The sequence below is a fragment of the Hamadaea sp. genome, from assembly GCF_013362815.1.
Taxonomy (GTDB): domain Bacteria; phylum Actinomycetota; class Actinomycetes; order Mycobacteriales; family Micromonosporaceae; genus Hamadaea.
In genome coordinates this window covers 1-45,790 of record NZ_JABFVK010000036.1, presented here as the reverse complement: position 1 = coordinate 45,790, position 45,790 = coordinate 1, and the positions used below count along the sequence as shown (strand labels likewise).

The following is a 45,790-nucleotide window of genomic DNA, read 5'->3' as shown; positions in this document are numbered from 1 at the left end:
GCGAAGGACGACGGACGAGATGACGCAGGCCCGGCTGCTGGGTGGCAGATACCAGGTCGGCGAGCTGCTCGGCTACGGCGGCATGGCGGAAGTGCACCGCGGGCGCGATCTCCGCCTCGGCCGGGACGTCGCGATCAAGATGCTCCGCACCGACCTCGCCCGGGACAACACCTTCCAGATGCGCTTCCGGCGGGAGGCGCAGAACGCGGCCGCCCTGAACCACCCCGCGATCGTCGCCGTCTACGACACCGGCGAGGAGCGCGCGCCGACCGGCGAAGCCCTGCCTTACATCGTCATGGAGTTCGTGCCGGGCCGGACGCTCAAGGAGGTGCTCGCCGCCGAAGGGCGGCTGATGCCCCGCCGGGCGCTCGAGATCACCGGCGACATCTGCGCCGCCATCGAGTTCAGCCACCGGCACGGCATCATCCACCGTGACATCAAGCCCGGCAACGTCATGCTGACGCCTCAGGGCCAGGTCAAGGTGATGGACTTCGGCATCGCCCGGGCGCTGGCCAGCGGTGCGACCACAATGACGCAGACCTCGGCGGTCATCGGCACAGCTCAGTACCTCTCGCCGGAGCAGGCGCGGGGCGAGGCGGTCGACGCCCGCTCCGACGTGTACGCCACTGGCTGCGTACTCTTCGAACTTCTGTGTGGGCATCCGCCGTTCGTCGGCGATTCGCCCGTCGCCGTGGCGTACCAGCACGTTCGAGAAGATCCGCCACCACCCTCGAACAGCAACCGGGACGTGACGCCGGACATCGACGCGGTCGTCCTGAAAGCTTTGGCGAAGAACCCCGCGAACCGTTACCAGTCCGCGGCCGAGATGCGCGCGGACGTGCTGCGCGCGGCGGCCGGGCGGCCGGTGCTCGCGACGCCGGTCCTGCGCGAGGACGAGACGCTGCCGCTCAACGCCTCGACGGCGCGGACGGCGGCCCGCAACGGCGCCCGAGTCGGTACGCCCAAGCGCAAGAAGACGTCGGGTGCGGTCATCGCGCTGCTGTCGTTCCTGGGCGTTCTCGCCGTCATCGCCGTGACCGTCGGCCTGGTGCTGCTCAACCAGCCCAAACGGATCGGGGTGCCGTCGGTCCTCGGCAAGACGTACGCGGAGGCCCAGTCCGAGCTGACCGCGCTCGGCTTCAAGACGAGCCCGGGTGAGCCGGTTACGAACGACACCTGTGACAAGGACAAGGTCGCCGACCAGACGCCGAAGGGCGGGCAGAAGGCCGACGCGAACTCGACGGTGACGCTGCGGGTCTGCACCGGACCGGGCCAGGTACAGGTGCCGAGCCTCGACGGCCTCACCAAGACGAGCGCCGAGTCGTTGCTGACTCAGTTCGGCCTCAAGGCGGAGTTCAAGCCGGTCGACAGCGACAAGCCGGTGGACTCGGTGCTGTCCTACACCCCGGGCAAGGGCACGACGGTCGAGAAGAACTCGACGGTCGTCGTGCAGATCTCCAAGGGCAACAAGGTCGTCGTGCCGAACGTCGTCGGCATGAAGGAGACCGAGGCGTGTGCCAAGCTCAAGGAAGCCGGCCTCACCTGCAGCATCGCGGACGGCAAGGCGGTCACCGATCCGGCGAAGGCCGACCTGGTCAGCAGCCAGAGCGTGAAGAAGGACTCGCTCGTCGAGCGGAACTCGACGGTGACGATCAAGGTGGACTACCTCGAGGACACCAACCCGACCGGCACCCCGTCGCCGACGACTAGCCCAAGCTGATCGGTCAGGCGGCGAAGGCGGCCAGGCGGCGTTCGTCGACCTCGGCCGCCAGCGTCTTCGCCGGCTCCAGGGCGTCCGGGAAGCCGTACGCGGCGAGCCAGTTCGCCAGCATGAGGTGACCGCCCTCGGTGAGCACCGACTCCGGGTGGAACTGGACCCCCTCGATCGGCAGCGTGCGGTGCCGCATGGCCATCACCACGCCATGGCTGCCGTCGGGGGCCACCGTCCAGCCGGTGACCTCGATCTCCTCCGGCAGCGTGGACTCCACCACCGCGAGGGAGTGATACCGCGTCGCGGTGAAGGGCTGCGGCAACCCTTCGAGTACGCCGACGTTGAGATGCGTAACCAGCGAGGTCTTACCGTGCAGGAGCTCGGGAGCCCGGTTGACGGTCGCCCCGAACGCCGCGCCGAACGCCTGGTGGCCGAGGCATACGCCGAAGATGGGGACGTCGCCGCCGAGTTCCCGGAGAACGTCGAGGCAGATCCCGGCGCTCTCGGGCGCGCCCGGGCCGGGGGAGAGCAGGATGCCGTCCGCGCCGAGCCGGCCGGCCTCGGCGACGGTGATCTCGTCGTTACGGCGTACGTCGCATTCGACGCCGAGCTGGCCGAGGTACTGGACCAGGTTGTAGACGAACGAGTCGTAGTTGTCGATCACCAGTACGCGCATGGTCACCCCGCCGTGGTCGTGGACGGAACCGAGGTCGCCGACGGACCGGGCGAGTGCGTAGGCGCCGGGTTGTTCGTCTCGGTGTCGTAGGGAATCACATCCTGGCCGGGGACGATCTCGCCGACCTGGACGTCGTCGAAGGGCAGCAGCGGCTCGGCCCAGGGGAAGGCGAAGAACCACAACAGGGCACAGATCCCAGCGACGGCGACGACGCTCGTCGAGATCCGGGCCCAGAGCGGTCCTGGCAGGTGGCGCCAGATCCACGCGTACATCTGCTCAGCCCTTCAGTTCCGCGGGCGGGCCGTCGGCCCGGGGCCGCTCCGATCCGTCGACCAGGGCGGCGTGAATGATCAACCGCTGGTAATTGTCCCACTTCGGGTTGCAGGTGGTCAGGGTCAGGAAGCGGTCCAGCGACACCGTCGGATTTCCGGGCGTGACATTGTCGTTGGTCGACTTGGCCGCCGCCTTGACCTCAGGCGGGTTGGGTGACACCACCTCGACCTGGGTCGGTTTGACGACGCGTGTCTTCACCACGGCGTACACGTACCAGGTCGTCCGGGTCTCGACCACGATCTTGTCGCCGACCTGCAGTTTGTCGAGGTCCCAGAAGACCGAGCGCATCCGGTGGCCGGCCATTGCGAAGTTGCCGCCCTGGCCCGGCATCGCGCTCTTCGGGTAGTGCCCGGGCGCGTACCGGATGTCGGCGGGGGTTACGCCCTGCACGACCACCCAATGCTTGTTCAGCCGGGGGATGTAGAGCCGGGCGATCGCGTTGCCCGGCGGCGGGGCCAGCGTGTTCGTCGCCGGCTGGCTCGGCGAGGCCGTCGGGGTGTCCCACGCCTGGGCCAGCTGCTGGTTCAGGTCGCTCTGGTGGGAGTCGACGATCGCTGCCTTGCCCCACACCTCGTACGCCGCGAACAACAGGAGCACGAGACCACACGTGATGAGCAGCTCGCCGGCCGTGCGCAGGGTCGTGCGGATCACCGATCCGACGGTCACCCGCGTGTAATCGGCGTACGCGGACGCGTAGACGTCCTTACGGCGTACCGCCCGGATCGGCGCGCCCGAGTCGTCCCGATCCCGTGGCGGTTTGCCGGACGGGTCCGCGTCCTCCGGGATCGCGTCGGGGATGCGGCCGATGAGCGAGGTCTCATCGATCCGGGGGATCACCGTTGTCGCGTCAGCGGCCGAAATGCGCGGGATGGTGGTGGTCGCGTCGTCCGCGACGGGCTGACCGCTCACTGGCGCGGCACTCACCGGTACGGGGTTCGTGGGCGCTGGGCTCGTCGGCGCCGCGCTGACGGGTGCCGGGCTCACCGGAGCCGGGCCGTCCGGTGCGGGGTTCGGCGCGGCCGGGACCACCGGCAGGACGGTCGTCGCGTCCGCAGCTTCGGGCCGAGGCTGCGCACTCGGGCCGGGGGAGGGCCGGGCGGCGGGGGTCGGCGACGGCGGGGTCTCCCCGGTGATCCGCGGGATGACCGTCGTCTCGTCGTTGGAATCGGGGGCGCGGTGCCGGCTCATCGGGCCACCTCGGCGTGGGTGAGATCGGTGGACCCCGTGTACGCGGGCGCGACGATCTCCGATTCGGAGACGACTTGGTAACCCAGCCCGTAATCGCGAACGGCGTCCTGGAAGGCGCGTACGCCCGGCTCGGCGTCGAGCGCAGCCCGCAGCCGGTTCGGGTCGCCGATGGCCTTGATGACGAAGGGCGGGGAGTACACCTGGCCCTCCAGCAGGATGGTGTTCCCTACGCAGCGGACGGCGCTCGTCGAGATGATGCGTACGCCCATGATCGTCATCGCCTCCGCGCCGCCCGCCCAGAGCGCGTTGACCACGGACTGGACGTCTTGCTGGTGCACGACGAGATCGTCGTTGGTGGCCCCGTCCGGGCGGCTGCCGTTCGCAGTGGCCGGCGCGTCGTTGAGGCGGACCGTGAGTCCGGGTCCCTTGAGTGCGGTCAGCCCGGCCGCCCGCCGGCGGGCCTCGGCCTGCGCCCGCGCTTGGGCGATCGGCGTGTCCGAGCCGGCCAGGTTGCCGGTGAGGTCGTCGACCTCCGACCGCAGCCGGGCGGCGGTCGCCTGTTCGCCCGCGATGCGAGCCTGTTGTTCAGTGATCACTTGTGCCATCTGAGGTCGCCGATCTTCCCGGAGATCGGTCCCCGAGGCGATGTTCGCGCTGGTGGTGAAGAGTATCCCGGCCGCGACCATGATCGCCGGTACGCCCACCGACCAGCCGAGGGACCGCCCGGATCGGCGGCGAGGCCGTAGGATACCCACCGCTCGTCCCACCGCCCGACGCCACGACGAGGAGCCGGATGTGTACTCCACCACTCCCCCTTCTCGTCATGGCGTGTCGATGTGACTACGCTAGCTGTTGAACATTATTCAGGCCGGTCCGCGCCGTCATCCTCCGGTGCGGTGACCCGGTCCCGGAATTCGGGTCAAACCAGCCCCAGGGAGAACTACGGTGCCGAAGTCGCAGGTCCGCAAGAAGAAGGTCTACACGCCGCCGACCGACGTGCGGCCCACCGCTGCGATGGCCGACAAGCGGCCGAGCCCGGTCTGGCTGCCGATCACCGCGGTGACGCTGATCGTTCTAGGCATCGCCTGGCTCGTCGTGTATTACCTCTCAGGTGGGACGTACCCGGTGCTGAGCTGGAATTACTGGAACATCGCGGTCGGTTTCGGCGCGATGGTCGTCGCGCTCGGCCTGCTCTCGAAGTGGCGTTGATCTAACCCTGGATCTACGAAAGGCCCCACAGCCGAGCTGTGGGGCCTTTGCGATCTATGCCGGATTAGTCAGTTTCGCCGGGGCAACGGCCTCGGGGGGCATCCCTGCGGCCCGCGGCCGATGAACAACGGGTACGCCGCCTGCTGGCACGACACCGGAGGGATCCCGAGCCACAACGTCGTCCAATCCCCGGTTGTGCCGAGGTTGGTCACAGTCCGTACTTTCACCTGCATCGGCGTGCTCCCGGCACCGGGCACCTGGACCTGGACGGCGGTGCTGGGCGAACTCGCCGGGATGGTCGTGGGCGCGCCGGCGATGTCGCGGCTGTAGCTCACCTCGTACGACGCGATCTGCTGACCGCTCGGGATGAATGCCGTGGTGAGCCCGCCGATCAGGGCGGTGGTGCCGTCGAGGTACGCGTACCCGGTCGGCGCGGACGGCCGCTGAGCGCAGCTGTAGATCCGGAAGTCGTCGGCGTACCAGTCGAACGAGTTGGTGCTGGAAGCGGTCCGCAGGACGAACCGGAACCGCACCTGCTGACCGGCGTACGCCGAGAGGTCGACCCGCTCGCCGACGAACCCCGGGCGCTGGGCCAGCCGTCCGGCCGCCGACCCGCCCAGGATCGGCGCGGCGGTCCAGGCTCCGTCGCCGACGCTCACCTGAAGGTCCACTCCGGCCAGCGAACTGGCGTCGAGGGTGGAGTGGGCGAAGTACAGGTAGCCGCCGCTCGGTGCGGTGACCGCGGTCGGCATCGTCGCCGTCGATCCGTCGCCGGTGTTGCTCGGTGTCCAGCCGTTCAGCGAGCCGTTCCCGTGGGCGGCGTACTGATAGGCGGCCGCCGTGGAGGGGACGTTCAGCCAGGTGCTGGAGTTGCTGAGCGTCCAGGTGCCGGCCTGCTCGAAGCCGTCGAAGTAGGCGGTGTCGTAGGGCTGGCCGGCCGACGGGCAGAGCGCTCCGAGGTTGTCGTTGGCGCTCGCGGCCATCGCGGTCGTGGCGACCGCAGCGTCGACGACCGCGCACTCGCTGCCGGTGAAGCCGAACTGGCCCACCAGCTGCAAGCAGGCGCTCCGCAGAGTCGCGCCGAGCGTCTGGTACCCCGCCGCCGACGGCAGCATGTGCATGACCCGCCACCAGAGCTGGGCGGACTTCGCGTTGCCGATGCCGTTCGGGCCGCCCGCGATCAGGTACGCCGCGTAGTTGGCCACGCCGGAGTTGGTGTGTACGCCACCGCTGTCGGCCGATCCGGTGTACCAGTAGGAACCGCCGACGGCCTGAGGCTGCCCGCGCAGCCCCGGGTTGTCCATGCTGCGCAGCGGCGGCTTGACATAGACGCCGGTCGGGAGATCCTCGCCGAGCTGCCACTTCAGGCTGGGGCTGGCCTCGTTCGCCGCCACGTACTGCTGGTCGACGAACTCGCCCATGATGTCCGAGAGCGCCTCGTTGATCGCCCCCGGCTGGTACGCGTACATCAGATGCGACGACCACTCGGTGATCGCGTGGGTGTACTCGTGCGCGACTACGTCGTCGACGGCGTACCCGGAGCCGAAGACGAACTGTGTGCCCTCCCAGAAGGCGTTTTCGAAGGGGCACTCGGCGATGTCGCAGACCCGGACGGTGGCCTGCAGCGGAGCGCCGCGGCCGTCGAACGAGTCGATCCCGAAGTTCTTCTTGTAGAAGTCATAGGTCGCACCGAGCATCTCGTACGCGCGGTTGACGTCGGCCACGGAACTGGCCGGGCCGTTCTCCCTGCGCGTCGTGGCCTGGAGGCCGAGCGCAGTCGACGGCGTGCAGCGGTAGGCCGCCTGATTACCGGTGTCCACGCCCCTTCCGCCGAGGTCGCAGACGGTCCGGCTCCGCGCGCTCTGCCGTTCCGACATCGTCAGCCGGGCCTTGCCGTCGAGCGCGTCCACGAGCACGGTCGCGACCTCGCCACCGCCGGTGGCGGTGATCTCGACCTGCCAGGTCGGGCGCAGGCTCGCCGCACCGGGCGCGCCGAGCAGCGTCGGGTCGTAGAGCGCGAGGTGCGGCGTACCCGCCTTCAGCAGCTCCGCCGTGAGGCCGGTGTCAGCCGCAGCTGCGGACAACGCCGTCGCCGCAGCGGTGGCCGCCGACACGGTCGCCTTGGTGCTGACCGGCGTACGCCCAGAGGTCTCGCCGATCGCCGACCGGACCTGCTTGCCGTGGCTGGTGACGACGAGCTGCCCGCCCAGGATCGGCAGACCGCCCGCCGTCTGCTGGTAGCGGTTGACCGTGTCGCCGCCGGGCAGCGCCTCGGACTGGGTCTTCGCCAGCGAATGAGCGGCGGTCAGGCCGAACGCGGCGGCGTATCGGGTGGCGAAGGCATCCGGACCGGCGGTCGTCAGCGACTTTCCGCTGGCGGCGGTGGCGGCGCTGACCGCGCCGTCGGCCGCCACGACGACGGTGCTCTTCCCGTTCGACGCGGTACGCAGTTCCCGGATGCCGGCTGCGGCCGACACCGATCCCTTAGGCGGGGTCTGGTTGCGCTGGCCGCCGTCGGTGGACGTGGCCGAGGCCGAGGTGCCGTCCGCTGCTGCGGGGTCTTCGGTGCTACTGGCGGCGGGGGCAGCAGGCGACAGGGTCGCTACGGGCGCGTCGTCGGGAACGGCGGCGGCCACGGCGACCCCGGCCAGCGCCACGCCCGCGGCGAGGAGCGCCACGCGGGTGCGTGTTCTCAAGGCTGGTCCTACGAGGGTGAGGGGTGAAGATTCCGCCCGAGTGTAAAGGTCGGAATCCATGCTCGGCTGCCCCGCCGCCGCCCACTGGACGGGCGGTCCTCGTAGTCTGACCGTACGCTGTGGCGAAGTCGACGTTACTGGCGGGTAACTAAGACGGTAGGCTGAGCCCTGCAGAATGCTGGGAGAGCCGAGCATAACGAGGAGTGGCGCATGGGCGGCGTGCAGATCGTCACCACGATCGGGGCTTTCGCGATCACCGCGGTCGCGGTCGTCCTGGTCGTCCGGGCGGTGCGCGGCATGCTGGCGGTGATCCGGCTGGGCCAGCCGGATCCGACGCGTTCTCAGAACAAGGGCGAGCGGACCAAGGTCATGCTCGCCGAGACCCTGGGCCACACGCGGATGCTGAAGTGGACTCCGGTCGGGATCGCGCACTGGTTCGTGATGATCGGCTTCATCGTCTTGTCGCTGCTGGTGCTGGAGGCCTACTGGGAGGTCGTCTCGCCGACCGGCGAGCTGCCGATCATCGGCGGCTGGGGGCTGTTCGGCCTGGCCACCGAGTGGATCGGCCTACTCGGCATTCCCGCGATCCTCTACCTGATGGCGGTACGCCTGACGAACCGGCCCAGCCGGCCGGGCCGCCGTTCCCGGTTCGCCGGTTCCACGATGTGGCAGGGCTACTTCGTCGAGTGGGTCGTCCTGCTGGTGCTGATCATGGGCATGCTCATCCGGGGCTTCAAGGCCGCCAACGATCACCTGCCCTACCCGGTCTGGGCGGCTCCGGTCAGCCACGCGCTCGGCGACATCTTGCCGGCCAGTGCGGCGGCGGTGTCGCTCGTGGCCATGGTCAAGATCGCCGTCTCGATGATCTGGGTCATCGTGATCAGCCTGAACCTCACGATGGGCGTGGCCTGGCACCGGTTCGCCGCGTTCTTCAACATCTTCTTCAAGCGCACTGGTACCGAGCGTCCGGCCCTAGGCGCGCTGAAGCCCATGACCGACAGCACGGGCGGGCCGCTGAACTTCGAGGAAGCTGACCCGGAGAAGGACCTGTTCGGCGTCGCTCAGGTCGAGCAGTTCACCTGGAAGGGCCTGCTCGACTTCACCACGTGTACGGAATGCGGCCGCTGCCAGTCGCAGTGCCCGGCGTGGAACACCGCCAAGCCGCTGTCGCCGAAGCTGCTCATCACCAGCCTGCGCGACCACGCGTACGCCAAGGCACCGTACCTGCTCGCCGACGAAAGCCACCGCGACCTCGACGTCCTCGCTCTGGCCCGAGCCGAAAGCGAGCGCCCGCTGATCGGCGGGGCCGACGTCAACGGGGTCATCGACCCGGACGTCCTCTGGTCGTGCACCACCTGCGGTGCCTGCGTCGAGCAGTGCCCGGTCGACATCGAGCATGTCGACCACATCGTCGACATGCGCCGCTACCAGGTGATGATCGAGTCCAGCTTCCCGGCCGAGGCCGGCGTCATGCTGCGCAACCTGGAGAACAAGGGCAACCCGTGGGGCGCGCCGCCGAACACTCGGGAGGACTGGACCAAGGGCCTGGACTTCCAGGTTCCCCGGGTCGCAGAGGGTGCCGAGTTCGAGTACCTGTTCTGGGTGGGCTGCGCCGGTGCGTTCGAGGACAAGGCCAAGAAGACCACCCGCGCGGTCGCGACGCTGCTGAACGAGGCGGGCGTCCAGTTCGCCATTCTCGGCAACAACGAGACCTGCACCGGTGACCCGGCGCGCCGGATAGGCAACGAGTTCGTCTTCCAGATGCTCGCCCAGCAGAACGTGGAGACGCTCAAAGAAGCCGGTGTCCTGAAGATCGTGGCGACCTGCCCGCACTGCTTCAACAGCATCGGCAACGAGTACCAGCAACTGGGCCTGGACGTCGAGGTCGTGCACCACACCGAGTTGCTGGCGCATCTGGTCAAGACGGGCAAGCTCACCCCGGTCCGCCCGGTCGACGGCGGCCTGACCTACCACGACCCGTGCTACCTCGGCCGGCACAACCGCGTGTTCACCCCGCCCCGCGAGGTGCTCGGCGCGGCCCTCGGCGAGCAGCCGGTACGCGAAATGCAGCGGACGATGGAGCGCTCCTTCTGCTGCGGCGCCGGCGGTGCCCGCATGTGGATGGAGGAGCGGATCGGCAAGCGGATCAACGTGGAGCGGACCGAGGAGGCCCTGGCCACCGGGGCGGCGACGATCGCCGTCGGCTGCCCGTTCTGCTCGACGATGATCACCGACGGGGTCAACACCGCCGGGGCGGGGGAGTCGGTCGAGGTCGTCGACGTCGCCACTGTTCTGCTGCGATCGGTCAAGCCCGAGCCGACCTCGGCACCGGCGGCCGCCGAGTAGCCGAGCGACCGGCTTGTAAGATCCACGTCATCGACGGTCTACTGCTCACGCTGCTGCTGCCACTGGTGCTCTTCGTGCTCCTGACGGCAGGCAACGCCTTCTTCGTGGCGGCGGAGTTCTCGCTGGTCACGGTGGACCGGGCGGAGATCGACGAGCTCGCCGAGTCCGGTGACAAACGGGCCCGGACGGTACGCCGGGCGCTGCGCGCGTTGAGCTTCCAGCTCTCCGGGGCGCAGCTCGGCATCACCATCACCGCGCTGCTCACCGGTTACATCGCCCAGCCGGCCTTCGACGTCCTGCTCTCCGGTCTGGGTCTGGGCAAGGCGGTCAACCACGCCATCGCGCTGATCCTCGCCACATTGCTGTCGATGCTCTTCGGCGAACTCGTGCCGAAGAATGCCGCCCTGGCTCGGCCGATGCCACTGGCGTTGCGTACCTCCGGACCGCTGCGGGTCTTCTCGCGTACCTTCACGTGGCTCATCGCGGCCTTGAACGGCAGCGCGAACTGGCTGGTCCGCCGGTTGGGCGTCGAGCCACAGGAGGAGCTCGCGAGCGCGCGGTCGCCGGAGGAGCTGGGCCTGCTCGCGGCGATCTCGGCACAGGCGGGCGCGTTGCCCTCGGACACTGCGCTGGTCCTCCAGCGGACGGTGCGCTTCGGCGAGAAGCGCGCGGCCGAGGCGATGACGCCGCGGGTCGACGTCGTGGGGCTGACCGCGACCGACACCGTGGCCGATCTGATCACGACCTCGATCGAGACCGGATTCACCCGCTTCCCGGTCTACGAGCAGACCCTCGACCAGGTCACCGGGGTGGTCGAGTTGACCGACGCGCTCGCGGTGCCGCCGCACCGGCGCGCGGTGACCAGCGTGAACGCCGTCGCGCGCGAGCCGGTGCTCGTCCCGGAGTCGCTGGACCTCGACGGAGTCTGGGAGGCGCTCAGCGCCGCCCGGGCCGAGCTGGCGATCGTGGTCGACGAGTACGGCGGCACCGACGGTGTGGTCACCCTGGAAGACCTGGTCGAGGAGATGGTCGGCGAGATCGCCGACGAGCATGACACCGACTGGGTCGACGTCGAGCTGACCGCGCCCGCCGACGCTCGCGAACATCTGGTCGACGGCGTGCTGCGCGAAGACGAGCTCCGCGAGCAGACCGGCTTCCGGCTGCCCGAGGGCCCTTACGAGACGCTCGCCGGCTTCCTCATGGCCCGGCTGGGCCACATCCCGAGCGTCGGCGAGACTGTACGCGAGAACGGCTGGGAGTTCACCGTCGTGGAGACCGACCGACACCGGGTCGAGCAGGTACGCGTCGTCCGCCCCGAATCCGACGAGGGTGACGACTCATGACCGGCCCTTGGCCGGTCACCGGCTCGCACAGTTTCAGGCATGCGAGCGCCGGCCGCAGGTCGGTGATCGCATGACCGGCATTTTGATCATGACCGTCTTGCTCCTCGGCAACGGGTTCTTCGTCGGTGCCGAGTTCGCGCTGATCGCCTCGCGGCGTACGGTGCTGGCTCCGATGGCAGAGAGCTCGCGCCGGGCCCGGTGGGCGCTCACAGCGATGGGGCAGATCCCGCTGATGATCGCGGGGGCGCAGCTCGGCATCCAGATCTGCTCGATCCTGCTGGGCGCGATCGCCGAACCGGCCATCGCCCACCTGCTGGAGACGCCGTTCGAGCTGGTCAACCTGCCGGAGCAGCTCGTGCACCCGGTCTCCTTCGTGATCGCGCTGACCATCGTCGTCTACTTGCACACCGTCCTCGGCGAGATGGTGCCGAAGAACATCACGCTGGCCGGGCCGGAGGCCTCGGTGGTCTGGCTGGGCCCGCCGATGCTGCTGTTCTGCACGGTGACCAAGCCGCTACTGGTCGTCATGAAGTGGCTGTCCCGGCGAGTCCTGAAGCTCTGGCGGATCGACGCGGTGGACTCGGTGAAGTCGGTCTTCACCGCGGAGGAGCTCGCCGGTCTCGTCACCCAAGCTCGCTCGGAAGGCCTGCTCGATCCGGAGCAGCACGCCCGGATCTCCGGCGCGCTGGCGATGCATCAGCGTACGGCGGGCGACGCATTGCGGCCCTGGGCCGAGGTGGACCTGGTCACCGACGACACGTCGCCCGCGTCCCTGGAGGTGCTGGCCACTCGGACCGGCCGGTCCCGGTTCCCGGTCGTGCAGCGGCTCAATCGCCGGGTGCTGGGCTTCGTCCACATCAAGGACGTGATCGGCATGAGCGGAGCGGCCCGGCGGGCGCCGATCCCGTCCGACGTGATCCGGCCGCTCGCCATCGTGCCGCCCGAGCGCAGCCTGGCCGAGCTGCTGCTCGCGATGCGGCGCGAACGCCGGCACATGGTCCTGGTCAGCGACGGTCAGCGCCCGATCGGCGTGGTGACCTTGGACGACGTGCTGGCGGCGGTCTCCGGCCGCTGAGCGCCACTGCCGGTTCCCAGCTGCCGTCGAGTCTGGTTGACCGCGAGTAAACGGGCGTGAGCAGGGTGAAGTTTCCTCACGGACGGCTTGCGTACGCCGAACGCCCGCCCCTAGGGTGGTGAGCTGTGCCCCACCCCCGCACTCTCTACCGTGGACTGATTACGGCCCTCGGCGTACTGATCATCGGACTCGTGCCCTCGACGGTCTATGCCGCCCCCAGCGTGGCCGAGATCGAGAAGCAGATCAACGAGGCCTGGGAGAAGCTCGAGCCCGCGATCGAGCAGTACAACAAGGTCCACAGCGACCTGACCAAGAACCAGAAGAAGGTGCGTGATCTGCAGAAGAAGATCGCGCCCCTCAGCCTTCAGGTGCAGGTCTCGCTGGGACAGGTCAACGACATGGCCGGGGCCTACTACATGACCGGGCCCGCTTCGCGGCTGACCGGTCTGCTGACCGCCAAGTCGCCCGACCAGTTCCTCGATCAGCTCACGACGCTGGAGCAGATCGCTCAGACGCAGCAGGCCGCGATCAAAGGTGTCGCCGCGCAGCGGGACGTCTACGACTCGCAGAAGACGCAGCTCGACACCTTGGTAGCCACGCTCGCCCAGCAGGACGCAGCGCTGGCTGCGCAGAAGACGTCGATTCAGGCCGAGATGGACCGCCTGCAGAAGCTGCGCATCCAGGCGTACGGGTCGTCGACGGTGGGCGGCAGTCTCCGGATCGGGGTGTGCCCGCCGGTGCTTCCGGGTGGAGCGCGCGCGGTCGCGGTCAAGAAGGCATGCTCGCTCATCGGCAAGCCCTACGTCTGGGCTGCCGACGGCCCGAACTCCTATGACTGCTCCGGCCTGACGAAGGCGGCGTGGGCGGCGGCCGGAAAGAGCCTGGAGCATTTCACCGGAGCGCAGTGGAACGAGTCGCATTACGTGTCGCGAAGTTCGCTCCAGCCTGGCGACCTAGTGTTCTTCTACTCCGATCATCATCACGTCGGGATCTACGTCGGCAACGGGCTCATGGTGCATGCCCCGCACAGCGGTGACTATGTGCGAATGGCGTACATATCGAATATGCCGATCAGCCCCAGCGGGACCCGTTCGGTCCTTTAACGGACAATTGTGCCGATTTTCGGCACAATTGTCGGGGTGAAGGGTCTCCGTCTCACGCTGGGCAGCGGAGTCGGCCTGCTGGCCGTCCTCCTCGCGACCGTCCCGGCTCCCGCCAGCCCGACCGCCGACGTACGCACCCCGGACCAGCGCCGGGCCGCCGGTGAACCGGTCACCCTCCGGTACGCCTTCGACGCCGGTCTGGCCGACCCGATCTGGGACGCCGACCGGACGCTGCGGTTGCATCCGGTCGGGGTGATGGGCGGCGCGCTGACCGCCAAGGCCCGGGCCGGGACGGTGGCCGTCGGGTATCCGTCGGTGTGCCAGGTTCAGGAGGCCGATTGCCCGCGCGTCGTCTTGGAGAGCGACCCTGCCGCGTGGCTGAATCCGGGGCAGGCCGATGTCTCGTGGGGCGCGCAGGTGCTCCTGGAATCACAGAACACCAGCGACGGCGAGAACGTCGTGCAGAAGGGCTTCTCGACCCAGGGTACGCAGTACAAACTGCAAGTGGATCACTTGGGCGGACTGCCGAGCTGCGTCGTCGCCGGGCTGGTTTTCGGGGTGAATCGCATCTATGTCGCGCAGTGGCGTCGCACGGTCGCCGACGGTGCCTGGCATCGCCTGGATTGCGTACGCCGAAGCACCGGACTGGCGTTGTTCGTGGACGGTGAATTGCGGGCGAGCACCGCTATTCCGGCACAGCTGTCCATTGTGAATGGTGATCCGCTCCGGTTGGGCGGTAAGGGGATCGGTCCCTGGAACGACCAGTTTCACGGCATTCTGGACGACGTCTACGTCACGGTCGGTTAGACCATTGACTACACATTGAAGTGCGTGCTAGTCCCGGGTTGCGGTTCGATAACGCGCGACTTTAGAGTCATCGAGGCGCAGGAAGTCGGTCGGCCATCCGGGGCGGCCCCTAGCGCCGCCGCCGAACCGCGACGACTGCCGCGGACCGGGGACCCAGGTAAGTGAAGGCCGCACGGCCTCAGGGGTGAATCCGCGTCAGCGGTAGCGCATCTTCCAGCGCGAACCCGGCAGCTAACCCGGTAGGCGGTGAGGGCGACCCGAACGCCCTCGGTGGAAGAGGAGACCCACCCAAGGTGGCCAGCCATCCCACCCGCAAGACACGTGCCCTGATCACTCTCGCGCTCTCCGTCGTCGCGACGATGGGAATGCTGCTCAGCAGTGAGGCCGTCCGAGCGGACCCGTCGGTCAGCGCGCTGGAGAAGCAGATCGACGACGCCTGGAACAAGCTCGAGCCCGTGCTGGAACAGCACAACGACACCAAAGAGAAGCTCACCGCCGAGCGCAAGCGGCTGGAAGGGCTGAAGAAGCAACTCGACCCGCTGGAGCTGGAACTGCACGTGGCCAGCGCCCGCGTCGGTGAGTTCGCGGCGTACCTCTACACCGGCGGTAGCACCACCGAGCTGAACGCCCTGCTCAGCGCCAAGTCGCCGACCGACGTCACCGACCAGCTCGTGATGCTCGACCAGTTCTCCCGCATTCAGCGCGACAAACTGGCCGACGTCATCGCCAAGCGCAACGACTTGACGGAGAAGCGCAAGCCGATCGACGACAAGATCGCCGCGCTCGCCGAGGCCGAGAAGACGCTCAACGACCAGGCCAAACAGCTCAACGGCCAGATCAAAACCTTGCAGACCCAGGTTCAGAAGTTGTACGCGACGACAGGCGGACTCGGTAGCCTGCGTCCGGCGCCGTGCCCTTCGACCTACCCGGGTGGCAAAGCCGCCACCGCCGCGAAGTACGCCTGCGCCCAGATCAGCAAGCCCTACGTGTGGGGTGCCGACGGTCCCGGCTCATTCGACTGCTCAGGTCTGACGATGGCGGCGTGGCGGGCGGCCGGCATCTCGCTGCCGCACAACGCCAAGTCGCAGTGGAACTCGGTGCAGCACGTGTCCCGAGCCAACCTCCGCATCGGAGACCTCGTCTTCTACTACTCCGACATCCACCATGTCGGCATGTTCGTCGGCAACGGCTGGATCGTGCACGCGTCCAGAGCCGGCGTACCGATCATGATGAGAAAGATCGACGCCGCACCGATCTACGGCTACGGCCGTCCGTACGGCTCCTGACTTTTCCGTAGGGGCCCGCTGTCCGGCGGGCCCCTACGGGACAGTCACCTAGCTCGCGCGACGGAGAGCCGGACCCGTCGCGACGGCGATGTCTCCGAGCCGCCGCCCGACGAGCATGATCTTCATGACTCGCCTCTCGTTCGCCCTCTTCGGACTGCTTCTCTCCGGGCTGCTGACCATCGTCGGTCACCTCGACGGCGACGGCCTGTCGCCGTGGGAGCACACCATCAGCGACTACGCCGCCGCCGATCGTGGCGGTGCGGTCGAAACCGCCATGGCGCTCGCCGCCCTTGCGACCCTGGGCCTGCTTCCGTCGCTCTATCGATCGCATCGGCTGGCCACGGTCTTGCTGAGCGTCTGGAGCGGCGCCCTGTTGGTCGCGACCGTCGTGCCCACCGATCCGGTCGGTGAAGCCCTCAGCGCAGCCGGCTACCTCCACCGGTACGCCTCCACCGTCGCGTTCGCCGCGCTGCTCGCCGCCGGGCTGCGCCTCGGCTTCCGTCGACTCACCGGCGTCGGAATGGCCGGCGGACTGGCCATGCTGGCCTCCACCTACCTGCTCCACCGGTACGCCATCGGCCTCACCGAGCGCGTCATGGCCGCCGCCGAACTCGGCATGCTGATCGTGCTGGCCGGGCGGCTCCTGCGCGCCGCCGTTCCGGCCCCCACTGCGGCACTCGCCCGACTGTGAGTTCCCACCAGATCAGGGTTATGGGTCGAATCTTGGCCCAAGATTCGACCCATAACCCTGATCTTCACCGAATGCGGGCTACATACGAAAGCCCAGGTTCGGGATCACGTCCCTGACCTGGGCTTTTCGTCTGGAGCGGGTGAAGGGAATCGAACCCTCACTGTCAGCTTGGGAAGCTGATGTTCTGCCATTGAACTACACCCGCAGGCGGCGCAACTCTATCAGGTCGTCCCCGGACACGCGCAATCCCGGCATCCGATGATCGGCTGATGCCGATGCCGCGATGATGATCCATCGCCAGCGACAGTCACGGCCGAGCGCACTATTCTCGACCGCGATCGATCCTCCGTAGCGTCCGAGAGACCCCCGATCCCGGGGCGCACTGTCGCGACACGACTACCGGCGTGTCGTGGGGAGGAGATGGCATGGCAGACGCAGGGCGTACGCCCAGGAAGCGTGCGGCTGGACTCGCGGTGGCCGCCGCGGCCGCCTTCGTGCTGAATGCTTCACCGGTCGCTGTGGGCGCGTTCGCCGCGTCTTCGGCGGCCTGTTACAACCCGGTCGCCACCGGGGCGGCCGACGCGAAGGCCAAGCCGGGCAGCGCGGCGAAGGCCGACCCGAACGAGCTGACCGCGGCGCAGACCGATGCCCGCGAGAAGGAGACCAACGCCCTGCTCAAGGGCAAGGGGAAGAAGCCGGGGGCGACCACGGCCGCCGCGACGATCACGATTCCCGTGATCGTGCATGTGATCAGCTCGGACGGTACTCGGGCGAACGGCAACATCCCCGACAACCTGATCACCGCTCAGCTGGACGTGCTCAACAAGTCGTACGCCGGCGTCTACGGCGGTTCGGCGACGGCCTTCCAGTTCCAGCTGGTGAAGGTCCACCGGGTGGTCAACTCGGCGTGGTACCCGATCGTCTACGGCTCGCAGGGCGAGAAGGACATGAAGGCGGCGCTGCGCGAGGGCGACGCCGGGACGCTCAACATCTACACCGGTCTGCTGAGCGACGATCTGCTCGGCTGGGCGACCTTCCCGACCCGGAAGCTGTCCACTTCAGACGGTGTGGTGATCCTGGCGGAGTCGGTCCCCGGTGGGACGGCGACCCCCTACAACGAGGGTGACACGGCGACGCACGAGATCGGCCACTGGCTGAACCTGTACCACACGTTCCAGGGTGGCTGCTCGAAGACCAACGACAAGGTCTCGGACACGCCGGCCGAGCAGTCGGCCGCGTTCGGTTGCCCGGTCGACCGGGACACGTGCTCGGCGTCGGGTGTCGACCCGATCCACAACTTCATGGACTACACCGACGACGCCTGCATGTACGAGTTCACCGCAGGCCAGGCCCAGCGGATGCTCGACGGCTGGACGGCGTACCGCGCCTGACGAGGAGCTCGCCGCGTCGGTGACTGCGAGGCCGACGCGGCGAGACAACGGGGGATTGGGTTCGGAGCCGGGGGGCGTCAGGCCGCGATCACATCCCGCAGCAAGGCGGGAACATGCCCGCGTCGCCAGCCACGGCGGCGCGGGCTTCGCCGTTCGGGTGGGGATTCGCGCCAGACCTGGGCGACCCCGGAGCGGGCCCGGCCGTCGCTGGTGGGGCCCATGGGGGAGTGCAGCATCGCGACCTCGACGTCGAGTTCGAACAGCCGCCAGTCGACGGAGTCGTCCGCGCCTGCGCGAGCGGCGATGCGGGCGATCACGTCCGGGTCCTCGACCGGACGGGCCGTCCCGGTCAGGTACGCCTCGACGTCGGTTTCCTCAGCCGGGAAGGCGTGCAGCGCGTATCGGCCGTCGCGTTCGAGGTCGCGGCGTTTCGGTGAGTCGATGAGGAAGCAGTAGGCACCCTCGGTGGTGATGAGCGGAGAAACGGGGTGCACCCGCGGGCCGCCGTCGGACCGGACCGTGGCGAGGTAGCCCAGTCCTGGGCCGTACTGGTGGAACAGCGCACGGATCTGCGCGGCGAGCCGGGGAGAGGCCGCGGCGAACTGCGTCCAGGAAGCCATACGACGATTCTATAGAACAGACGTACGAACACCTAGCCGAAACGCCGAGCCGACGCGCAAGTAGTACATAAGGGCTGGGTTAGAGTGCCAGGGTGCTGCTTTCCGACCGCGACCTCGTCTCCGAGCTGAAGAACGGCAACCTCGTGCTCGATCCCTTCGAGCCCGATCTCGTTCAGCCGTCGAGCATCGACGTGCGCCTCGACCGGCACTTCCGGGTCTTCAACAATCACCTCTACACGCACATCGATCCAGCCGTCCAGCAGGACGAGCTGACGGCGTGCGTCGAGGTGGACGACGACCAGCCCTTCGTGCTGCATCCCGGCGAGTTCGTCCTGGCCTCCACGCTCGAGGTGGTCACCCTGGGCGAGCAGCTCGCGGGCCGGCTCGAAGGCAAGTCGTCGCTCGGCCGGCTCGGCCTGCTCACCCACTCCACCGCCGGCTTCATCGACCCCGGCTTCTCCGGCCACGTCACGCTCGAACTCTCGAACGTGGCAAATCTGCCGATCAAGCTGTGGCCCGGCATGAAGATCGGCCAGCTCTGCCTCTTCCAGCTCTCGTCGCCGGCCGAACACCCCTACGGCTCGTCCGTCTACGGCTCGCGCTACCAGGGGCAGCGCGGCCCGACGCCGAGCCGTTCGTGGCAGAACTGGCGGACCTGGCCCACGCGCTGACTCACGCGCCGAACATCTCGCGGCAAGGATCCAGACCTTCAATCTCCACTGGTACGCGTGAATGCTGCGACCAGCGTTCGCGGGTGAGTCGCAGCCGACGGGAGATGGTGGGCGCGCCGCGTACGGCGTCGACCTGGATGCCGTCGGGCTGGTAGCCCAGCTTCTCCGAGACACGCAGCGACGAGTGGTTGTCGAGGAACGCAGCCGAGCAGGCGCTCAACGCGTCGAGGCCGTCGAAGGCGAGCGCGAGGACGGCGGTGCGCATCTGCGTACCGAGACCTTGGCCGTGGAACCGGCGGCCCAGCCACGACCAGCTGCGTACTTCCCGGGTGACTGCGAACTCCCGGGCACTCAAGATCTGGCGACCGACGGGTTCACCGTCGCGGAAGGCGACCAGGCCGAGACTCCAATCGCCCGGCCGCCATTGACCGAGTTCGGCGAGTGCACTCAGGATGACGTGCCGTCCGACGTCCGATTGCTGCGTCCACGGGTGCATGAACGGCATGACTCCCGGATCGTGCACACCTTCACCGGCGACGTCCCCCAGACGGGCGAGCTCCGGCAAGTCCGGCAGCCGCAGCTCAAGATCGGGCGTACGCACCCGTAAGCCGTACAACGGGAGGTGATCTACCAGCATCGGGTCATCCTTGAGGCTGACTCGTGCGCGGGCAACCGGATAATGACGCCCCCCTCCTCCGCCCGGTCAGAATGAGGTCGTCTGTCGGGTCAACCTCATCGTCGTAGCCGCCGCGATCCGGCATGCTAATTGCCGTACTCGAACGACTGCTGTGGTCGTCTCGCCGGCCACTTACCCCAGGCACCCGCGCCGGCGTCGGCGCGGCCGCCATCCTGCTCTTTTTCCTGGCCGTCCTGGAGTGGGCCGACGGCGACGAACCGCACTACATCGGCTTGATGGCGACGGCGCCCTTCTTGGCGGCCGCCTTCGCGCCGTGGCGATCGGTGCTGGTCGCGGGCGGTCTGGCCACCGGGCTCGGGACCGTCTTCGCCGTCATGGGCGGTGCGCGGGGGCAGACCACCCTTCTCAACGTCATCGGCATCGCCCTCGCGACCGGCCTCGCGGCCGCGGCCGCGGCGGTACGCCAGAAGCAGGCCGAGCGGATCGCCGAGCTGTCCCACCTCGCGATGATCGCCCAGCAGGCGGTGCTGCGTCCGTTGGGTCCCACCGTCGGCGGGCTGTCGATCGCGGGCCGATACATCTCCGCTACTGCAGCGGCCGACATCGGGGGCGACCTGTTCGAGGCGGTGGAGACGGCCTACGGCGTACGCATCATCGTCGGCGATGTCCGGGGCAAGGGCCTCGATGCCGTCCGCCTGGCGAGCATCGTGCTCGGCTCTTATCGGCACGTGGCGTACGACCGGGCCGATCTGCGGGCCATCGTGGCCGACCTCGATCGGGCAGTCGCCCGGAGCGTCGGCGAGGAGGACTTCGTCACCGCGGTGCTCGTCGAGGAACGCGGCGGGACGCTGACCGTCGTGAACTGCGGCCATCCCGCGCCTCTGCTGCTGCGGCGGGGCAACGTCATCCCGCTCGAACCGCCGTCACCCGCGCCGCCGCTGGGTTTCCTGCCCTCGGTCAAGGCTCGGGTGGAACGTTTGGAACCCGGCGACCGGCTGCTGATCTTCACCGACGGACTCGCCGAGGCTCGCCGGGACGGCCGGTTCTTCCCGATCGCGGAGCGCGCCTGGCGGCTGCTCGGCCACGGCACCGTCGGCGACGGACTTGCCTCGGTCGAGACCGCGCTGGTCGAGTGGGTGCACGGCCGGCTGGACGACGACATCGCGCTCGTCCTGCTCGAATACACCGGTCCACAGCCCGGCGGGCCCATGCCGAGTTGGGAGGTCGGAACTGCGCCGTCGACCCCGGCCCGGTCGGCTCCCCACGACGGCGGTTCACCACCGCGGACGCCCTTGCCCGGTCTGCCCCCCGATCGGCCCGACGCCGGTCCGATTCAGCCGAGCGGTCCGCGCTCTACGCGTACCGCTTAAGAGACGAGACGAGCCGCGCGCACCCGACGGGCCTCAGCCATCGTGAAGGCCGCAGGCAATGCGCTCGGCGCGCGGTGACGGCCGATGTAGCGCGCGGGCGTCCGGCTGTCGAAAAGCCGGGCGATGATCACCTTCATGGTCGGTTCCTCCCCTGTCGAGTCACTCTCAGGAACGAAAGCCCCCGAAGAAGGTGACGGGTGAGACGGCGTGTCGAGTTGCCCTGGTCCAGCGGAACCTACTCATTTTTCCGGCTTATGGGATGAAACAGACATCGTCTCCGAGAGTGCGCAGTGATTTCTTCGTGACCGGTTACCGCCGAGTAATGTTTGCGCGCTAGAGTCGAGGTTACTGATCGGTAACCGGCACACACCAAAGGGCTTGGGGAAGCGATGACGCACTACAAGAGCAACCTTCGGGACCTGGAGTTCAACCTCTTCGAGGTCTTCGAGACGCCGTTCGGGACCGGCCCCTACGCCGACGTCGACGCGGAGACCGCGCGGGGCGTGCTGGCCGAGGTCGACCGGCTGGCCCGCGTCGACCTCGCGGCGAGCTTCGCCGAGGCCGACCGCAATCCTCCGGTCTTCGACCCGGCGACGCACTCCGTGACCGTCCCGGACGCCTTCAAGAAGTCCTTCCAGGCGTTCATGGACTCCGAGTTCTGGCTGCTCGACCTGCCCTCGACGGTGGGCGGCACGCTCGCGCCGCGCAGCCTGTGGTGGACCATCGCCGAGATGGTGCTGGGCGCGAACCCGGCCGTCTGGATGTACTCGTCCGGCCCGTCCTTCGTGAACACCATCCTCTCGGAGGGCACGGACGAGCAGAAGAAGTGGGCGCAGATCTTCGTCGACCGCCGCTGGGGCTCGACGATGGTGCTCACCGAGCCGGACGCCGGTTCGGACGTCGGCGCCGGGCGCACGAAGGCGATCCCGCAGCCGGACGGCTCCTGGCACATCGAGGGCGTCAAGCGCTTCATCACCTCTGGTGATCAGGACATGACCGAGAACATCATCCACTACGTGCTCGCGCGGCCGGTCGACACGCCGGGAGCCGGCGGACCGGGGACCAAGGGCCTGTCGCTGTTCCTGGTGCCGAAGTTCCACTTCGACCCGGAATCGGGCGAGCTGGGCGAGCGCAATGGCGTCTACGCCACCAACGTCGAGCACAAGATGGGCCTGAAGGTCTCGGCCACCTGCGAGATGACCTTCGGCGGGCACGGCGTACCGGCCAAGGGCTGGCTGCTCGGCGAGGTGCACGAGGGCATCCGGCAGATGTTCCTCATCATCGAGAACGCCCGCATGATGGTCGGCACCAAGGCGATCAGCACCCTGTCGACCGGCTACCTCAACGCGCTCGAGTACGCCAAGGAGCGGGTCCAGGGCGGCGACCTCAAGTCGATGACCGACAAGACCGCCCCCCGCGTCACCATCACGCACCACCCCGACGTACGCCGGTCGCTGATGATGCAGAAGGCGTACGCCGAAGGGCTGCGCGCGCTCTACATCTACGCCGCGCAGTGGGCCGACAAGGCGCGCATCGCCGCCGCTGCCGGTGACACCGACGCCGCGAAGAAGGCGACGAAGATCAACGACCTGCTGCTGCCGCTCGTCAAGGGCGTCGGCTCGGAGAAGGCATTCGAGCTGCTCGGCTCGGAGTCGCTGCAGACCTTCGGCGGATCCGGCTTCCTCCAGGACTACCCGCTGGAGCAGTACGTCCGCGACTCGAAGATCGACTCCCTCTACGAGGGCACGACCGCGATCCAGAGCCTCGACCTGTTCTTCCGGAAGATCGTCCGGGACAACGGCAAGGCGATGCTCACGGTCGCGGCCGAGATCACCGAGTTCCTGTCGGACGACAACGAGAACAGCGAACTCAAGCAGGAGCGCGAAGCGCTGGGCAAGGCCGCCATGGAGTTCCAGCGCATGGTCGGCGTCCTGACCGGCTGGCTGGGCGAGGCGGCTGGCGGCGACCCCGACGCCGTCTACAAGGTCGGCCTGCACTCCCGCCGGCTGCTGTTGGCGCTCGGTGACCTGGTCATCGCGTGGCTGCTGCAGCGGCAGGCCACCGTCGCGCTGGCCGCGCTCAACGGCGAGGTCTCCGAGGCCGACCGGGCGTTCTACACCGGCAAGATCGCGGCGGCGAAGTTCTTCGCCTCCGAGGTGCTGCCCAAGCTCGGCGCGGACCGCCGCATCATCGAGGGTGCCTCGCTCGACCTGATGCAGCTCGACGAGGCCGCGTTCTAGGACCTCTCATGTGGACGGCGTCGGGCTGGAGGCTCGGCGCCGTCTGCCGTTCCGGTGAAGATTGCCACAACCTACGGTGTCGTAACCTACGGTGCCGTAACCTAGTGACGTGAGCATGACGGCTGACCTGAAGCAGAAGCTGAAGCCGATCGACATCGGCAAACCGCGGCTCCGCGGTTGGCTCCACGCGTACGCGTTCTTCATCGCACTCGCCTGCGGGGCGGTGCTCGTCACGCTGGCCGCCTTCCGGCCCGGCATCGCGCCGGTGGTCAGCGTCGCCGTCTACAGCGTCACCGTCTGCGGGCTCTTCGGGATCAGCGCGCTCTACCACCGTCGAGTGTGGAGCGAGCGTGGGTACCAGATCATGCGGCGGCTGGACCACGCCATGATCTTCATCTTCATCGCCGGGACGTACACGCCGTTCTGCGTACTGCTGCTGGACCAGGGCAAGGCGACCGTTCTGCTGCTCATCGTCTGGGCGGGCGCGATCGCGGGCGCAGCGGTGTCGTTGATCTGGCCGCATGCCCCCCGCTGGGTCTCCGCCCCGATGTACATCGCCCTCGGCTGGGTCGCCGTCGCCGTCCTGCCCGACATCCTGCACAACGGGGGAGTCGTCGCCCTCGTGCTGCTGCTGGTCGGTGGCCTGGCGTACACCGTCGGCGCGATCTTCTACGCGCTGCGCCGGCCGAACCCCTGGCCGACGATCTTCGGCCACCATGAGTTCTTCCACGCCTGCACCCTGCTCGCCGCCATCTGCCACCAGATCGCGGTGTACTTCGCCCTCTACGCCTGACTTCCTTCCCCGCTGCTTTCTGCGCGATCATGAACTTGTCGCCCTGATCGACCGGCGTGTCGTGTCCCCAGCGCCCTGATCGACTCCCTCAGCGGGTGATCAACTACTGAGACGGGCGTCGTCATGACGGCCGGGCCGGATTTCGCCCAGCCAAGGCCCTCGCCGCGGGAGGTCGATCACGGGCGCGGGGGATTGATCAGGGCGGCACAGACACGACACGCCGGTCGATCATGACCGAAGGTTCATGATCGCGCAGAAAGAACGGAGGCGCGGGGACGCCGTGGGTCGGCGGGGCTGCGGCGGATGGCGTGACGGCGGTGGGCTGCGAGCGTCGGTACGGTGGGCGAATGGATCTCAACGCGGACCTTGGTGAGGGCTTCGGACACTGGGCTCTCGGCGACGACGACGCCTTGTTAGCCGTCGTGACCAGTGCGAACGTGGCCTGCGGCTTCCACGCCGGCGACGCCGGGATCATGCGCCGGGTCTGTGCGGGCGCAGCCGAACGCGGCGTCACCATCGGGGCCCAGGTGGGGTACCGCGATCTGGCGGGGTTCGGCCGCCGGAAGATCGAGTACGAGCTTCCACAACTCCGGGACGAGCTCATCTACCAGGTCGGAGCGCTTCAGGCGTTGGCGGCCAGCGAGGGTGCCCCGGTCCGGTACGTGAAGCCGCACGGCGCGCTCTACCACGCGATCGAACATGTTCCGGCCGTCGTCGAAGCCACTCTCGCGGTGGGCTTGCCGTTGCTGTGCGCCCCGGAATCCGCTTTGTCGACAGAGGCCGCTGATTCCGGCGTACCAGTTGTGTTTGAGGGTTTCGCAGATCGCGCTTATCGCGCAGATGGCACGCTCCTGCCGCGCGGCAAGCCCGGCGCGGTGATCGGCGACATCGAGGAGGTCGTGGCCCGCGCTTTGCTCATGGCCGTGGACCAGCGGGTCATCGCGCTCGACGGCACGGTGGTCCCGCACAACGTCGACTCGATCTGCGTGCACGGTGACACGCCCGCGGCGGTCACTCTCGCTCATCGGGTACGCACAGCGCTGGAGTCCGCGGGGGTGGAGCTCCGTTCGGCGGTGTGACCGGGTCGTCTCGCCGCCCGAGGTCGGCATGCGGCAGGATTGTCGGATGCGAGTGAGGGCGCCGGAGTTGCGCGGTCGGGGCTGGTTGAACACGGGCGGCAAAGAGCTGAAGCTCGCCGACCTGCGGGGCAAGATCGTCGTCCTCGACTTCTGGACCTTCTGCTGCATCAACTGCCTGCACGTCCTGGACGAGCTGCGCCCGCTGGAGCAGAAGTACGCCGATGTGCTGACGATCATCGGGGTGCACTCGCCGAAGTTCGAGCACGAGAAGGATCCGGACGCGCTCGTGGCGGCCGTCGAGCGCTACGGCGTCGAGCACCCCGTGCTGGACGATCCGCAGCTCGAGATGTGGCAGCAGTACACGGCCAAGGCGTGGCCGACGCTCAGCGTCGTGGACCCCGAGGGTTACCTGGTCGCGAGCATGGCCGGCGAGGGGCACGCCGAGGGTCTCACCCGGCTGATCGAGCAGATCGTCGCCGAGCACGAGGCGAAGGGGACGCTGCACCGGGGCGAAGGTCCGTACGTGCCGCCGCTGCCCAGCAAGACGGCGTTGCGGTTCCCCGGCAAGGCCCTGGCGCTGCCCGGCGGCAGTGTGCTCGTCAGCGACTCCGCCCGGCATTCGCTCGTCGAACTCGAAGCCGACGGAGAAACGGTGCGACGCCGGATCGGCTCCGGTACGCGGGGCCGCGTCGACGGTGGGCCCGCCACGGCCGGCTTCTCCGAGCCGCAGGGGCTGTGCCTGCTCCCCGAGAAGGTCGCTGAGCAGGTCGGCTACGACGTCGTGGTCGCCGACACCGTCAACCACCTGCTCCGGGGCGTACGCCTCGAGACGGGGGAAGTGACCACGATCGCCGGCACGGGACGGCAGTGGCGCTCGACAGTGGACTTCCGTCCGCACGACGCGGTCAGCGTCGACCTGTCGTCCCCCTGGGACGTCGCCTGGTATGACGGTCGCATCGTGATCGCGATGGCGGGTATTCACCAGCTCTGGTGGTTCGACCCCATTCGGCGTACCGCCGGGGTGTATGCCGGAACCACCGTGGAAGCGTTGCGCGACGGAGACCTGGAGCAGGCGTGGCTGTCGCAGCCCTCGGGCCTGTCGGTCGCCGCGGACGGCAAGCGACTGTGGTTTGTGGACTCCGAGACGAGCGCGCTGCGGTATGTCGAGGGCAACCAACTGCACACCGCGGCGGGCCAAGGCCTGTTCGACTTCGGGCACGTCGACGGCCCGGCCGAGACCGCGCTGCTCCAGCACCCGCTCGGCGTCTGCGCGCTGCCCGACGGCTCGGTCCTGATCGCGGACACCTACAACGGCGCCATCCGCCGGTACGCCGACGGCCAGATCTCCACAGTGGAGAGTGGATTGGCCGAGCCCAGCGACGTGATCCTGACCGGCGACGGATCCGTCCTCGTGGTGGAATCGGCCGCCCACCGGCTGATCCGGCTCGCGCCGGGCGCGGTGGACTCCGTGGTCGACGGCGGTCGCCTCACCGTCGAGCGGCCAGCCACCCCGATCCGGTCCGGTGACGTCACACTGGAAATCCTGTTCACCCCGCCGCCCGGGCAGAAGCTCGACGAGACCTACGGGCCGTCCACTCGGCTGGAGGTGTCGGCCTCCCCGCCAGAACTGCTCCTGGCGGGCGCGGGCGTGACGACGTCGCTCGTTCGGCAGCTCGTCATCAATCCCGAGGTAGCGTCCGGCGTACTTCAGGTCGTGGCGCAGGCGGCCACCTGTGACGCCGACGTCGAACACGCCGCCTGCCACCTCGCTCGGCAGGACTGGGGCGTACCTGTGACTGTTGACGCCTCCGCTTCCGACCGGGTGGCGCTCGCTTTGCTCGCTCGCTGACCCGCTGTTCCTACGGCGCTGCACGCTGGGCCAGGCTTCGCGCTGGATCAGGGTTCTGGGTCGAATCTTGCAGGATGATTCGACCGCGAACCCCGATCCAGCGCTGATCTTCGGGCGCGTGATAGCTACGCGACGTCGAACGTGTAGTCGGTGTACGTGAGCCAATTGCCGTCGGCGTCGACCGCCCACACCGTCAGGACGTGGGATCCGGCCGAAGTCGGCGTCCAGGACACCTTGGCCGTGCCGTCCGCCCCAGCGGCGGTCGTCGCGTACTCGCCATAGTCGAACTGGTAGGTGTAGGCGGCAGTCCCCGGAAGTCGAGGTGCGAGGACGAACACAGCTTCCTCGCCCACTCCGTTGACGGTGCCGGTCACCTTCGGGCCGGTCAGCAACGAGAGAAAGACCTTGTACTCCGGGCTGACCCAGCCGTTTGCGCTGCGGCCGCGTACTGCGAGTTCGGCGATGTCGGATCCCTCGGCGATGATCGTGACCTCAGCGGTGCCGTCAGGCCCAGGCGTCACCGTCCACTGCCGATCATCCAGGCGGTAGGAGTACTCGACGATCGGCGAGATTCCGGGGTGCGGGGTGAACCGCACGGTCAACCGGCTGCCGTAGTCGACCTCGTAGACGCCGGAGGGGCTTTCCGCCCCGTCGACGGTCAGCCGGGGCGAGGTGTCGGCCACGAAGACGCGGTAGGTGGCCTGCGGTCCGACGTTACCGGCCGCATCGATGCTGCGTACGTAGAGGGTGTTGACGTTGCCGGGCGGGGACAGCATGACCGAGGCTGATCCGCCGGGCGCGTTCGCCCGCACGTAGCCGGGTAGGTCGAACGGGTCATGCCAGATCGGTGTACCACGGTCGTCGGTCGACACCACCGGCACGCCGAAGGAGCCGGTCCAGTTGTACTGGAAGCCGACGACATCGGTGTCTCCACCGGCGGACAACGTGAAGGCGCCCGGCGTACCGCCCGGTGCCCACTCCGACTCAGGGAAGGTTGGGCTGACGATCTGCGGCGCCGACGCCGGGTTCACCGCGTCGATGGTGATGGCACAGGTCGCCGACCACTCGGAGTAGTCCGAACCGTCGAAGACCCGCGTTTGCCAGTTGTAGGTCCGGCCCTGGGCGAACAGCGATGACGGCGCGAACACTCCCGACTGATACCCGTTGCGGGCGCGCTCGGTCAGAACCGTCCGTTGCTCGGGGTGGTCGGCGGGCCAGATCGCCCACTCGGCGGTGAGGTTGTACTCGTCGTGGCTGTCCGCGTCGGCGAACATGGCCGACAGCGTCATTCCGCTGCTAGGCAAGGGACTCGGCCGCGGTTCGCGTGAGCAGGGACGGTACGCCGTGAAGAGCTTGGTCGAGTCCACCGTAGGCGGAGTATTCGAGGCGACCGACAGCGCGATGCTGTTGCCACTGTTCAAAATCGACCGGCCGTAGGCGACGTCGCCTTCGACGTCGGCGCCCACCCGGATCTCCAGCGACACACTGCGCCGCCCGACGAGCACCGCGTTACGCACGAGTTCGGTGACCTCGGTCCCGATGATGCGTGGGCAGATGCCCTCCCCGACCCGGTCTGCGCCGAGCATGGCCACCTCGGTCGGCGGGTTCGCCCACGTCACCGGGCCGTTCGTGGTGGACCAGATCTCGACGGACCGCTTGGAACAGTCTGCGACCTTTCGCTCCTCGAAGTACACGTTCGCTGCAGAGACCTTCTTGCCGACGTACGCGGACAGGTCGAAGGTCACATAGGACCGAGAGATGTGGTGCTTGCCGTCGGCGTCCCGCCACGAACCGAGCGGTGCGGTACCGAGGTTGCGGTCGAGGACGTTCACTCCCGTCCCAGGATCCCGGGAATCGGTGTAGACCCAGGCGCTGAGCGGGGCACGATCGGTGTACGCGTGCGCGGCGGCGGGCGCAGCGGTGACCGCCGTCCAGCCCGTCACCGCCAGCGTGGTCGTGAGGACGGCAGCGGAAAGCCTTCGTCCGGCGGTCGGAATATTCACTTGGTCCTCCCCGTGCTCAGATCACGGATGTGTGATCTGAGCAGCATCGTAGGGGAGGCGCGCTCATCCTGACGCCCCGCAGAGAACACCGATCTGCTCAGGCGGCGACCGGCTGGGCCTTGTTCACCACTTCGGTCCGCGGCGCTTCGAGGCCATCCTGCTCCGGCGTGATCAGACGGCGAAGCGACAGCGCGAGAACCGAGGCGACGAGGCAGCCGCCGACGGTCAGCGCCACCCAGATGCCCGCATGTCCGCCCGCGATCAGCGGCGCGGCGGTCACCGGGCCGACGATGCCGCTGATGCTCCAGACCATGGAGCCCAATGCGTTGAACCGGCCACGCAGTTCGTCCGTGGCGAGCGCGTTGATCAGCGTCGGGTTCACCGGCGAGATGAGCGTCTCTCCGAAGGCGAAGACCGCGGCGCAGGCGATGACGGCGATGCTGGAGATCACCGCGTTGCGTCCGTCGACCACTCCGGCGATGCCGAGGATGAGCCAAGAGGCGCCCATGATCAGCCCGACGAGGGCGAGTACGCGAGTCCGGCTGCGTCCCTGGATGAGTCGGACCACGATGAGCTGCGCCAGCACGATGACCAGGGTGTTCGCCGTGAAAGCCAGGGCGACGACCCGCTCCTTGACGTGGGCGACGTCGATGGCGAAGGCGGTGAAGCCGACCTCGATCTGGGCGTACCCACTGATGGTCATGACGACGCTGAAGGCGAGCAGCCGCCGAAAGCCGGGGTGCGAGAAGACCTCCCGATAGCCGGCCTTGCGGGCGACCGGCTGATCCGAAGTGCTCGGCACGGCGAGCCGTTGGCCCACTCCGCGCATGAACAGCAGGTTCAGGAACGGAATCAGGTACGCGATCGCGTCGACCGAGTAGATCAGTTGGAACGTGCTCGGCCGCTCGATGTCCACGATGGCGCCTGCGATCACCGAGCCGACGCCGATGCCGAGGTTGAGCAGCGTGAAGTTGAGGCCGAACGTCTTCTGCCGTTCGTGCTCCTCGGTGACCGAGGAGAGGATGACGTTGAGGCCCGCCCAGATGATGCCGCCACCCAGGCCGATCAGCGTCGCGGCGGCGAAGGCCAGCGTGACGTTGTGCACCAGACCCATGCCGAAGACCCCGGCCGCCTCGACGAGCAGCATCGGGACGACGATCCGGCGCGCGCCGAACCGGTCGACCGCCCAGCCCCCTATCGGCCCGATGACCAGGGCGCAGACCGCGATCCACCCGATGACGAGGCCGGCGGTGAACGCCGAGATGTCCCGGACCTTCGTCAGGTAGATGAACATGAAGGGCAGCGTGAGGCCTCGGCCGATCGCCGAGAAGATCGTGGCCAGCAGGATGCGCCGGGCCTCGGCACGCTGAGGCAGCAGGTGGTGCAGCATGAAGCCATCCTCGCGGCCGGGTACGACACTCGGCCAGCGAGTTACCGTAAGGCGTGTCAGTGATCACACGCCTTACGGATGGCGGTCAGCTCAGCGGTTCCAGACAGTAGATGTCCGAACCCTGCGTCAACGCGTCGTTCTGGGGGTTCGGGCAGTCCTTCTGATCGGCGACCTTCTTCACGATCTTGAACGAGCCCGTTCCGGCGGAACCGCAGTCGACGACCGACGCCGAATTACCGCTCCGCTGTACGCACTGACCGACCGCCAGCGAGCTGTCGCTCCCACCGCCGAAGACCTTGTTCACCGCGAACAACACACCGAAGGCGACACCGATCAGCAGTACGCAGGCGGCGATGACCATGACGAGGACCTTCGCCGTGCCACCCTTGCTCGGGGCCGGCTCCGGTTCGGCGGTGAACTTGTCGAACCGGTTCTGTTCCGAGCCGGTCGGCTGCGTGGGCTGCTGCGGCGGTACGCCGGCCGGGCGTTGCTGCGGGATCGACGGCGGGGCGGCGGCCGGAGCCGGGTCACCCCACCCGCCGGTGGACTGCGTACCGGTCGGCTGGGTGGGCGGAGCCGAGGCGGCTTGCGGCGGCCCCATCAAGTCGCTGTACGCCGACATTCCAGCGCCGCGCCCAGCCGGGGCCGGGCTGACGGGCGGCTGCATCGGGGCCGGGGGCTGCTCGGGAGCAGACGGCTGAGTCGGCGTCGCCGCAGGTGCGGCCGAGCCGTACACACCCGGTTGTGCGGCAGCGCCACCGCCGTAGACCGTGGGCTGCGCCGGTGCGCCATAGACCCCGGGCTGGCCGGAAGTCTGCGGTACGCCGCCCACCTCAGCAGGCGAGACGCGGCCGACCGACACCGAAGCCCGGGCGGAGGCCTGGGCAGGCCGGCTCGGCGGACCGGCCTGGGCCGGGATCTGCGCAGAAGGCTGTTCGGGCTGCATCGTGGGCGTCCCGTATTGACCGGGAGCCGGGGAGCCGTAGGCCGCCGGGGCCGGTGCAGGCGGTGCCATGGGCACATTCGAAACCGGCCCCGGTTCCGCCGAGCTCATGGATTGCGACGCGGGTCCCGTTGCTTCCGGTGCCGGGGTGACCGGCTGCGAGGTCGTCGAACCGTAGACCCGGCCGGTGCCCCGCGACGGCGGAACGGCCTCAGCGGGTGGAGCGATCCGGCTGGCGACCGGGACGGCGGCCTTCGCGACCGTGCCCGCAGCGACCGGTGGGGTCGTCGGTGCGGGCCCGGGGTTCTCCGCGACGGGCGCAGGGGCACCGTACGCAGCCGCTGAGTCGCCATAGGACGGTTCGGGCTCGCTGAACGCCGGCGCGGACGCACCATAGCCGCCGCCGCTCGACGGAGTCGAGGCGGACGTGCCGTCGTACCCGCCGCCGCTGGACGGGGCGGCTGTGCCGTAAACGTCCGCACCGCTGGACGGGGTCGAGGCGAACGTGCCGTCGTACCCGCCGCCGCTGGACGGCATGGATGCGCCGTAAACGCCGCCGCCGCTCGAAGGGGTCGAGGCGGACGTGCCGTCGTACCCGCCGCCGCTGGACGGCGTGGACGCACCATAGACGCCACCGCCGCTGGACGGCGTGGAAGATCCGTAAACGCCGCCGCCGCTGGACGGGGCGGCTGTGCCGTAAACGTCCGCACCGCTGGACGGGGTCGAGGCGAACGTGCCGTCGTACCCGCCGCCGCTGGACGGCGTGGATGCACCATAGACGCCACCGCCGCTGGACGGCGGGGACGCACCATAGATGCCGCCACCGCCCGACGGGGCCGGCGATGGAGTAGACGCCGGGGCCGGAGCCGACGAGCCGTAAACGCCCCCGCTCGGCGAGATCGGCTCCTCGAACACCGAGGTGTAGGACCGCTCCTGATCGGGACCGGCTTCACCGCCGCCTTCGCCGCCGAACGGGGACCAGCCGGTCGAGTTCGCCTCGGGGATCTCGAACGCCCAGCTTCCGGTGCGGCCTTCCGGCGTACTGGAGGACGCCTGGGTGGGCGCGGCGGGCGGTGCGGCACGCGGCGGCTCCTCGACCGGTGGCGGGCCGCTCGGTGCGAAGGACTGCCAGGCCGGGGGCGACGACTGCGCCCAGGCCGGGGACTCCTCCGGGCGGGCGGCGGACCAGGCGTCGGGGGCGGGCTCGGCCGGGTTGGGCAACGGGACCACCGCGGGTGGCGGAACGTACACCGATTCGCCGGGTTGCGGCGCGAACGACGTGTGCTGCACCGGCGGCGGGTCGTACGAAGGAGCCGGTGGCTGGTACGACGAGACAGGCGGGTCGTACGAAGGAGCCGGTGGCTCGTACGCAGAAGCAGCCGGCGGCTCATAGGCGGACGCGGGGGCGTCGTGGGACGGCGTACTGGTGTCCGGCGGGAAGCCGCCGAACGCCGGCGCGGCGGAGGCTCCCGTGGGAGCGGCGTCGGCCGCCTCGTCCGCGCCGAACATCGGGAACGGCGAGGACGCCGCTTCGTTCCGCTGCCCCGGCGCGAAGTCCGGGAAGTCCTCGGCGTTCGGCGGTGTGCCGAACACGCCGTAGCGGTCCGACCCGGCGTCGCCTGCGCGGTCGGGGAACTCGGACGTCATTCGCGCGCCTCCTTCACGTACCGGTCGTACCGTACCGGTCCACAGCGCAGACGGGAACCCGGGCCTTGGGCCGACCTAGTCGCCCATGCCTGACGGTAAATCCGGACATACCAACAAAACCGCAGGTCAGCCGCGGGGTGTGACGGCCACCAGCAACTCTGGTCCCCGGCGGTCGACCGCGTCGCCTCCGATGGTCACCCCGAGCCAGACCGCACCCAGTCCGTACGCGAGCCCGACGGGCAGGGCGAGCCAAGTCCACAGCTTTCCGGTCAGGGCCGCCGCCAGGATCAGCGGCGAGCTGAGGGCCACCGAGCCGATCATCGCGACCAGCGCGAGCAGACTCTTGGCCAGACCGCCACCGGTGTTGACGGCGAACGGGTTCGACGTCTCGGGCAGGGCGTACGCACCGTAGACGCTGACGAGGACGCAGGCCGCGAGGCTGACCCCGTACGCACCCAGCAGCGTGCCGATCCGCGCCGGCACCTCCGACGGCTTCCCGGCGAGCACGGTCACCAGGATCGAGATGACCACGATCAGCGGGACGATGTAGACGGAGTAGCCGATGATGCGGCTGCGTACCTCCCGCCGCCCCGGTACGCCGGTGGCCAGGTGTAACGCGTACGCCGTCCCGTCGAAGCCGAACTGGTTGGCCATCGCGATCGCGCCCAGTACGCCCACGAACACCATCGTCGCGGTGTGGATCGCTGGATTGTCCGGCAAGGCTTGGAAGTCCGCGTCGTCGCCCACGAGACCGGCCGGGCTGCTGCCGAGGTTGACCAGGACCGGAAGGAAGACCCCCAGGACGGCGAAGGTGATCAGGTTCGCCCGGCGTCGGGTGTCCCGCCACCAATAGCGCGCCTCGCGTACGACCATCGTTCCTTCGGCGGTGGCCGGTATCCAGCGCAACCGGCCGAAGAGCCGGGCCACCGGTGCAGCCGATCCGGCCGCGCGCCGAGGGCCGGAGGCGTCGGTCGCGCCGAGCATCGCCCGCTCGATCGTCGCCGACCACCACCAGAGCAGCAGCGCTGTGGTCACCGCGCCGATTCCGATCTTGCCGATGGCCGCCAAATAGTCGCCGTGAGCTGCGGAGACCGACGCCGACCACGGTGCGGCCAGCGGCGTCCAGCCCAGGATGTCGGCGAAGCGTTCCAACCGGGAGAAGTCGGCGCGGGAGAGCGCGGAGATGCCGAAGATCTGCGCCGGCCCGAGTAAGGCGGCCAGCAGTGCGAGCCCGATCGCGGCGAGATCGCGTACCCGTCGAGATCCGAGGAGATTGGCGAACGCGCTGGTGACCGAGCGGGAGAGCGCGACGCACATGAGCAGCCCGACCACGACGCCGAGCGCGCTGACCAGGGCCGGAAGCACCCCGTAGCCGATCGCGGTGCCTACCACCAGGCCGGCGGTCGCGAGCAGGGTGGCGGCCACCGGTACGCCGATCAGCGCGGCCGTGAGCAGCCCGCCGATCAGCGTGCGCCGAGGGATCGGGAGCAGGGCGAACTTGGCCGGTGTGAGCGTCTCGTCCACCCCGAACCAGAGCAGCGGCCCGAACAGCCAGCCGAGCACCAGCAACGCCCCGGCAAAGGCTGGCACCAGCGCTGTGAGCTCGGGGTACGCCGGTTGCATCGAGGCGATCAGCGCCAGGCAGCCGCCACCACCGAACCACACGCCGAAGAACAGCGACAGCACGAACATGACGACCCGGGCCGGTTTGCCGCGAAAGCCGTTGCGTAGCACCCGGAGTTTGAGTCGCGCGAAGAGGCTCACAGCCATTGGAGTTCCTCGCCGGTCGCGATGCGTCCGCCGACCACCTCGACGAAGACGTCCTCCAGCTCGCGTCCGCCGGTGACCTGCTCCAGCGGGCCGACGGTGCGGATGCGGCCGTCCGCCATGATCGCGACGTGGCTGCACAGCCGCTCGACGACCTCCATGACGTGGCTGGAGAAGATCACCGTCCCGCCACCTTGGACATACCGCTGGAGGATGTCGCGGATCAACGACCCGCTCACCGGGTCGACCGCCTCGAACGGCTCGTCCAGCACCAGCAGGCGCGGCGCGTGCAGCAAGGCACAGGCCAACGCGATCTTCTTCTTCATGCCCGCGGAGTAGTCGATCACCAGCGTGCGGCCCGCGTCGGCCAGGGCCAGGACGTCCAGCAACTCCTTCGCGCGCTGGTCCACGACCGCGCGATCCATGCCGCGCAACATCCCCGTGTACGCGAGAAGCTCGGCCCCGTCCAGCCGGTCGAAGAGGCGTACGCCGTCGGGCATCACCCCGAGCAGAGCTTTGGCCCGGACGGGATCCACCCACACGTCGTGCCCGAGAACCTCAGCGGTGCCCTGGTCGGGACGCAGCAGTCCGACCGCCATGCTCAGCGTCGTCGTCTTACCCGCGCCGTTCGGGCCGAGCAGTCCGAAGAAGCTTCCCGTGGGAACGTCGAGATCGAGGCCGGCCACGGCGACCTTCTGATCGAACCGCTTGACGAGGCCGTGCAGGGCAAGTGCAGTCACGAGTTGAGCTTAAGGTCCGCCCGCTCCTTTACTCCCTGCCTCTTCTGTGCTGGATCAGGGATCACGGCCGAATCTATCCCCAAGATTCGACACAGATCCCTGATCAGGCGCTGAGCGGAGGCAGCGCCCGGCGCAGGCCGGGGATCAGAAGACGGCGCAGGGCGTCAGGAGACGGCGCGGAGCGCCTCCGGCGCGTGCAGTCGGAACATGATCTGCCGGATGTCGGCCGGCACCCGATGCTGGGTGGCCAGGGACACCGCGACCATTACGGCGAACGCGAGCGGCACCGTCCACGCCGCCGGCTGTGCGATGAGCTCGCCGAGCATCCCGGGCAAAACCGGGCCGAAGACGGTGACCAGCACCGACGCGGCCGCAGCTCCGCCACCGGCCAGTACGCCCGCCGCCGCGCCCAGATCGGTCAGCCCTCGCCACCACGTGCCGAGCACGAGGAGCGGGCAGAAGCTGGAAGCCGCCACGGCGAACGCCAGACCGACCACTTGCGACACGTTCAGCCCCGTGATGTTCAGGGCGAGCACCAGGGGAACCGTCCCACCGAGGACGGCGGCGACCCGGAAGGCGCGTACGGAACCGCGGCCGAACACGTCCGTGGCGAGCACCCCGGCGACTGCGGTGAGCAGCCCGGACGCGGTCGACAGGAACGCCGCGAAGGCCCCGGCCGCCACGAGCGCGCCGAGCAGTTGCCCCAGTACGCCGGCGCCCAAAGCCCGTTCCGGCAACAGCAGGACGACGGCGTCGTTGCGGCCGGAGGCGAGCTCGGGTGTCCAGATGCGCCCGAGGACTCCGTAGAGCGTGGGGAAGAGGTAGAACGCCCCGACCAGACCGAGCACCACGAGGGTCGTACGCCGAGCGGCCGAACCGTCGGGGTTGGTGTAGAAGCGTACGAGGACGTGGGGGAGGCCCATCGTGCCCAGAAACGTCGCGAGCATCAGTGAATAGGTGCTGAACAAACCTCGTTTGCCACCCTCGCTCGGGAGCAGCCATTCCAGCGGCGCGGGCACGTGCGGCTGCCCCGTCGAGCGCCAGTGCAGCACGAGGAAGATGGCGGGAACCGCGAGCGCGGTGAGCTTCAGCCAGTACTGGAAGGCCTGCACGAAGGTGATCGCGCGCATGCCGCCGAAGGCCACGTTCGCGGTGACCACGCTCGCGACCAGCACCGATCCCGCCCAATACGGCGAGCCTGTCACGGTCGCCAGGGTCAACCCGGCTCCCTGGAACTGCGGCACGAGATAGAGCCAGCCGATGAAGACGACGAAGCCGGTGGCCAGTTTGCGCAGTCGCCGCGAACCCAGTCTGAGCTGGCAGAAGTCGGGCAGCGTGAAGGCGCCCGAGCGGCGTAGCGGCGCGGCGACGAACAACAGCAGGGCCAGGTAGCCCGCCGCGAAACCGACCGGATACCAGAGCATGTCGACGCCGTACCGCAGGATCAGCCCCGCGACCCCGAGAAAGCTCGCCGCGCTGAGGTATTCCCCGCCGATCGCGGCCGCGTTCCACGTCGGGCTGATCACCCGCGAAGCCACCAGGAAATCGCTGGTGGTCCGGGCCAGCCGCAGGCCGTAGGCCCCGATCGCCAAGGTCGCGAGGGTCACCACGCCGATCGCGGGCAACAGGTAGGGGTTGCTCACCGCCGATCACCGCCGGCATCGCGGTGGAGCGCGGCGCTGAGTCGATGCTCGCGGCGTTGCAGCGCCGCGAAGTCAGTTTCATTGCGGTCCGCGAGGCGCACGAAGGCCACGCCCACGCCGATCAAGAAGGGGTACGCGAGAAAGCCCAGCAGAAGCCACGGTAACCGGAATCCGGCGATCCTGACTTCCCCGAAGCTCGGCGCCAGGCTGAACAGCAGCGGCAACGAGCCGAGCCCGACCAGCACCACGACGGCGAGCCGGAGGGCGAGCGCGAGCTGGGCCCGGACGAGTCCCCGGAGCAGGACGTCTTGGACGGCCGCCGGATCGGCCGGATCGCCACCGTGCCGCGGTGCGGCGATCTCGGCCAGCACCACCCGGGTCCGGACCGGAGTCGCCGGCTCAGTAGGCCGCTGAGCAGGCAACTCGGAACCGTCCGGGGGTGGCGGTGTCATGCCGGGAGTCTATCGACGAGGCCCGACACCGCCAGCCCCTCAGCGGCTGGTCTTCATCGGCGGTAGTCGTAGCCCCGACGGCCCTGGCAGGGGCCGAAGCCGTTCGGATACTTCTCGGCGAGGATGCGCCGAGCCTCCTCCCGGCCCCAGTTCCACTCGTACCAGTCGTCCTTGTCGTCCGTCAGTTCCTTGTCGATGTCGCCGAGGACGCAGTTGCGGGCGTTCTCGGGGAGGTTGACCAGGGCAGGCACGGCGTCGGCAGACAGCGAACCGAGGTACCAGAGGTCGATCTTCTCGCCCGCCTGGTACCGCTTGATGTTGTGCTCGGCGATGTAGTGCTCCGGGTTGAGCACGGCCGCGCCGAGGAGCATGACGACCCAGATTCCGAGGACGGCCCGGGACAGCCAGGGCGCCTTCATCTTCCAGCCGGCCAGGAGCACGAGCAGGAAGCTGATGCCGAGGAAGATTTCCAGCATCGCGACGGCGAAGCGCTCCCGAGTCATCCCGTAGGTGTCGACGTAGAGCTGCAGCCGGGTCAACGCCGAAACCACGATGACGATGCTCAGTACGCACAAAGTCCCGAGCAGCACCTGCAAAGTCAGCCGCTCGCGACGCTGCTCCTTGTGCCCCCAGCGGGCGGCAGCCGCCACGATCACGAGGGTGAGCAGCGAGACCACCACCAGCTGCCGGAAGCCGCCCACGGCGTACTTGGCATAGGTGACCTGCGAATGCTCCAGGATGTAGGTGTTGCCGCCGAACAACGCCGTGAACTGCACGGCGACGAAGCCGACGAAGAGCAGGGCGAGCCCGGCCAGCGGCAACGCGAGCAGGTCGCGGCCGAACAGCGGGCGGCCCGGGCTCTCCATGCCGCGCAGGTCCGGCGGGTTGCTGGCGAGGAACACGCCGCCTGCCGCGAGGAGCAGCCCGACGCCGAGCAGGAAGATCCGCAGAATCACGTTTCCGGCGTTCCAGTCCGGAATGATCTTGCCGATGCGCCCGAAGAAGGCGCCCAAGTAGTGGGCGAAGACCGCGTCGGCCGAGGCGAACAGCGCCCCGAAGATCAGCAGCAGGACGACCATGATGACGACCGAGAGCATGAGGTTTGCGTTCCGCTTGGACCGGGCGGTCGCTGCGGCGGCGTCACCGTCCTGCCCGGCCGCCCGCCGCCGCTCGGCCCGCCGGGCGGCGAGACCGGCCATGCTCTGCGCCACCCAGGGAATGCTGCGGAACCCGGCGATCGGCGCGGCTATCACGCCGAACAGCATGGCCCGGACCGACTTGCCGCCGGCGGCGGCCAGCGACGCACAGGCGAGCGCGCCGATGACGAAGTAGAAGGTGAGCAGCCCCGACGCCCGGATCGCGCTCATCGCCAGGAGCGCCAGCGCGGCCAGACCCCAGACGCCGCGCATGATCCGGTCGTTGCGGCTGACCTCGGCGTCGCTCCGCCAGGCGGCGTACCCGACGCCCAGGGCGGCGGCGAGACCGGCGATCGGCCAGCCGATGCCCGGCTTGCTCAGGGGCAGGGCCAGGGCGAAGCCCAGTCCGCCGAGCAGGATGCCCAGCAACGCCAACGCCGGAGCCGGCTTCTGCGGCCCCCGCCAGCGGGTCTGGGTGAAGCTCGGGGGCGGCGGACGGCGTACGACGCCGGGTTGGTTGGTCCAGTAGCCGGGTCCAGGGACCGGCGGGTAGCCGGGCTGTCCCGGTGGCGCCGGGTAACCAGGCTGACCCGGTTGCGGTGCGTAGCCGGGCGGCGGGGCCTGCGGCGGTACGGCGAACACCGGAGCGCCCTGCGGCGCGGGCGGCTGCGTCGTAACCGCCTGCGCGGCTGCCGGGGCCGCGGCCTGCGCGGGTCCGGCTTGCGCAGCGACAACCGGCGCGGCTTCCGGCTCGGTCGCCACTGCTGGCTCGGTCGGTACAGCAGACGCGGCTTCGGATACGACCGGCGCGGCGACCGCGGCCGCCTTCTCGGCCGGGGCGGCCTTCTTCACGGGAGTGGCCTTGCCGGCGGGCGCGGCCTTCTTGGCCGGGGTCGCCTTCTTCGCCGGAGTCGCCGCTGGATCGGGCCCCGCCCCCGGATCAGCCCCCGCGGCCGCCTTCTTCGCCGGCCGGGCGCGTTTCGCCGGCGGCGGGGCGGGCTCCGGCTCGGCCGGCCCGTCGGGCGTTCCCAAGCGGGCTTCCGGTCCGTCCGGAGTGGACGGTGTCGCCGCTTCGGGCGACAGGGGCTGATCGGGGGTTTCAGACATCCGGTTTCTCCTGTCAGACCAGTTGGGTCCGTCACGGCGGACTGGACTGTAACTGGAAGGAGGCTCAGGTGGGGGTCCCGCGTTGCCAGCCCTGCTTGGCGGCGCGGACGAGTCGATCTTTCAACTCACGGGTATGCCGCCGGCTTACCGGCAGCTCAGCGCCGTCGACGACGACGACATAACCGGTGTTGGTCAGCCGGAGTTCACCTATAAGTCTGATCTGGACCAGGTACGAACGGTGGATACGCACGAAACCCGCGTCAGCCCAGCGTTCGGCCAATGTCGCCAGTGGCACCCGGACCAGGTGAGACCCGTTCGAGGTATGCAGCCGGGCGTAGTCGCCCTGGGCTTCGACCCAGCGGACCGCCGAGCGGGGCAGCATCTTCGTGACCCCGGCCAGCTCGACGGGGATCGAGACGTCCTCGCCGGCCGGTGTCGGGGGTGCGATCGGGAGCACGAGCCGGGCGACGACTCGGCGTACGGACTCGGCGAGGCGGTCGGCCCGGATGGGTTTGCGGACGTAATCCACGACTCCGAGGTCGAAGGCGTCCACGGCTGCATCGTCGTACGCCGTCACGAACACCACGGCGGGGGGCCGGGCGAATCGGCGGAGCACCCGGGCCAGCTCCAACCCGTCGAGGCCGGGCATGCGGATGTCGAGGAACACCGCGTCGACCTCGTGATCACGCAGGATCCGGAGCGCGTCCGTGGCATCCGCAGCGGTATGCAGCCGGGCGACCCGAGGGTCGGCGCGCAGGAGATAAGCCAGCTCGTCGAGGGCGGGCGGCTCGTCGTCGACCGCCAGTACGCGCAAGAAAGCCGGAACGTCGGGCGAAGTCACGTGATCACCGTCCGGCGGCCGCTCATGCCGACACTCCGGGGTGGAACTTCGGAATCCGCAGGTTGACCTTCGTTCCCGCACCCAGCGCGGTCTCCACTATCAGCCCGAACCGATCTCCGAAGACCGACCGCAGCCGTTCGTCCACATTGGCCAGACCAACGTGCTGGCCGGCTTCGTCGTCCTCGGTCATCTGGTCACCGCCTCCGGGCCGTCGCGCCAAGACAGCCGGGTCCATCCCGACACCGTCGTCCTCCACCGTGATGTGGCACTCCGAGCCCGCGTCCTCGGCTTCGATCCGCAGATTACCCACCCCGGGTTTGCGGGACAGCCCGTGGCGCACGGCGTTTTCGACGAGTGGTTGCAGGCAGAGGAACGGCAACGTCACGGGCAGTACCTCGGGCGCGATGCGGAGGCGTACCTGGAGCCGGTCGCCGAATCGGGCGCGCTCGATGGTCAGGTAGCGGTCGATCGAGCGCAGTTCCTCGGCCAGCGTCGTGAACTCGCCGTGCGCCCGAAACGAGTAGCGGGTGAACTCGGCGAACTCTTCCAGCAAGTCCCGGGCCCGGTCGGGGTCGGTCCGCACGAAGGAGGCGATCGCGGTCAGCGCGTTGTAGATGAAATGCGGGCTGATCTGGGCGCGCAGCGCGCGTACCTCGGCTCGGGCGAGCCGGGCCCGTGAGCGGTCCAGCTCGGCTAGCGCCAGCTGGGCCGACACCCAGCGGCCGGTCTCCAGCGTCGCCTGCACCAATCCGGGCGCCGGGCGATCGGAGGTCACTGCGGTCAGCGCCGCCCGCGCGGTCACGCCGTCGCCGGTCAACGGCACGATGACCGCGCCACGCACGGGGCAGTCGATCCGTTCGCAGGGCAGCTCTTCCATCGTCAGCACACTGGTACGCCCCGAGCGGATGCCGGCGCTCGCCGCCGCCACGAGCTGCCCCGAATGGTGGCCGCCGAGGCCGTCCAACGCGAGTTGCGTACCGTCCTCGTAAAGCCCGAGACCGGCCGACCCGATCAGGGGACGGAGATGGCGTACCGCCCGGGTCGCCGAAGCCGGAGTGAGACCGGCCCGCAGTGGCTCCGCGGCCAGGCCCGCCGCGTGGAGGACTTCGTAGGTGGCCCGCTGGGCCGCGGTGGCGATGCGCGGACGGCGACGGAGCCGCACGACCGCGCCCACCGCGAGCGCCAAGGCCAGGACGAGCGCGAGCGCGGCGAGTGCGGTGGGCATGCCGGCCGCGGAGCTAGTACGCGCCCTTGCGCGCGAAGACCACGCCGACCGTCCGCCAGAGGATGGCGAGGTCGTAGGCGAGCGACCAGTTGTCCACGTAGTACAGGTCCAGCCGCACCGCCTCCTCCCAGGTCGTGTCGGAGCGACCGGAGACCTGCCAGAGCCCGGTCATGCCGGGACGCACGAGCAGGCGGCGGCGCGCCGGGCCTTCGAAGTCATCGTCGCCCGCAGGCAGCGGACGCGGCCCGACCAGCGACATCTCACCCAGCACGACGTTGATCAGCTGCGGCAGCTCGTCGAGCGAGGAGGCGCGTAGGAACCGCCCGATCGGCGTGACCCGCGGGTCGTCCTTCATCTTGAAGAGAAGTCCGTCGCTCTCGTTGAGGTCGACCAGGGTGGCCAGGCGCTCCTCGGCGTCGGTGTACATGGTCCGGAACTTCCAGACCCGGAAGGTGCGGCCCTCGTGACCGATCCGCTTCTGCCGGAAGAAGATCGGGCCGGGGTCGGTGATCTTGATGGCGAGCCCGATGATCGCGAAGATCGGCAGCAGCGCGATCAGGCCGAGGATGGCGCAGATCCGGTCCATCGCGTTCTTCGCCAGCAGCGAGACGCCGGACAGGGTCGGCTCCTCGACGTGCAGCAGCGGCAGGCCCTCGATCGGGCGGATGTGCACCCGGGGCCCGGCGATGTCGGTGATCTGCGGCGCGACGACCAGGTCGACGCCGGAGCCTTCGAGTTCCCAGGCCAACTCGCGGAGCTTGCCCGGCTCGGAGTTGGCCGAGCCGCAGATCGCGATGGTGTCCGCGCCGACCTCGTGCACCAGCCCGATGATGTTCCGGTTGGTGTAGACGGGGATGGGCACCTGGGCTCGGCGCGCCGCCGAGACGCCGTCGGTCAGGTGGATCGCGACCGGCTGCAGACCCGCAGCGGGGCTGCGATTGACGATCTTGTAGACGTAAAGCGTCTCCTGGAGCGTGCCGACCAGCAGCGTGCGGTGGTTGGCGTGGCGGATGCGCCGCCGGATGAAGTGCAGCGCCCGGCGGGCCAGCCCGCGCAGGATCAGCATGTAGATCAGCGCGCCGAGGACGGCGGTCAGCACGGACCACCGCGACAGCAGCACACGGAAACCGAAGGCGGCGACCGAGACGGTGGCCAGCACGGCGACTCCGGCCCGGACGACGCGTTTGAACTCGTCGGCCCCGATGCCGAGGCGGCGGCGGTCATACGCGCCATTGCCCCAGAGCAGAACGATCCAGCAGAGCGGCAGGGCGCCGTACGCGATCTCGTCGAAGAACGGCACGTTGAGACCGGTGCTCGCCCGGGTCTCCCACCAGGTGACGGCGGTGTAGCTGCCGAGCGTGGCGGCGACGTAGTCGAGGACGATCAGCACCAGGATGTAGGGCCGGTGCCACCGGGCCAGCCGGGGACGCGTACGCACCCAGACTGAGCGCGCGACGCCGTTGTACTTCTTCCGCGTTCCGTTGAGCGCGGCAGCCCGGCGTCCGGCGCTGGTTCTTGGCCCACCGTCGGTGGGCTGAGCTGGGGAATCTCCGGCAGGCGGAATCGTCGGAAGCTCTTGCGTCGGCTCCGACTCGGTGCGTCCCGCGACCTCTGGAGGTTTCTTGAGACTCGTCGTCACCTCACCCGGGTCCTCCCGTGCCACATTCGCCAGTCTTCCATTCCCGCCACCGAGACAGGGCTCACATATGGTCGGGAGGAAGCCCGAGTCACTATACCGACGTTTGGTGGGTACGGAAGAGGGCTGATCATGCAGTGACTCTGAGTTCCCCGCACGTCACCTCAAGAGTTTGGACAGCCTGCGGTCGGCGAGCGGCTTCCCGCCGGTCTGACAGGTCGGGCAGTACTGCAGGCTGGAATCGGCGAACGAGACTTCCCGGACGGTGTCTCCGCAGATCGGACAGGGCTGCCCGGTCCGCCCGTGTACGCGCAACCCGCCCTTCTTCTCGCCCTTCAGGGTGGCCGCCTGCTGCCCGACCGACCGGTTCATCGCGTCGGTGAGCGTGTCGATCATGGCGTCGTAAAGCGCCTTGATCTGAGCGTCGGTGAGCTTCCCGGTCAGCGCGAACGGCGACAACTTCGCGACGTGCAGGATCTCGTCCGAGTACGCGTTGCCGACTCCGGCGATGATCCGCTGGTTCCGGAGGACTCCCTTGATCTGCCCGGACTGGCGGCGTACGAGCTCCGCGAAGTCGTCCAGGCTGAGCCCGAGCGGCTCCGGCCCCAGCGACGCGACCTGGGGAATCGACTGCGGATCCCGGACCAGATAGACGGCCAGCTTCTTCTGCGTGCCCGCCTCGGTCAGGTCGAAGCCGGAACCGTCGTCCAGGCGTACGCGCAGCGCGATCGGGCCCTTGCCGGGCTTGAGCGGGGTGGCCGAGGTGAACGTCTCCCGATAATGCAGCCACCCGGCCCGGGCCAGGTGCGTCACCAGCATGAGGTCTTCACCGAGGTGGATCTCCAGGAACTTGCCGCGCCGGCCCGCGCCGGTGACCGTCCGGCCGACCGCAGCCGTCACCGGTGGATCGAACGTCTTCAGGGCGCTGATCGCCGAGACTTCGATCCTGCTCACGGTATGACCCACCGCACGCTCGCGCAGGAAGGCGGCGAGCGCTTCGACTTCGGGCAGCTCTGGCACCCGTCCAAGTTACCCCGGCCGATAAGGTTCTACAGGTGTCCGGGACCTGGAGACGAGGCTGGATCATCGCCGCCTTCGCTGTTGCGTTGGCGGCGCTGATGGCCCTGCATGCGTACGTCCCGAACGGAGTGCGCAACCTGGGCAGCCTGCTGGAGACCTTCCTGCCCTGGCTCGGGCTGCCCATCCCGATCCTGGCCGGGCTGGCGATCTACCGGCGCTCGGCCCCCGCCGGCATCGCCGTGCTGCTGCCGATCGTCGTCTGGCTCGGCCTGTTCGGCGAGATCGTCCTCCCGGCGAAGGGCGGCGGTTCTCACGACCTGCGTGTGGTCAGCAACAACGTGCTCGCCGCGAACGAAGATCCGGCCGCCACCAGCCGGGCGCTCATCGCCGCCGATCCCGACGTCATCGGGCTGCAGGAGATCCCCGCCGGGGCGGTCTCGGCGTACGAGGACGCACTGGCTTCGGCGTACCGGTATCACGTGGTCCGGGGGACCGTCGGCCTCTGGAGCCGCTATCCGATCGCCGATTCCAGCGCGGTCGATCTGCGGCTCGGCTGGGACCGGGCCCTCCGCGCCGAGGTACGCGCCCCGGCCGGAACGGTGGCGGTCTACGTCGCCCACATGCCCTCGGTCCGGGTCGACGTCGACCAGGGGTTCACCGCCGACCAGCGCGACGACAGCGCGGAAGCGCTCGGCGAGGCGCTCGCGGACGAGGAGATTCCGCGAGTGGTCCTGCTGGCCGACCTCAACGGCAGCGTCTACGACCGGGCGCTCTCGCCGATCACCGCCCAGCTCGAGTCCGCACAGGCCGCCGCGGGCAACGGCTTCGGCTTCAGCTGGCCCGCCGGTTTCCCGCTGGCGCGCATCGACCACGTCCTCATCCGGGGCGTGACCGCTGCCAACGCCTGGGTGCTGCCCGCCGACGGCAGCGATCATCGGCCGGTCGCGGCGGACCTTCGCCTGTCTTAGCCCCCGCTGCCGGCATGGAGCTTTGTCCCGGGGACTGCGCGTTATCCCGGGATAACGCGGCCTTCCGCGCTGGTGGTTTCAAGGGATCGTTGCAACACCTCTGATCTTGGAGGTGTTGCAACATGTCGAAGGGTGGACGTCCGCGGCGGCCCAGGTCG

General features: G+C 69.0%; 37 protein-coding genes, 1 tRNA gene and 1 riboswitch. Of the genes, 17 read left to right on the top strand and 21 right to left on the bottom strand.

The window, feature by feature from the left end:
* Positions 1 to 19 precede the first annotated feature (19 nt).
* A complete protein-coding gene (pknB, locus tag HOV77_RS18465) occupies positions 20 to 1,720 on the top strand; it encodes a Stk1 family PASTA domain-containing Ser/Thr kinase (RefSeq protein ID WP_290863658.1) in 1,701 nt (566 codons plus the stop codon).
* 4 nt (positions 1,721 to 1,724) lie between these two features.
* On the opposite strand, the gene HOV77_RS18460 is transcribed toward pknB, so the two are convergent.
* The 4 genes from HOV77_RS18460 to HOV77_RS18445 are packed head-to-tail and all read right to left on the bottom strand — an operon-like array spanning position 1,725 to position 4,714.
* Positions 1,725 to 2,387 carry an aminodeoxychorismate/anthranilate synthase component II gene (locus tag HOV77_RS18460; protein WP_290863655.1) on the bottom strand — a complete coding sequence of 221 codons (663 nt, stop codon included), beginning with the start codon at positions 2,385 to 2,387 and terminating at the stop codon, positions 1,725 to 1,727.
* A gap of 2 nt (positions 2,388 to 2,389) precedes the next feature.
* Entirely contained in the window at positions 2,390 to 2,659 is a 270-nt protein-coding gene (locus HOV77_RS18455; protein ID WP_290863654.1) for a hypothetical protein, read from the bottom strand.
* A gap of 4 nt (positions 2,660 to 2,663) precedes the next feature.
* A complete protein-coding gene (locus HOV77_RS18450; protein WP_290863653.1) occupies positions 2,664 to 3,908 on the bottom strand; it encodes a class E sortase in 1,245 nt (414 codons plus the stop codon).
* On the bottom strand, positions 3,905 to 4,714 hold the full coding sequence (locus HOV77_RS18445) for a DUF881 domain-containing protein (protein ID WP_290863652.1): 810 nt from the start codon (positions 4,712 to 4,714) through the stop codon (positions 3,905 to 3,907). Before HOV77_RS18445 ends, HOV77_RS18450 begins: the two co-directional genes overlap by 4 nt.
* A 139-nt stretch (positions 4,715 to 4,853) precedes the next feature.
* Here HOV77_RS18445 and HOV77_RS18440 point away from each other — a divergent pair, with 139 nt between their 5' ends.
* Positions 4,854 to 5,117 carry a cell division protein CrgA gene (locus tag HOV77_RS18440; RefSeq protein ID WP_290863651.1) on the top strand — a complete coding sequence of 88 codons (264 nt, stop codon included), beginning with the start codon at positions 4,854 to 4,856 and terminating at the stop codon, positions 5,115 to 5,117.
* A gap of 68 nt (positions 5,118 to 5,185) precedes the next feature.
* Here HOV77_RS18440 and HOV77_RS18435 read toward each other — a convergent pair whose 3' ends face one another.
* Positions 5,186 to 7,813, bottom strand: coding sequence for a M4 family metallopeptidase (locus tag HOV77_RS18435; RefSeq protein WP_290863650.1), 2,628 nt, complete (start codon positions 7,811 to 7,813; stop codon positions 5,186 to 5,188).
* A gap of 210 nt (positions 7,814 to 8,023) precedes the next feature.
* Here HOV77_RS18435 and HOV77_RS18430 point away from each other — a divergent pair, with 210 nt between their 5' ends.
* The 7 genes from HOV77_RS18430 to HOV77_RS18400 all read left to right on the top strand — a co-directional run bounded on the left by HOV77_RS18430 (position 8,024) and on the right by HOV77_RS18400 (position 16,464).
* A complete protein-coding gene (locus tag HOV77_RS18430) occupies positions 8,024 to 10,159 on the top strand; it encodes a (Fe-S)-binding protein (RefSeq protein WP_290863649.1) in 2,136 nt (711 codons plus the stop codon).
* Between the two features lie 56 nt (positions 10,160 to 10,215).
* Positions 10,216 to 11,502, top strand: coding sequence for a hemolysin family protein (locus HOV77_RS18425; protein ID WP_290863657.1), 1,287 nt, complete (start codon positions 10,216 to 10,218; stop codon positions 11,500 to 11,502).
* 70 nt (positions 11,503 to 11,572) lie between these two features.
* Entirely contained in the window at positions 11,573 to 12,577 is a 1,005-nt protein-coding gene (locus tag HOV77_RS18420) for a hemolysin family protein (RefSeq protein ID WP_290863648.1), read from the top strand.
* 125 nt (positions 12,578 to 12,702) lie between these two features.
* A complete protein-coding gene (locus tag HOV77_RS18415; protein WP_290863647.1) occupies positions 12,703 to 13,680 on the top strand; it encodes a C40 family peptidase in 978 nt (325 codons plus the stop codon).
* Positions 13,681 to 13,716: 36 nt separating this feature from the next.
* Positions 13,717 to 14,487, top strand: a complete 771-nt coding sequence (locus tag HOV77_RS18410) for a LamG-like jellyroll fold domain-containing protein (RefSeq protein WP_290863646.1) — start codon at positions 13,717 to 13,719, stop codon at positions 14,485 to 14,487.
* Positions 14,488 to 14,606: 119 nt separating this feature from the next.
* A riboswitch (cyclic di-AMP (ydaO/yuaA leader) is annotated at positions 14,607 to 14,733 on the top strand.
* 47 nt (positions 14,734 to 14,780) lie between these two features.
* The gene (locus HOV77_RS18405; protein WP_290863645.1) at positions 14,781 to 15,773 is read left to right on the top strand and encodes a C40 family peptidase; all 993 of its coding nucleotides are present in this window, start codon (positions 14,781 to 14,783) and stop codon (positions 15,771 to 15,773) included.
* Between the two features lie 124 nt (positions 15,774 to 15,897).
* Positions 15,898 to 16,464 carry a DUF998 domain-containing protein gene (locus HOV77_RS18400; protein ID WP_290863644.1) on the top strand — a complete coding sequence of 189 codons (567 nt, stop codon included), beginning with the start codon at positions 15,898 to 15,900 and terminating at the stop codon, positions 16,462 to 16,464.
* Between the two features lie 131 nt (positions 16,465 to 16,595).
* Here HOV77_RS18400 and HOV77_RS18395 read toward each other — a convergent pair.
* Positions 16,596 to 16,669 (bottom strand) — tRNA-Gly (locus HOV77_RS18395).
* A gap of 220 nt (positions 16,670 to 16,889) precedes the next feature.
* On the opposite strand from HOV77_RS18395, the gene HOV77_RS18390 reads away from it, so the two are divergent.
* Complete coding sequence (locus tag HOV77_RS18390; protein WP_290863643.1) at positions 16,890 to 17,855, top strand: zinc metalloprotease; 966 nt, start codon at positions 16,890 to 16,892, stop codon at positions 17,853 to 17,855.
* 77 nt (positions 17,856 to 17,932) lie between these two features.
* On the opposite strand, the gene HOV77_RS18385 is transcribed toward HOV77_RS18390, so the two are convergent.
* Entirely contained in the window at positions 17,933 to 18,475 is a 543-nt protein-coding gene (locus HOV77_RS18385) for a pyridoxamine 5'-phosphate oxidase family protein (RefSeq protein WP_290863642.1), read from the bottom strand.
* A 92-nt stretch (positions 18,476 to 18,567) separates the two neighbouring features.
* Here HOV77_RS18385 and dcd point away from each other — a divergent pair, with 92 nt between their 5' ends.
* Positions 18,568 to 19,146, top strand: a complete 579-nt coding sequence (gene dcd, locus HOV77_RS18380; RefSeq protein ID WP_290863641.1) for a dCTP deaminase — start codon at positions 18,568 to 18,570, stop codon at positions 19,144 to 19,146.
* 1 nt (position 19,147) lies between these two features.
* Here dcd and HOV77_RS18375 read toward each other — a convergent pair whose 3' ends face one another.
* Complete coding sequence (locus tag HOV77_RS18375) at positions 19,148 to 19,783, bottom strand: GNAT family N-acetyltransferase (protein ID WP_290863640.1); 636 nt, start codon at positions 19,781 to 19,783, stop codon at positions 19,148 to 19,150.
* A gap of 122 nt (positions 19,784 to 19,905) precedes the next feature.
* On the opposite strand from HOV77_RS18375, the gene HOV77_RS18370 reads away from it, so the two are divergent.
* Complete coding sequence (locus HOV77_RS18370) at positions 19,906 to 21,153, top strand: PP2C family protein-serine/threonine phosphatase (protein WP_290863639.1); 1,248 nt, start codon at positions 19,906 to 19,908, stop codon at positions 21,151 to 21,153.
* On the opposite strand, the gene HOV77_RS18365 is transcribed toward HOV77_RS18370, so the two are convergent.
* The gene (locus HOV77_RS18365; protein WP_290863638.1) at positions 21,150 to 21,290 is read right to left on the bottom strand and encodes a hypothetical protein; all 141 of its coding nucleotides are present in this window, start codon (positions 21,288 to 21,290) and stop codon (positions 21,150 to 21,152) included. The two genes, HOV77_RS18370 and HOV77_RS18365, sit on opposite strands and share 4 nt — an antisense overlap.
* 252 nt (positions 21,291 to 21,542) lie before the next feature.
* Between HOV77_RS18365 and HOV77_RS18360 the strand changes: the two genes are divergently transcribed.
* The 4 genes from HOV77_RS18360 to HOV77_RS18345 all read left to right on the top strand — a co-directional run bounded on the left by HOV77_RS18360 (position 21,543) and on the right by HOV77_RS18345 (position 27,114).
* A complete protein-coding gene (locus tag HOV77_RS18360) occupies positions 21,543 to 23,393 on the top strand; it encodes an acyl-CoA dehydrogenase (RefSeq protein WP_290863637.1) in 1,851 nt (616 codons plus the stop codon).
* A gap of 115 nt (positions 23,394 to 23,508) precedes the next feature.
* Positions 23,509 to 24,186, top strand: a complete 678-nt coding sequence (locus HOV77_RS18355) for a hemolysin III family protein (RefSeq protein ID WP_290863656.1) — start codon at positions 23,509 to 23,511, stop codon at positions 24,184 to 24,186.
* Between the two features lie 347 nt (positions 24,187 to 24,533).
* Complete coding sequence (locus HOV77_RS18350) at positions 24,534 to 25,265, top strand: 5-oxoprolinase subunit PxpA (protein ID WP_290863636.1); 732 nt, start codon at positions 24,534 to 24,536, stop codon at positions 25,263 to 25,265.
* Positions 25,266 to 25,311: 46 nt separating this feature from the next.
* Positions 25,312 to 27,114: an NHL domain-containing thioredoxin family protein gene (locus tag HOV77_RS18345; protein WP_290863635.1), complete on the top strand. Its 1,803-nt coding sequence runs from the start codon at positions 25,312 to 25,314 to the stop codon at positions 27,112 to 27,114.
* A 125-nt stretch (positions 27,115 to 27,239) separates the two neighbouring features.
* On the opposite strand, the gene HOV77_RS18340 is transcribed toward HOV77_RS18345, so the two are convergent.
* The 12 genes from HOV77_RS18340 to HOV77_RS18285 form a co-directional block, all read right to left on the bottom strand.
* Positions 27,240 to 29,117, bottom strand: coding sequence for a hypothetical protein (locus HOV77_RS18340; protein ID WP_290863634.1), 1,878 nt, complete (start codon positions 29,115 to 29,117; stop codon positions 27,240 to 27,242).
* 97 nt (positions 29,118 to 29,214) lie between these two features.
* A complete protein-coding gene (locus HOV77_RS18335) occupies positions 29,215 to 30,507 on the bottom strand; it encodes an MFS transporter (protein WP_290863633.1) in 1,293 nt (430 codons plus the stop codon).
* An 85-nt stretch (positions 30,508 to 30,592) separates the two neighbouring features.
* The gene (locus HOV77_RS18330) at positions 30,593 to 33,097 is read right to left on the bottom strand and encodes a hypothetical protein (protein WP_290863632.1); all 2,505 of its coding nucleotides are present in this window, start codon (positions 33,095 to 33,097) and stop codon (positions 30,593 to 30,595) included.
* A gap of 126 nt (positions 33,098 to 33,223) precedes the next feature.
* Positions 33,224 to 34,867: an ABC transporter permease gene (locus tag HOV77_RS18325; protein WP_290863631.1), complete on the bottom strand. Its 1,644-nt coding sequence runs from the start codon at positions 34,865 to 34,867 to the stop codon at positions 33,224 to 33,226.
* Positions 34,858 to 35,604: an ABC transporter ATP-binding protein gene (locus HOV77_RS18320; RefSeq protein WP_290863630.1), complete on the bottom strand. Its 747-nt coding sequence runs from the start codon at positions 35,602 to 35,604 to the stop codon at positions 34,858 to 34,860. Before HOV77_RS18320 ends, HOV77_RS18325 begins: the two co-directional genes overlap by 10 nt.
* Before the next feature lie 164 nt (positions 35,605 to 35,768).
* Entirely contained in the window at positions 35,769 to 37,247 is a 1,479-nt protein-coding gene (locus tag HOV77_RS18315) for a cation acetate symporter (protein WP_290863629.1), read from the bottom strand.
* The gene (locus HOV77_RS18310) at positions 37,244 to 37,699 is read right to left on the bottom strand and encodes a hypothetical protein (protein WP_290863628.1); all 456 of its coding nucleotides are present in this window, start codon (positions 37,697 to 37,699) and stop codon (positions 37,244 to 37,246) included. Before HOV77_RS18310 ends, HOV77_RS18315 begins: the two co-directional genes overlap by 4 nt.
* A gap of 53 nt (positions 37,700 to 37,752) precedes the next feature.
* Positions 37,753 to 39,942, bottom strand: a complete 2,190-nt coding sequence (locus HOV77_RS18305; RefSeq protein WP_290863627.1) for a DUF4173 domain-containing protein — start codon at positions 39,940 to 39,942, stop codon at positions 37,753 to 37,755.
* Positions 39,943 to 40,006: 64 nt separating this feature from the next.
* A complete protein-coding gene (locus HOV77_RS18300) occupies positions 40,007 to 40,783 on the bottom strand; it encodes a LytTR family DNA-binding domain-containing protein (protein ID WP_290863626.1) in 777 nt (258 codons plus the stop codon).
* Between the two features lie 22 nt (positions 40,784 to 40,805).
* The gene (locus HOV77_RS18295; protein ID WP_290863625.1) at positions 40,806 to 42,008 is read right to left on the bottom strand and encodes a histidine kinase; all 1,203 of its coding nucleotides are present in this window, start codon (positions 42,006 to 42,008) and stop codon (positions 40,806 to 40,808) included.
* 13 nt (positions 42,009 to 42,021) lie between these two features.
* Positions 42,022 to 43,671, bottom strand: coding sequence for a sugar transferase (locus HOV77_RS18290; RefSeq protein ID WP_290863624.1), 1,650 nt, complete (start codon positions 43,669 to 43,671; stop codon positions 42,022 to 42,024).
* A 132-nt stretch (positions 43,672 to 43,803) separates the two neighbouring features.
* Complete coding sequence (locus tag HOV77_RS18285) at positions 43,804 to 44,664, bottom strand: DNA-formamidopyrimidine glycosylase family protein (RefSeq protein WP_290863623.1); 861 nt, start codon at positions 44,662 to 44,664, stop codon at positions 43,804 to 43,806.
* A 35-nt stretch (positions 44,665 to 44,699) separates the two neighbouring features.
* On the opposite strand from HOV77_RS18285, the gene HOV77_RS18280 reads away from it, so the two are divergent.
* A complete protein-coding gene (locus HOV77_RS18280; RefSeq protein ID WP_290863622.1) occupies positions 44,700 to 45,632 on the top strand; it encodes an endonuclease/exonuclease/phosphatase family protein in 933 nt (310 codons plus the stop codon).
* Positions 45,633 to 45,790 lie beyond the last annotated feature (158 nt).

What these genes read in the sequence shown, in the direction of transcription:
- pknB (WP_290863658.1), top strand. Translation starts at nt 20, where the DNA reads ATGACGCAGGCCCGGCTGCTGGGTGGCAGATACCAGGTCGGCGAGCTG.
- HOV77_RS18460 (WP_290863655.1), bottom strand. Translation starts at nt 2,387, where the DNA reads ATGCGCGTACTGGTGATCGACAACTACGACTCGTTCGTCTACAACCTG.
- HOV77_RS18455 (WP_290863654.1), bottom strand. Translation starts at nt 2,659, where the DNA reads ATGTACGCGTGGATCTGGCGCCACCTGCCAGGACCGCTCTGGGCCCGG.
- HOV77_RS18450 (WP_290863653.1), bottom strand. Translation starts at nt 3,908, where the DNA reads ATGAGCCGGCACCGCGCCCCCGATTCCAACGACGAGACGACGGTCATC.
- HOV77_RS18430 (WP_290863649.1), top strand. Translation starts at nt 8,024, where the DNA reads ATGGGCGGCGTGCAGATCGTCACCACGATCGGGGCTTTCGCGATCACC.
- HOV77_RS18420 (WP_290863648.1), top strand. Translation starts at nt 11,573, where the DNA reads ATGACCGGCATTTTGATCATGACCGTCTTGCTCCTCGGCAACGGGTTC.
- HOV77_RS18400 (WP_290863644.1), top strand. Translation starts at nt 15,898, where the DNA reads ATGACTCGCCTCTCGTTCGCCCTCTTCGGACTGCTTCTCTCCGGGCTG.
- HOV77_RS18390 (WP_290863643.1), top strand. Translation starts at nt 16,890, where the DNA reads ATGGCAGACGCAGGGCGTACGCCCAGGAAGCGTGCGGCTGGACTCGCG.
- HOV77_RS18385 (WP_290863642.1), bottom strand. Translation starts at nt 18,475, where the DNA reads ATGGCTTCCTGGACGCAGTTCGCCGCGGCCTCTCCCCGGCTCGCCGCG.
- HOV77_RS18375 (WP_290863640.1), bottom strand. Translation starts at nt 19,783, where the DNA reads ATGCTGGTAGATCACCTCCCGTTGTACGGCTTACGGGTGCGTACGCCC.
- HOV77_RS18370 (WP_290863639.1), top strand. Translation starts at nt 19,906, where the DNA reads ATGCTAATTGCCGTACTCGAACGACTGCTGTGGTCGTCTCGCCGGCCA.
- HOV77_RS18365 (WP_290863638.1), bottom strand. Translation starts at nt 21,290, where the DNA reads ATGAAGGTGATCATCGCCCGGCTTTTCGACAGCCGGACGCCCGCGCGC.
- HOV77_RS18360 (WP_290863637.1), top strand. Translation starts at nt 21,543, where the DNA reads ATGACGCACTACAAGAGCAACCTTCGGGACCTGGAGTTCAACCTCTTC.
- HOV77_RS18355 (WP_290863656.1), top strand. Translation starts at nt 23,509, where the DNA reads ATGACGGCTGACCTGAAGCAGAAGCTGAAGCCGATCGACATCGGCAAA.
- HOV77_RS18350 (WP_290863636.1), top strand. Translation starts at nt 24,534, where the DNA reads ATGGATCTCAACGCGGACCTTGGTGAGGGCTTCGGACACTGGGCTCTC.
- HOV77_RS18345 (WP_290863635.1), top strand. Translation starts at nt 25,312, where the DNA reads ATGCGAGTGAGGGCGCCGGAGTTGCGCGGTCGGGGCTGGTTGAACACG.
- HOV77_RS18335 (WP_290863633.1), bottom strand. Translation starts at nt 30,507, where the DNA reads ATGCTGCACCACCTGCTGCCTCAGCGTGCCGAGGCCCGGCGCATCCTG.
- HOV77_RS18330 (WP_290863632.1), bottom strand. Translation starts at nt 33,097, where the DNA reads ATGACGTCCGAGTTCCCCGACCGCGCAGGCGACGCCGGGTCGGACCGC.
- HOV77_RS18325 (WP_290863631.1), bottom strand. Translation starts at nt 34,867, where the DNA reads ATGGCTGTGAGCCTCTTCGCGCGACTCAAACTCCGGGTGCTACGCAAC.
- HOV77_RS18310 (WP_290863628.1), bottom strand. Translation starts at nt 37,699, where the DNA reads ATGACACCGCCACCCCCGGACGGTTCCGAGTTGCCTGCTCAGCGGCCT.
- HOV77_RS18305 (WP_290863627.1), bottom strand. Translation starts at nt 39,942, where the DNA reads ATGTCTGAAACCCCCGATCAGCCCCTGTCGCCCGAAGCGGCGACACCG.
- HOV77_RS18295 (WP_290863625.1), bottom strand. Translation starts at nt 42,008, where the DNA reads ATGCCCACCGCACTCGCCGCGCTCGCGCTCGTCCTGGCCTTGGCGCTC.